Genomic DNA, 57,671 nt, shown 5'->3' on the forward strand with positions numbered 1-57,671 from the left:
GTCACGCATTACTCACCCGTTCGCCACTCTCACCAGTCAGCAAGCTGACTAGATCCCGTTCGACTTGCATGTGTTAAGCACGCCGCCAGCGTTCATCCTGAGCCAGAATCGAACCCTCCACGAAAAACTTCAATGAAGAGCCAACATAAGGCTCCAATATAAAAGAAAAAGACGAGACATTCTTTAAGGAAAGAACATCCCAACAAAAAACCTCACCACCATTTAACCATCTCTCAGGCACCCTGCAACCTGCAAGGCTGATAATGAACTGGCAATAATTAACTAATAAGTAGTACAGACACGCTCTTGAGTTCTCAAACCACCACCACACCAGCCGGCTCAATCAACCCCGAAGGAGAAGAACCAGCCGCGCTGAGCAGCAAGAGATAAACTTACACCAAACCACACTCAAAAGCAAATCACACACATGCCAACAAGCCAAAACCGTTGAAACGAAGCCAAAACATCGGCGTGTTGAAACAACGCCAGTAGCGCTCAAAAAAATCGCAATCGCACAAACAACGGCAAATACGCAGCAAAAATAATCAAAAAAATAATCAAAATACCCAAAACACGGAGTGTTGCGCAAAAATCAAAAACAAAATAAATAAAAACTCAGCAAAAACAATATGCTCGCAATATACGTGCACACAATATATATGCGTGCTATATATATGTATATGAGAAATAGCGAGAAAAATAGCAAGAACAACGCACACAACAACGTACACCATCATATTGTTGTGCTAACAGGCGCAGGCATATCCACAAGCGCAGGCATTCCCGATTTCCGCGGACCAGACGGCGTGTGGACTAAGCACCCAGAACAAATGAGTGTTTACGATATAGACGCGTTCCTAAGCAGTAAAGAGGAACGCATTTACTCTTGGCGCTGGCAAAAAGAGTCACCTGTGTGGAACGCTCAGCCGGGAACCGCACACAAGGCACTTGTAAAACTTGAGAAAGCAGGCATGCTCGACCTTATAGCCACACAAAATTTTGATGCGCTTCACGAAAAAGCTGGCAATAACCCAGACATCATAGTGAATTTGCACGGGAGCATTGGAACATCGCACTGCATGAGCTGCCACGCGAGCTATAAAACCGCCGATATTATGCGCGACTTAGACGAGCATCCAGATCCACATTGCAGACGCGCTCTACCGTACCGTAGCAATATGCCTTGCAACGGTCTCATAAAAACAGACGTTGTTTATTTTGGAGAAGCACTTCCCGAAGGAGCTATGGAAAGAAGCGCACAAGCAATAGTTAAAGCAGATGAATTGTGGGTTATTGGCTCCAAGCTAGAAGTATTTCCAGCTGCAAGCCTTGTGCCGTTAGCTGCTCGCGCAGGAGTGCCAATTACGATAATGAACTTGGGTGCTACGCAATACGATTATTTGGCAGAGCGTATTATTCGCGAAGATATTGCGAAAGCTCTGCCAAAATTAGTAGACGAAACTATTGCAAAGTAGTTCTTACAATAATTATTACAAAGTAACAGCGATACCTTCCCAAGGCGAAAGCGTGCCGTTTTTAAGCGATGTAAGCGCGTGGTTTACGTCGTAGGTTGTAACCATTACGTCATGCTCTACAAAAGGTGTAGAAGTACGATTTTGCAATAATAGCGCACTTTGCTCAGGAATAGGCACGGTTGAATCCGTCATATTAACCATTACGAGCATGCGTTCTGCAGATTCCGCAGCAGATTCCGCATAATCACCATGCTTTGCGCAATCAGCTTTAAGCTCGCGCACGAAAGCATACACGCACTCATCATCCGCATCAACCAAATTCCAAGAGCCAGCAGAAACAATCGGCTCTGAATGGCGCAACGCAATCAAATACTTGTAAAAAGCGTAAACGGAATCTGAATCTTCCATCTGCTCAGCAGCGTTAATATCCACATAATTAGGATTCACACTAATCCACGGCTCTGCATTATTTTGCGACTGAACATTAAAAGGCATGAATCCCGCGTATTTAGACGCATTCCACTGCATTGGAGTTCGAGAATTGTCGCGGCCGCGCTTTGCGAGCGCATCCATCATCGACTCAGCCGACTGAATATGTGCTTCTTCTACGCGCTGCTTAAACATGTTTAACGCTTCCAAGTCACGATACTGCTCAAGACGCGTAAAGTGCGCGTTAGTCATGCCAATTTCTTCACCTTGATACACATACGGAGTGCCGCGATGCATGTGCATAAGCATTGCAATAGCCTTAGCGGAAAGCACGCGCATCTCGTCACTAGCCTCGCTACCCCAGCGAGAAAGCGCACGCGGCTGATCGTGATTATTAAAGAACAAGCTCGCCCAACCAGAATCACTAACAGCCTGCTGCTGCTCGGCCATTACGCGCTTTAAATCAGTCAACTTAAGTGGTACAGGATTCCACTTCGTGCCGTTTTCGCAATCAATATCTACGTGATTGAACAGGAACAACATGTCGAGTTCGCTGTGAGCAGGATCCGTAATATATGTGTTGCGGTGCGGAGAAATTCCTGGAGCCTCACCAACAGTAAGATAACCTTCGCGCCCTTCGAAAACTTCTGCACGCATCTCGCGCAAGAACTCGTCTAAACGAGGTCCGTCCGAGCAGAATGGGAATGGCGATGAATAGCCGTCGGCTCCAGCCGGAAAATCTTCAATTTGGCAGCCATCTTCACCAGGCAAGCGATCTTCAGAATCAACATGCTTTGAAATCTGCGTAATAACGTCCATACGGAAGCCGTCAATTCCGCGATCCATCCACCAATTCATCATCTTGTACACTGCAGCGCGAACCGCAGGATTTTCCCAATTTAAATCTGGCTGCTTTGGAGAATACTGGTGAAGATAGTATTCACCTCGCTTTGGATCGTAAGTCCACGCGGAACCGCCGAAATACGAACCCCACTTATTCGGCTCCGCACCCGGCTCACCAGGCACACAACCTTCACGCGCAGGCCTCCACCAATACCAATCAGCGTAATCACTAGAAGCATCTCTTGAAGCCTGGAACCAAGCATGCTCGTCAGAAGTGTGATTTACTACTAAATCCATCACAACTTTAAGCCCACGCTCGTGAGCTCCAGCCAGAAGCTCGTCCATATCTTCCAAAGTTCCAAAAAGCGGATCAATATCTTGATAATCGGAAATATCGTAGCCGTTATCGTCTTGAGGAGACTTGTAAACAGGGCTGAGCCAGAGCACGTCAACGCCTAAATCAGCCAAATAATCAAGGCGCGAAGTAATTCCCTTCAAATCGCCAATGCCGTCGCCGTTAGTATCTTGGAAGCTTCGCGGATAAATCTGATACACAACTGCATTCGCCCACCAAGGGTTTGGCGTAGCGCCGTTTGTGCGCACGGATTCTGGTAAGTTTGCTCGGTCAAAAGTAGTCATACATTCCCCATTTAAGTAAGTAAGTATTTTATTGCGTATTTTTATATTACGAATAATTTTATATTTATATAGTATTTATAATTTTAGACTCTAAATTCTAGCAGAATACCATATATTTGCGCATATAAAAAAGCGGCCCACAGTAAAAACCGTGAGCCGCACCTCCTTCTCATTCATTGTACGAATTAGAATGCTCTCCAAATCACTGCTTATGATGCAGTTTGAACGCAAGCTCCGCCAAGTGCACGCCGTGAGTTAAGAATTCGTGCGTGCGGCAAACGTAATCGTTTTCGCGACCAAGTTTCGCAATATAACCGTTAATATAATCGACTTCCGTTTCGCGACCGCGACTCATATCTTGGTACATAGAAGGATAGTGCAAAGGATTTGCCACGCGGCTTACATAATCGATAGCTTCCATCTCCTGCTGGCGTGTATTTACCATTCGAATTCCGGCGCGATCGCACACGTCGTAAGCTTCGTTAATAAGCTGGCGAGCCATATCCATTGCTCCTGGGTAAGAAATAAACTGGCCCATTTGAATCTGGTACATAGTGCACAAAGTGTTGATTACGGAATTAAAAATCACCTTCGCCATGCAAGTACCCTTGAAATCTTCCGTAATAGTAGGGTTCAAACCGGCAGCTTTAAAGTCGTCTCGCATGGCAAGCTCAACATCACTCACCTGCTCATTCAACGCGCACATATTCATTGTGCCAACGCCAACTTTACCAATAAAATCAACGTCACCCGGACCATTCAAAACGGTTGCAATCATTGCCGTACCGCCGTAAATACGATCATCTGAGAAATACCGCTGAAGCTTTTCAAAATGACCCCAACCGTTCATTGCAGCAAACACAACCTGATGCTCTTTGAACAAATGCTTGCAACGCTCCAACATTTGAGCAAGCTGCATTTGCTTCATAAACACAATCCACACGTCTGGATCACCGTCGTAATCTTCAGGCGTATACATATTTATAGGCACCAAATGACGGTTTTCATGATCTCGGCTAACCATTACGCCGCCTTGCTCGCGGACTTTATTCACATTTTCATCCCAGGCATCAATGAAATCAACATGAATGCCAGCCGTTTCCTGCAACAAAACGCCATAGCGATATCCCATAGCTCCCGAACCGATCATTGCATATTTCATGCCACTCATAGTGACACCTCCTTTTAGGTAAAAATGTGCTTAGGCGAGATTCATGCGTTTTACAGGAATTACGTCGAAGCGACTACAAATATTGCAAAAGCAAAAGTAAGAACGATTGCTTTTTGTTTTTATAGCATATTACTCAATTAGCGGAGATTGTCAAAAATTTTTCTGATTGCGTTTCTTATGGCGTTTCTAATTAAAAAATTATTCCGTTTTAACGGTGATTTTCAAAAAAGTTTCGCAAAACTTGTGCACATTCAGATTCACAAACCGAACCAATAACTTCCGGATAAGATCCCACGTGTGGGTCTCGTAAAATATCCCATACAGATCCGCACGCACCCAACTTTGCATCCCAAGCACCAAACATTACGCGACGAAGTCTAGTTTGTAAGATTGCTCCAGCGCACATAGGGCAAGGTTCAAGAGTTACTACCAAAGTGCAGTCAGATAAATTCCAAGATTTGCGCGAAGAAGCAGCAGATTTCATAGCGAGCACTTCTGCATGTGCTAAAGGATCATGCATTTCCTCGCGCAAGTTTGCGCCGCGGCCAATAATATTTCCGTCACCATCAAGCACAACTGCACCAACTGGAACTTCTCCAGCTTTAGCCGCTTCGACCGCCAACCGCAACGCTTCCTTCATTGCGTAAGTAACGGAATCATCATTTTTGTTCATAAAATCGGCTCACACAATCAACTGCACAATCAACTCACACAATCAACTCACAAATCGCAACTGCTACAGAAGTCCCGACGTAATATCGTGCAGCAAGAACCACTTGCGAATATCACCAAGTTCTTCCATATGCACAGCATGATCAAGACCTTTGTACCGCTTTTCCTCAAGCCACGTGTGCTCCTCAAGCCAAGCGGCCGCTGCTGAAAATTCATAAGGCGGAATCACATCATCTTCTAAACCGTATCCGAAAAATACAGGCGTATTGTGCTCAGCTAAATCGTTATCTTTCAAAGCAATTTCAGATGCAGAAGCAGGAACGCTAGGTGCTATAAACCCAGAAAGCACAACAGACGCGCGATAACGAGCAGGATTTAATCGCAACACATGAACGGCTAAAGCAGCGCCTTGCGAAAATCCGAACGGCACAATATCACGATTTTCTGGAATATTTTCACGCACCCACTCGTCTATTGCGGCTGCAGCAGCATACATGTCATAATCTAAATCTTCACGCTGTGGAACAGCGTCATGGAACCAACTGTACGCTCCCTCTTCAAGCTTAAGCGGAGCACGCAATGAAATCGCATCGTTATATGGAGCTACGATTCGCAATAAATCTAGTAAATCTTCTTCGTTAGATCCCCAGCCGTGCAATAACAGCAGCAGTGGGTGCGTTGGGTGCGCAGCAGCGTTTCCTTGCGAATATTGTGCGTGCGTTACTTTCAGCGGCTCTCCAAAACGACCCGGCACTACGTGAGATTCGCGGCCAATATGCGGTTCGTAAGAATTGATTTGCGCATTATTGCGATTTGGTTCATCGTTAGTAGACATAGTAGTCATTGCCTCACCGCCGCTTGTATAAATTGTTACGTTACAAATCTTTATTTTAATAAATATTTTGTATCAAATCATTATGATTTTCTCATTTACAGCATACACATATAAAAAATTAATTAATAAAAATTAATTAATAGAAATTTAAAGAATGAATATTTTGATTTTAGTAACTTTCGAATTAAAAAGCAGAGTATCGCAAATTTAGTACGATTTGATAATTTATCAGACGTCTGACGAATTGTAACGTGCTTACTGTAACATACAAAGAAAGCCAATTCAGCCGCGATTTCAAGGAGGATATCATGCTGAAAACTGAATTCGTTGTAGGCGCGTACGCGTCACTGCCAAAATCACGCGAAGAACAACAACAATACTACGATTTACTCGGAAGTCAAAACTGGGTTGCCGGAACAGAAATCCCATACCCAGGCGATTTAGCAGATTCGCAAACCCGAGAATGGCTAGCAAACGCAATACCATCAAACTGGCACAAAAACACAATAACCGCAATTCCCGGAACAATGCGGCATATAAATTTTGATCCCGATCCAGAATTTGGCTTAGCAAGCCCGAGCGAAGAAGGGCGACTTCGCGCAATCGACTTCTTCAAAAATATTCGTAACGCAATAGCTGATTTTGCAAACCTTCGAAACAGCTGCGATATTTCGCATATTGAAATACACACGGCACCAACTCGAATAGCGCGCGCGGACGCAATGAAAAAGTCACTAGACGAGCTCGCGCAATTAGATTGGCTTGGAACAAAGCTCGTAATAGAACATTGCGACAGGTATATTGAAGGGCAAAATCCAGAAAAAGGCTTCCTTCCGCTCGAAGACGAAATTCAAATTGCAAAAGATGCAGGAATTGGAATCACAATTAATTGGGGCCGTAGCGTTGTTGAAGAACGCAATGCTAAAGCCGCTATAAATCACGTACGCGAAGCAAGAAAAGCTGGAGTGCTTAAGGGAGTAATGTTTTCGGGAGCAGGCCCAGAAGCTACGCAATACGGGTACGAATGGATTGATGGACACTTGCCTATGGCTCCAGACGAGCCAACGTCCTTAATGACTCTTGCAGAAATTCAGGAAACTGCGCGCGAAGCTTTAAAAGACGATTATTTAATCGACTATTTGGGTGCAAAAGTATGCGTACCGCAAGATTCCAGCGTTCCAGAACGCTTGAACTATTTAAAGCATATTTACGAAGCTGTAAACGCAACACAAATTGCGTGAATTAAAAACTCAATCAATCAGCAAATAAAATATATTTCTACGGATGTGACTTATGAACGAAATAAAAGATTCTCGCTCTACATATCTTGCTTTTGACATAGGCGGAACAAAAATAGCTTACGGATTGGTTACATTACCGGAGTCGGCATGCAGCAAAAATATTGCAGATGCGGCTGATACAGCAACGGCAAATATTGCAGATGCTGCAGGTTGCGTTATTCCGTCCGTGCAAGAATACGGTTCAATACCAACCGAAGCGTCAAAAGGCGGCGAAAGCATAAAAAATCGTTTAGTAGAACTAGCGAAACAAATCCTGGAAAAAGCGCAAAAAAATGGCAAAACCATTAGCGGAATCGGAATCGCAGCCGCAGGAGTGCCGAATAGTAAAACTGGCGAAATAGTTGCAGCAACAGACATTCTTCCCGGTTGGCGCGGACAGCGAATTTACGACGCGTTTAAAAGCATAACTGATTTGCCAGTTTATATGATTGGAGACGTTGGCGGACACGGACTAGGGGAAGCTATTTACGGAGCTGGGCGCGGAAAATCAATCGTACTTTCCGTTGGAATAGGAACCGGCGTCGGCGGCGCAATTATTATAAACGGCAAACTTTTTACTGGAGCACACTCAGTTGCCGGTCACGCCGGTCACGTTGTTAGCGATTTGGGAGTTGGATTCGAATGCTCTTGCGGAACGCACGCTGGGCATATTGAGCCAGTTGCGTCCGGAACTGGTCTTGCAACTTTATACAACCATAATTTGCCTGCAGGTGTTCAAAAAGCAGAAAACGGGTACGAAGTATGTGTTTACGCAAACGAAGGTCAACCGCACGCTAAAGAAACGCTTGCTAAAAGCGCAAAAGCATTAGGAGAATGCATAGCTGGAATGGCGAATCTTATAGACCCGGATGTTATTGTGCTTTCGGGGTCTGTTGTAGAAGCAGGAAATATTTGGTGGGATTCAATGCGAGCTGGATTTGAAGATTCTGCTTTAGATTTGGTTAAAAGCACGCCGATTTTTAAGGGAAAGCTTGGTGGCACAGCTCCGCTTATTGGTGCTGCTTTCGCCGCTTTTACAGCTTCTCAAATTTGAAATATTTTTAAAAAGGAGAAAAACTATGAATTCTGTAGTTGAAAAAATTAAGGGCGGCTTAATTGTTAGCTGCCAAGCTTACCCTGGGGAGCCGCTTAGGCACCCGGAAACAATGGCACAAATGGCAATGGCTGCCGTAGAAGGCGGCGCTATTGGAATTAGATGCCAAGGATTGTCGGATATTTCCGCGATTAAAGGTCAAGTTGACGTTCCTGTAATCGGCATTTGGAAAGATGGCCACGATGGAGTTTATATAACACCTACTTTGCGTCATGCGCGCTGCTGTGCGGCGTCTGGAGCAGATATTATTGCGATTGACGCAACTGATAGGCCGCGTCCAGACGGGCTTACTTACGAGCAGACTGTTAGCGCTTTGCACAATGAGGGCATAGTAGTTATGGCTGATTGCGGAAACTTCGATGACGCTAAACGCGCTGCGGATTGTGGAACGGATATTATATCTACTACTTTGGCTGGTACTTCTCCAGGAAGACCGAAAACAGACGGGCCTGATTTTGAACTTTTAGGCCAGATTTTGCAAGCTTTCCCAAATTACCCTATTATTTGTGAGGGGCGTATTCACACCCCTGAGCAATTGCATGAGGTTATGCAAATGGGCGCGTGGGCTGCAGTTGTTGGGACGGCAATTACGCATCCAACGTCAATTACGCGTTGGTTTGCAGCAAAGCTTTAAAAAGAATAAAAGAATTTTCACAATCTCGACACACGCACAACTTGACATCAGACATCAGACCTCTTATGTTTAAAGTAACGTGAAAATCACACGAGCGCATAATTGAAAACTATTCACATTCAAAGATGAAATGTGAATCAACAAACTCAACGGTGAGGAGAAAACATGAAACGGATTAGCTCAAAGCTAACCACTGCAATAGCTGCAGGCCTAGCCGCATTAGTTATGCTATCTGGCTGCGGTGGAGCAAAAAATAAGTCAGCAAAAGCACATACTGCTGTAAAAGATACGATTACAGCTCAAGTTGCGTACGCAAGCCGCGATTTCGCACCATCTACAACCTCTGGCGCGTTGCCAATGGCAGCAAACTGGCATGTTACGGAGCCACTTTACGCTCTTGACTACAGCAACTTTAAAGTTTTCAACGCACTTGCAAAAGGAGAACCAAAGAAGATTTCCGACACCGAGTACGAAGTAACCATTCGCGATGCCGCTAAGTTCTCGGACGGAACAGAAGTAACTGCAAACGACGTAGTATCCTCATTCAAGCGCACAACCGCGCAAGGAAGCCTCTACATATCAATGCTCGACTTCATTGATTCCGTAGAAGCAAAAGACAATCGTCACGTAATCTTTAAGCTAAAGAAAGCCTTCCCACTGTTCAAGCAGCGTCTCGCTTTGATTCAAATTGTTCCAACCGCAAAGTCGGATGCAGACTTAAAGAATCAGCCAATCGGATCCGGCCCATGGAAGTACGTATCAATCACCGATAACCAAGTAAAGTTTGAGCGCAACGATTTGTACAACGGCAAGTACAAGGCACAAACCAAGAACATGGTTTGGAACATAACCGTTGACGATACCGCTCGCGTAACTGCTATGCAAGGCGGCAAAACAGACGTAATGGAAATGGTTCCAGCACAAGCCTTCAATACTTTGAAGTCCTCCGGTTCTGAACTTAAAACCGCTCAGGGCTTCACTCTCCCATTCGTTATGTTCAACACGAAGCAGAAGCCATTCGACGACAAGCGCGTGCGCCAAGCTGTACTCTACGCAATCGACGTAAACAAGCTCATAGCAAACCAAATGAGCGGTCAAGGCGATCCTGCAACAAGCTTCTTGCCGAAGAATTACGCAAACTACCATAAGGCAAAGAACGTATACACCAAGAACATCGACAAAGCAAAGAGCTTACTCAAGGAAGCCGGCGTAAAAGGACCTATCAAGTTCACCCTTTACACAACCGACCACACTTGGATCACCCAGCTCGCTCCGCAAATCAAGAACGATCTCGCTGAAATAGGTATGGAAGTAGACATTCAGTCTATGAAGTCTTCCGCACTTTACCCATCAATCACCGATCGCGACGACGCAAACTACTCGATGGTTTTGGCACCAGGCGACCCATCCGTATTCGGAAACGACCCAGATTTGTTGATGAGCTGGTGGTACGGAGACAACGCTTGGACCCGTCAGCGCACATTCTGGAAGACTTCCGAAGGATACACAAAACTTCACAATCTTATGGACAAGGCTTTGGCAGCTAGCACACCAGCCGAGCGCCAAAAGTATTGGAACCAGTGCTTCGACTTGATTAGCGACGAAGTTCCTCTGTACCCACTCTTCCACCGCAAGACTACGACTGCCGTAAAGAAAGGCTCTTTGGCAGAGTGGAATGCAATCGGCTCTACCGGCATCAACCTTGTAAAAGCAAAGCTTACAAAGTAGGTGCAGAACCAGAAGTATTAAATAAACGTCAATCCCCTAACCTCTAACCGCAAAACCGGCCCAACTGTTTACCTTTCTCGCTTCTGTGCAGACGGGCCGGTTTTGTTATAAAAATAACAATTTCTTCAATGGATGTGTGGATGTCTTATGAGTAATTTTCTTAGACTTTTAGGTAGGCGACTAATTGCCCTGCCGTTCATGGCATTCGGCGTTACGTTCCTCGTATTCTTCCTTATGTCATTTTCAAAATATGATCCAGCAGTTGCAGCTTTAGGCGAAAACTCGTCTCCGGCAGCGCTTGCAGCTTTCCGCCACGAAATGGGCTACGACCGCCCGTGGTGGGAACAGTTCGGATCCTACATTCTTGGTCTTTTCCAAGGAAACATGGGTGTTTACGGCGTAAATAAAGACTCCGTAGCAGAACGCGTTGCAGAAGCATTCCCAATCACTCTGCAGCTAACTTTCATCGGCTTATTAATTGCAATAATTTTTGCAGTAGTGTTTGGCGTTTTTGCAGCACTTTACCGCGATACTTGGGTTGACCAAACAGTTCGAATTCTTTCGATTATTGCAATTGCAACCCCATCCTTCTGGCTTGGTGTTCTTTTGATTTACGTTCTTCAAATTAAGCTAGCTTGGCTCCCAGGTTCCGGCGATTTTGTGCCGTTCTTTGAAGATCCAGAAGCATACATGGCAAGAATGGCAATGCCTTGCTTCGCACTAGGACTTCCAGTAGCCGGCCAGCTTACGCGAATCATACGAACCTCAATGGTAGAAGAATTGGATAAAGATTACGTACGAACCGCAATCGGCGCAGGAATTCCAAAAAGCGTAGTAGTTGCTAGAAACGTATTCCGCAACGCCCTAATCACCCCAATTACAACTTTGGGCATGAAGATTGGTTACCTTATGGGTGGCGCAATCGTTATTGAGGTTATTTTTGCTCTGCCAGGAATGGGCACGGCAATGTTCGATGGCATTAACGGCAACCAGCCAATGCTTGTGCAAGGCGTTGTACTGGTTGTTGCAATCGCATTCATCTTCATAAACATCATTGTTGATTTGCTCTACGTATTAATCAACCCAAGGATTAGGACGGTGTGACATGCTATTTGGAAAGAATCAGGTAGTAGATGCCGCATCAAAGCCAGGCATCAAGTTTAATAGATTTAACAAAATGAGCTTAGGCTCCAGAATTGCGTTCATTGTGATTGCGCTTCTAGCATTTTGCGCTATTTTCGCGCGATTTATAGCTCCGTGCGATCCAGTAAAGATTACGCAAAACTATCAAGCTCCAACAGGTGCGCATTGGTTTGGTACCGATAACCTTGGCCGAGACGTGTTCTCTAGGGTTATGTACGGCGCGCGCTATTCGCTTGTGATTGGCTTGTCATCTGTGCTTTTCGCACTGGTTATGGGAGCTATTATCGGCTCAATCGCAGCAGTAAGCCGCACCTGGATTGCTGAGCTTATAATGCGATTGATTGATATTGTAATGTCCATTCCAGGAATCGCATTAGCGGCCGTATGCCTTGCAATTCTTGGACAATCCATGATTGGCATCATCATTTCTATCGGCGTGCTTTACGTTCCACAAATCGCAAGAATTGTGCGAGCAAATATTATAAGCGAATATGGAAAAGACTACGTACGAGCAGTAATCGTTTCTGGCGCTCGAGCACCATGGATTTTACTCAAGCATGTAACCCGAAATATTGCAGCTCCAGTTATGGTGTTCACGACGCTTTGTGTTGCAGACGCAATCGTTTTCGAAGCCTCGCTTAGCTTCATTAACGCAGGTATTCCAGAGCCAACTCCAACTTGGGGCAACATTTTGTCTTCCGCAAAAGCGGGCGTTATCTTTGGATACTGGTGGCAGGCATTGTTCCCAGGCCTTGCGATTATGATTACCGTTCTGTGCTTGAACATTCTTTCTGAAGGAATTACTGACGCAATGGTTGCGGCACCAACCGCTCCAGTTTCTAAGACTGCAGCCGACGCTGATGCAGCTCGTAAGGAAGACAGGATTCTTACTGACCCAGTTGCAGCATACAAAGAGCAGCACGCAGCTTTGGTTGAATCTCTTGCGAAACTTCGCGAAGCTGAACTAAAGCGCACGGATCGTTTGCAGCCAACGTCTACAGAGCCTCCAGTTATTGAGGTTAAAGACTTGTGCATTCAGTTCCCACGCTACGGCAGCGTAAATGTTGTAGACCACTTGAGCTTCTCTGTTCGCCCAGGCGAGACAATGGGCTTGGTTGGTGAATCTGGTTGCGGTAAGTCAATCACTTCGCTGGCGATTATGGGCTTGCTTGATCCAAAAGCTAAGATTAGCGGACAAATCCTGTTTAATGGCAAGGATCTTGTAAAGCTTAGCCCAAAGGAGCACAATGCTTTGCGCGGCCACGAGATTGCAATGGTTTACCAAGATGCTTTGTCTTCCTTAAACCCATCAATGCTGATTAAAACGCAGATGAAGCAGCTAACTTCTAGAGGTGGCACTCGTAGCGCCGAAGAGTTGTTGGAGCTTGTAGGCTTGGATCCAAAGCGCACGCTTGAATCCTACCCGCACGAGCTTTCTGGCGGCCAGCGTCAGCGCGTGTTGATTGCAATGGCACTTACGCGAGATCCAAAGTTGATAATCGCAGATGAGCCAACAACCGCTTTGGACGTTACTGTTCAAAAGCAGGTGATTGACCTTCTTAACGAATTGCGCGAAAAGCTTGGATTTGCAATGGTGTTTGTAAGCCACGATTTGGCTCTTGTTGCCAAGGTTGCGCACTCGATTACCGTAATGTACGCAGGCCAGGTTGTTGAGCAAGGCTCCACTAAGGAAATCCTAACCGACCCGCATCACGAGTATACGCGTGGTTTGCTTGGCTCCGTAACCTCCATTGAGGCTGGTGCTCCAAGATTGCACCAGGTTCCAGGAACGGTTCCAAGCCCATCCGACTTCCCTAAGGGAGATCGATTCGCTCCTCGCTCTTCTCATCCAGATCAAGGACTAGACGTGCGCCCAGTAATGAAGCGCATTCCAGGAACGTGGCACTTCTACGCCGCGCCTCCAGAGCCTGAATCGGATGCACCTTCCGCAATTTTGACCGCCTCCGATCAAGGAGATGTGCGATGAACATGAATGTTAACGAAACAAACAAAGTACAGAACGAAAATGGCGATGTTCCAATCATCGAGCTGCGCGACGCCGAAGTGGTGTTCACTACTCGAGCAGGATCTGGCTTATTCCATAAGAACAAGATTACAGCCGTAAACAAGGTAAATCTTAAGCTTATGCCAGGCAAAACGATTGGTATTGTTGGTGAATCTGGTTGCGGAAAGTCTACTACTGCAAACATTATGTGCGGACTCCAGCAGGTTACGAGCGGCAAGGTTTTGTTTAAAGGGCAAGACGTTACGCACCGAACCGCAAAAGAGCGCATGGATATTGGACGCGTGGTTTCCGTTGTGTTCCAGGATCCAGCAATGGCTTTGAATGCTCGTATGAGTGTGATTGATCAGCTGATTGACCCGCTTGTTGTGCACAAGATTGGAAGCAAAGCTGAGCGCGATGCTAGAGCCAAGGAGCTAATCCGAATGGTTGGTTTGCCTCACTCTGTTCTTGGCGCTTTGCCAGGTCAGCTTTCTGGCGGCCAGCGTCAGCGTGTGGCAATCGCTCGTGCGCTTTCGCTTAATCCAGATGCAATAATCGCAGATGAGCCAACTTCTGCTTTGGATGTTTCTGTGCGTGCTCAGATTTTGAATCTTCTTTCCGACTTAAAGAAGAGGCTGAATCTTTCCATGGTGTTTATTAGCCACGATATTCAAACAATCCGCTACATATCCGACGAAGTCGTTGTTATGAATCACGGAACGATTGTTGAGCGAGGCGAAACGCATCAGGTTATTAACAATCCTCAAAATGATTACACGAAGATTCTGATGGGAGCGGCACCGTCGCTGTTGCACCCAACGGAAGAAGAGTGCAAGTAAGGTGCGTTAAATAAATCCACACAAAATCTTGGGCGGTTCACTATCCCTCACAACAAAATTCAAGCGAGCCGCCCATCTCACTCAACTAAATTACGAAAACAAAATATTAAACAAAAATTTTAAATTCGAAATTTAATATCGAAATTTAATATCGAAACTTTAAGCACGAAAGAAGTGTAATTATGACTGAAAAATTCCACGGCGTTATTCCTCCAGTTGTTACGCCATTAACTGCAGATGGCGAAGTAGACGTTGTTAGCTTTGAGCGCTCACTTAATCGCATGATTGATGCTGGAGTAGACGGCCTGTTTACACTTGGCTCTTCTGGCGAAGTGGCATTTAGCACAGATAAGCGCCGCCGTGAAATCATTGAAAACGTAATGCGCATTGTAGACGGCCGTGTGCCAGTTTTGGTTGGCTGCATTGACACGGAAACAAACCGCGTAATTGAGCACGCAAAGGAAGCCAAGGAGCTTGGGGCTTCTGCAATCGTTGCAACAGCGCCATTCTACGCACTCGGCGGCATGGCAGAAGTTGAGCGCCACTTCCGTCTTATTCACGAAGCTGTTCCAGATTTGCCATTATTTGCTTACGACATTCCAGTTTGCGTGCACACGAAACTTCCTGGCAATTTGCTTGTAAAGCTTGGAAAAGATGGCGTGCTTGCTGGCGTTAAGGATTCTTCCAACGACGACGTGTCGTTTAGGTTCCTTGTAGACGACAACAACAAGGCTGGCCACCCATTGACTTTGCTTACGGGCCAAGAGGTTGTTGTTGATGGAGCATACATGGCTGGCGCAGACGGATCTGTTCCAGGCCTTGCAAACGTTGAAGCAACTGGTTACGTGCGAATGTGGAAGGCTGCTCAGGCTGGCGATTGGGCAACGGTTAAGAAGGAGCAGGATTGGCTTGCTGCTTTGATGCGAATTGTTACCGTACCTAGCGGCGTGGCAGGCTTCGGCGCTGGCGTTGGAGCATTTAAGACCGCAATGGCATTGCTTGGCGTGTTTGACACAAATCAGATGCCAGATCCAGTTTGCCCACTTAAGGGAGAAAATGTTGAAGCCGTGGCTGGCGTTCTTAAGGAAGTTGGCTTGACTTTGGCAAAGACCCCGCAAGAAGTGAGCGATTCCACTAAGTAGCGGCTTAAGTGCGTATCTTAAGTAAAAATCATAAATAATCATAAATAATCTAATAAAGCCTTTTATTTATGGTGCATAGTAAGTAAATAGTGTTGCGGTGTGCGTTAATTCGCATGCCGCAATGCTAATAATTGCTTAAAGCTTTAAAGGAGAAGCAAAGATGGCAGAAGTTATTATTGTAAAAGATCAGGATGAAGCTGGCGAGCTCTACGCAAAAGCAGTTGTAGATTTGATTAGTCGCAAGACAGACGCAGTACTTGGCCTGGCTACAGGGTCTAGCCCATTAAAAGCCTACGAGCATCTTGCAAAGCTTGTTAAAGAAAATAATGTTGACGTTAGTCGCGTGCGCGGATTTGCGCTTGACGAGTACATTGGATTGCCATTAGAGCACGAACAGTCCTACCACAGCACAATCCGCAGAACCGTAACCGACTTAATCGGCCTAAACCCAGATTTAGTGCACGTTCCAGGAGATGTTCTTAACGGAGCGCCATTAAGCGAAGGCAGCAAGATTGCGCACGCTGGAGCTGACTACGACGCTGCTATTGCTGCTGCTGGTGGAATCGACGTGCAAATCTTGGGAATTGGCTCCGACGGCCACGTTGGATTCAACGAGCCGGGATCTTCGCTTGCGTCTGGAACGCGCGTAAAAACCTTAACTGAGCAGACTCGTGTAGATAACCGCCGATTCTTCGACGGAGATATTAACCAGGTTCCAACTCACTGCATAACCCAAGGAATTGGAACGATTTTGCGCGCTAAGCATCTTGTTCTTCTTGCGTTCGGCTCAAATAAGGCAGATGCTGTAGCTGCAACGCTAGAAGGCGGAGTAAGCTCGCTATGCCCAGCTTCCGCGCTTCAAATGCATCCACACGCAACCGTGATTATAGACGAAGCGGCAGCAAGCAAGCTTAAGTTGGCAGACTACTATCGTTGGGTGTACACAAATAAGCCATCTTGGCAGGGAATCTGATAGATCCGATACCTCTGATAGATAAGTCTAAAATTAAGTAACGTATTCAAAAGCACAAACGCAGGTGGGTTAAATGTCAAAAAATGCATACTTAGATGCCGTAAATAAGATTGATGATTCACTAAAATCAAACGAGGGACGCAGTTTTGTAGTGCGAAACGTTAGCGTTGTAGACGCGCGCGGGATTGTTCCTAACGCTTGGATTTTGGTTAAAGATGGCGTGATTTTAGAAACGGGCATTTTAGACGAAGACCTTGCGCTGGCGATTAATGCTTGCGGCTTGCGCGCATCTGACTTAAATGTTGTAGACGGCGGTGGCTATTTTGCTGCGCCAGGCTATATTGATTTGCACGCTCATGGAGCCTGGGAACATTCGTTTGACGACGGTGCCGAAGGGATTGCCATTGCGCGCGCGTATCACATGCTTCACGGAACAACTAGGCAAGTTCTTAGCTTGATTACAAATCCTCTTGACGTAATGCAAGAGAATTTGCGCACCGTTAAGCGCGTTATGCAAACGCGACCAGATGTGCTTGGTTCGCATTTGGAAGGACCATTTTTGGCGCTTTCTCGAAAAGGCGCGCACGACCCTAATTGCCTAGTGGACCCTACTCCCGAGCGCGTTGAGGCGCTGCTTGAGGCGGCGGATGGCACTTTGCGCCAGATTACTTTGGCTCCAGAGCGCGCACACGGCATGGAAGCCATTAAGCGTTTTGTGAAAGCTGGCGTGATTCCAGCAGTAGGCCATTGCGACGCAGACTATAACACTGCTCGCGCCGCGTTTAATGCAGGTTCCACGCTTATGACTCACATGTTTAACGCTATGAACGGCATTCATCACCGAAAGCCAGGCCCAATTCCTGCAGCCTTGGAAGATCCGCGCGTAACGATTGAGCTTATTAACGACGGCTTCCACGTTGAAAACCCAGTTTTGCGAATGGCGTTTAAGGCGGCGGCTGGAAGGATTGCGTTTGTAACAGACGCTATGGCCGCCACCGGTTGCGCGGATGGCTCTTATAAGCTTGGAGCACTTGACGTTCAGGTTACAGACGGTCATGCAAGGCTTGTTTCTAATGGCGCTATAGCGGGGTCTACTTTAACGTTGGACGTTGCGATTAAGCGCGCTGTTAAAGAGCTTGGCATTGGCTTGCCGGCGGCAATTGCGGCTGCAACTCTCGTTCCAGCCCGCGCTCTTGGGGTAGATAAGCAGAATGGTATAACTAACGCGCCTTTGGGCTTGGTTGAAAAGGGTTACGCAGCCGACTTACTTTTGCTTAATTCTGGGACTTTGGCCGTCGAGCACGTTTGGCTAGAAGGCCATAAAATTTCGTAACGGAAATCGTGTCGTTGCGATTAATCGTGATGCTGTAGTACTCAGGCATCACCATTGAAGATGGAAGAACCGCTCTCTAAACTAGAGCGGTTCTTCCATTTTATAGAATGTATGTGCTTCAGCGCTTTTGCAGTCTATTAAGCAAAATCGACTGAATTGGCTCGTAATGGCTATTTACAGCCTGCCTATATCCGTCTGCGTCTCCCGCAATAGCAGTTTTAAGCATAAGTTCATGCGCTCTAGCGGTTTTTTCAAGCTCGTCCGAAACTTCCAGCCCCAATTGTGGCAAAACAGCCATATGCACAAGCCACAAGCATCGCACAAATTGCTCTGCAATCGTATTGTTTACCGCGCGCAAAATGCCCGTGTGGAAAGCAATGTCTTGTTCCAAGAACGTTTTTCCAGCATGCGCCTCTTTTGTCATTGTTTCCGAAAGCGCTTCCAGCTCTGGATGCTGCGTTCCCTTAAGCGACTCAACAACTTTATCCGCGCATCCAAGGTCTAGGAATTTGCGCATTTCTACAACGTTACTCAAGTCTTCAAAATTCTTATTAATGGAGATTAAGGAGCGAAAAGCGAGTGTTTCCACCATTGGGTCCAAAGATAGCGAGCCAACAAACATGCCTTTCCCTTGCTTAACTTCCACAATGTTAAGTGCTTCCAGCTTGCGAATCGCCTCGCGCACCGATGACCTTGATGCGCCAATCAAATTGCATAGCATTGGCTCAGTTGGCAGCATGTCTTTTGGTTGCAAACGTTCTCTTAAAATAAGCGATCTGATTGCATCCATCGTTTCGTCGCAACGTTTTCTTGCAACAATCGGAGCGGAGTTAGAGCTTGCTTGCAATAACGATAAGCGGTCTAGTGTTGTCATCTCATCGTCTTCGCAGCTGCTAAATGTCTCTTCCATTTTGGCTCCTTTCAGTTCGCATGAGTCTTCTCTCTTTTATTTCTTCCATTTTTTCGTTTTTGTGTACTTTGTTTTTGAAACCTGTTTGCAAACTATCTTGCCGACAAAGCGAGGAATCTATTGCTGTTATATAAATTCCAGTAGTCTCTTTTTCCCACAGTAGTTGCAAATTGTGTTTATTGCTAGAGGTAAGGCATTGATAAACGTGGTGGAATGGGTTTATGCACACATTTTTTTGCCACGTTTTGCCGCCGTCGAAGCTAAATCGCACAACTCCGCGGCCGCGGTACGGCATCATTTGGCTTGCGTTTGCAAATGCTATGCAGTCTGCGTTTTGCGCGTTTTCGCCGCTGAAGCAGGTTGCGCTCGGCTGGCTGAATATCTCGGGCAAGCTTTGGTCAAAAATCAGCTCGCTCCACGTTTCGCCGCAATCGTGACTAATGGCCTTGCCTACGCAGCCCGAGCGATTTTGATTGCGGAAGAACGCCAGAATATCGCCATTTTTGCGCTCTACAAACACGGTTTCGGAGCTTGTTGCATCGTCGTCTTGCATTGTTGCGGGATCTACGATTTTGCCGCCCATTAATCGCCCTTCGTTAATCATTTTGCCTCGGCGCCACGTTTCGCCGTCGTCGTCCGAAATAAGCGCTCCCGAAGAATAGTGCGATTTGCTTTGGCCGCTGCAATAAAATGGCACGAGTATTCTGCCGTAATGTTTTTCGCTATGCCTAATAATAATTCCGTTCCCTGGGCATACTCCAGCGAAGCTCATCCACGGTTCTTTAACCATGTGGTCAATTAAGCGTGGTGCGCTCCACGTTTCGCCGTCGTCGTCCGAGTAGATTTGCGCTATGTAGCAAGTTTTTTCGGCGAATAATGGCTGACTTTCGCTTGCAATTTCTGGCGATTTCCATATGTCCCACGTGGAACTGTCGCAAGTTTGATTATTGTGCAATCCGCTGCTCAGGTCTCCGCTCAAATCGCCATTTTTTATGCTTCCATCTGGGTAAATTAGCCAGTTTGTTGCGCATTCTTTTTCGCTAGAATTGCATGGCAATTTTACGGCTGCGCTTGCGTCCATTGCCGCCGCGTAGTGGCCACCTAAGCGGTCTATAAGCTTGATTCTTCCGCATGCGTCTACGCCTACAGCTGTTTTGCAATTTGTTAGCCCAATTCCGCCAGGATTAATGTCAATTAATACGTTGATTCTTTCGCTTTTGCCTTCTGGGTCTAAAACAGGGCAGGAGTCGATTGCGCTGGCGCCCAGTTTTCCAAGGTTTTTGCCAGGCATGTTGATTACGGTTTGCAAAGGCCCCCACGTTTTGCCGCCGTCCGCAGACCTGCGAATCACAAAGTTTATGTGATTTGGAGCGTCGTTCGAAACGCTTGTTCGCTGGTCTGCTCCCGCGATTAGCGTTCCCATGCGCGTTTTTACAAGCGACGGTATTCTGTAGCTGCGAGAGCCTGCGTAGCCTGTGTCGAATAATGCAGTTGTTACAAGCGGTTTTACTCTTGATATTCTTTGGATTTGGCCTTCACTTAGCGCACTAAAGTAGATTCCGCCCGTTCTAGCTTCGCCCATTAATCGCACTCCGCGCAGGTTTTCGCCAATGCTTACGGCGTTTAATCCCGTTATGTTTGCAAACCAGAATTGTCCTATGTTGTGCGACTGGCTGTATCCGTCTACGTAAATGTCGATTGCTCCGCGATTTGCGCGAATAATCAAGTCGTGCCATTCGCCGTCGTCAACACTTGCGGCTGCTTCGATTACGCTTTTTACGCACGTTTCGCTGTCGATTAGCGTGATTTTTATGCCTTCTGGCCCTGCATACACGCTTATTTTTTCGCTAGATTCTAGATTAGTTTTCGTTCCAACAGTTCCGGCTGCAAAAAGCACTCCGTGTTGGCCTGGCCCGCGCAGCCTAAATTGAATGTGCAGCGTTCCGCTGGACTTGCAAGATACGCGTTTTATGTCTCTTGCGCAAATCGTAGCTCCTGCAAACCATATGTCTGGCTGTGCTTGAGTGGCCGAATTTGCGATTTCTTCTGGATTTGGCAAGTGGTTTGAGTAGTAAAAGTCGTAGATTTGCGAAGATTCTGCCTGTACTGCACACACTTCGGCCGCTTTTTCGCTCACTCTTTGCGGTCCAAGATTCGTTGCGCTCGCAAAGCACTGGTATCCGTCTAAATAAAATCGGCTCCCAAAACTTCCGTACGTTATTGCAAAATCGTGTTCGCGCCCATCGCATGCGCCTAGCGCATCTTCCATGTGCAGTGCAATTTCTTTTGCACCGTTTGCGTCGGCGTTATCTTCTAAAAGATTTTGCGCACTAAGCAGGGGAGCATCTTCTTTAATACTTATTTTTATTATTGGAGTTGCGTGCTCTTGATGCGTGGAAGCTTGCGATTTTTGCGCGGGCTTAATATTCAATAAATCGCAATCCGCATTTGCTACAAATTTGAACCCTATTATTCCTTCGTTTTGATTCCCGCGATTCCCGCGATTCCCGCTATTTTCGCTAGCTGCCGTAATTTTTATTGTGGTATGATTGAATCGCGTGTGTTCCGAACCCCAGATATTGGCAATTTCTTCACCCAGGTTCGTCGTCTTCGTTGAACGACGTTCCATTTTAGTCCTCCATGACCGTAAAAATTAAAACACCAATGTTTTAACACATCTGACGTCTTACGACGTTCACTATTCAGTCTATCACACATTTTTAAGCAAATGCACAATTATTACACATGATGTTGCAGCCGTTGCCACAAAATAAAAAAGAACGTTGAAAAATCAACGTTCTTAAAGAGTGCGAACGGCGGGACTTGAACCCGCACGAGTATACACTCACTGCCACCTGAAGACAGCGCGTCTACCATTCCGCCACGTTCGCATACAAAGTGCAAGGCTATCATATTTGATATAAATTCGCAATGTTTAGCCTAGCATTTTGTGGTCAAAACTGCTCTCAGCCTTTAGAACCGTTTTCGTAATAGTGCGCAAGAGTCTCATCGCGGAACTCTTCAAAATATCCGCCGTCAATAGAAGCTCGGATATCGTCGAGCAGCTTCACAAAGAAACGCTCGTTGTGAATTGTTGCAAGCGTAAATCCGTTCATTTCACTAGCGCGCAACAAATGATCCACATACATTCTGGAATAATGAGTGCAAGTGTAGCAATCGCAGCCTTCTTCAAGCGGACGCTGATCATGCTTAAACTCTGCGCGCTTAACGTTATAACGCCCATGGCGAGTAAAAATTGCTCCGTTTCTTCCGCATCGAGCCGGAGCAACACAGTCGAAAGTATCTCCGCCGTTTTCAACGCAAGCAAAAATATCATCCACGGCTGCAATACCAAGCACGTGGCGTGGGCGATTTTCCGGCATAGCATCGCAAATCCAAGCGCAAGTATCACCAATAATTCGCTTCTCAATAGCGCCACCAATGCCAACGCCATCAAAATCTAAAGAAGCAATCTGCTCGGCCGCATGCCTACGCAAATCCTCATAATTCGCGCCCTGCACAACGCCATATAACGCTTGATACGGCTTGCCTACACGCTCCTTAGTTAAACGCTGATGCTCTGCAACACAACGCTTTGCCCAGCGGAAAGTGCGCTCTACAGATTCCTCTTGATATCGGCGAGTATTCATCAAAGTAGTAAGCTCGTCGAAAGAAAACATAATATCCGCACCAAGCTTATGCTGAATTCCCATAGAAATTTCGGCACTAAAACGGTGCTTTGCTCCGTTAAGAGGAGACTTAAAAGTTACGCCGTCCTCGTCAACAAAAGCCATACGCTCTTTTCCAGCTGCAATAACATCGTCTGACTTCATGCCAGTAACATCCATTGCAAGCGTCTTTTTAAAACCAGCGCCGAGAGATAGAACCTGAAAACCGCCAGAGTCTGTGAAAGTTGGCTTATCCCAGTTCATAAACTTTCCTAAACCGCCAGCCTCATCAAGAACATCCGCGCCCGGACGCTCATACAAGTGAAAAGCGTTTGAAAGCATGCATTGCGCACCTAAATCTTTAATGCTTTCCGGCAATACAGCTTTCATTGCAGCTTGAGTTGCAACAGGCACGAAAGCTGGAGTTTGAATATCTCCGTGAGGAGTGTGTATTACGCCAGTGCGCCCGTAGCGAGCGCCGTCACGACCTTTACCTTCAGCAGTATTAGAAAGTCGCGTTTTGTTTGTAAACGAAAATTCTTTGCGGTCACCAGGCTTCCCAGGCTCAGCTCCGCGTGGATGTTCAAGAAGACTTGTCATAACCTTTACTTTATTAGAAGGCATGACGATAGCATTAAATAAATTTAATAGTGCATAAATAAGAAGATGGTTTATGATGGTGTATCAAGAGTCTTTTTTAAGGAGGATGAATGGCTGACGATTTGTATGGTACCAATCAGCAGGAATCCAATAACAATGTAAATACTGAGGCTATTGCGCAGCAACAAGGCCCGCAGAGCCCGCAAAATCAGCAGGATCAGCAGGATCAGCAAGCTGCGCAAGCTCAGCAGGATTCGCAGAACACACAGCCGCAACAAAACTCGCAGCCGCGTACTGCTCAGAATGTTCAAGCTTATAGTCCTGCGCCAGAGTTCGGCGCATACGGACCTGTGAACAATAGGGAAACAGCAAGTCAGCCTGTAGTAAACCAACCTAGCGCAAATTATCCTAACGCGAATATGCCTAACGCTAATGCGGCACCTTCCTCATATGTTGGGCCACAAAATCCTTATGCCCCTTCAGCAAATACTCCTAATGCGTTCGGGAATCCATACGAATCTAACGAAAACACTAGCCACACAAATGGCGATAATGTTAATCAAAATGCGCAGCAAAATCTTCCTCCAGTGTTCAATAGCACAAATGAAGGAGACCACAGCGAAACAAGCGCAGTAAATAAAGGCGAAAAGTTTGTTAATCTTCAGGAAAATAACAACACTCCGCCTGTTATGATTGCTATTTTATCTGCAGTAATTTCAGCAATAGTTTGTGTTGTTGTAATGACTTTCGTAGTTTCGCAAGGCCTTATTGCAATTCCACAAGGAAGCTCCTTAGAAAGCGTCGGTTCAAAAGCATCTGGTCCTGGAACCGCAATAGTTAAAGGCGCACAATCTCCTGATTGGCGTGGAGTAGCTCGTCAAGTTTCTGGCTCTGTAATTTCTATTCAAACGCGCTTAGCCAAGGGAATGGGCAAAGGTTCAGGCGTAATAATTGATTCTAAAGGATACGCAGTTACGAATAATCACGTAATTGCAGACGCAAAACAAATTCAAGTTACGCTTTCTAACGGCCAAATATATTCTGCAACTTTAGTTGGAGCAGATAAAACAACAGATTTGGCTGTTCTTAAGCTTGATAATCCGCCAAAAAATTTGAAAACTGCACAATTTGCAAATTCAGATTTGCTTGCTGTTGGTGAAGCAGTTATGGCTATTGGCAACCCGCTAGGCTACGACGATACTGCTACAACAGGTATTGTTTCAGCGTTAAATCGTCCAGTATCTGTTATGGACGATCAAAGCCGTTCAGAAATCGTAACTAATGCTGTACAAATCGATGCCGCTATCAATCCAGGAAATTCTGGCGGACCAACTTTTAACGCGGCAGGCCAAATTATTGGCATAAACTCTTCTATTGCAGCCACTTCTACTCAAGGCGGAACAGCAGGCTCGATTGGTATTGGTTTTGCAATACCAGCAAACTTGGTAAAGCGAGTAGTTTCAGAAATTATTAAAAATGGTTCTGTTAAGCACGTTGCTTTGGGAATTATGATTAAAAGTGTTGCCGTGGAATCAAATGGTATTACTCGCGGCGGCGCTCAAATTGTTTCTGTAAATCAAGGAACTCCGGCAGCTAAGGCAGGACTTAAAGCTGGAGACACCATTGTGGCGTTTGACGATAAACCTGTTGCTAATAATTACGCTCTACTTGGTTACGTTCGAGCAACAGCGTTTAACAATAAGGCTACACTTACTGTAGTTCGCGGCGGAAACACTCTTAAATTGACTGTTACGTTCAACCAAGAAGAAGCTGCTGTTAGCGGAATGAATCGTAAAGAAAAGACGCTGAAGAATAATAAAAAGAATTCTCGAAATCGTGGTAATAAATCCGATGACGATGACGACGATTTACAGCAGCGTGACGATAGTGACGGAGATGACGGCGGCATCTTTGATCCGTTCGGATTCTGGTAAATTAAATAACGCCTGCAAATATTTAAGGCCATAATAAGTACGCCCCAACAGTAAGATGCATCTTGCGATTATCTTACAATTGGGGCGTATTTGTTTATTTATTCACGCTACTTTTTGCGCTCGTATACAGTTACTGTTCCTTCGGAAACATTCGATTTGAAAGAGGATTTAGTTTTAGCAATAACATGCGCCGTGTAATGCTCAATATTGTAGTCCAATGCAACAAAGTAGTACCACGGTTCGCTTGATTCGGTTACAAAGAATTGAGGTTCTTTTTTAGCCTTGCAAGCTGATATTTCACCCCACGCTTGAGACTCAGAAGGACGTTCATTAGTAATAAACGAACTGTTTTTATAACTGCAATCAATAAGATTCTTCGCAAAATAAGGGTTTGCTGTAATAAGCTGCCAAGAATACTGGTGAACATCTTCAAATTCTGGAGAAATAGTATTACCGTTACTATCTAATTTTTCTTCTTTATGAAGCCAAGATGTTACAAAACGCTTATTTTCTGCGTGATTTCTCTGAATGAATTGCGCAAGAGCGCGAGAACCTGAGTAGTCGAATCTAATATCATTAACGCAAGCAAATATATTCCAAATCAAACTTGGCGCCAACAAAATAACAATAATAGATTGAGTAAATGCACACTTATTACTTAACTTATTTGCAAGCGTAATATCAAAATTAAGCGGCTTATTAGCAACACACATCCACAGTTGCGCAATAAAGAATACGAATACGATTCCTGCATGATGCAAAGTAAAATATTGCGTTGCAATAATAGCAAAAGTCAAATAAGGAAGAATAAGAGATACCAACATTTTCCTACGTTTTGCAATACAAATAGCAAAAGCCCAAATCAGTATTGAAATAAGAACGCAAATAATAGTTGGCAATATTCCTAAAGACATTCTTCTCAAAGAAACGTCTCCAGCGAATGCTGTAAACATGCTTTCTGACGGAACTACGAAAATAAAATACAAGAATTGAATAAGATGAGAATTTCCGCTAAAAGTTGCGCGAGAACCAAATGCGTTAGCAGCAGGCCAAATGCAGGCAATGCTTGCAAAACCAACAAAAGCAAGTAAAATCCAGCCAAGCAAACGATTTATATTAGAAAATATTTCACAAACAGCATTCTTAATTCCAGCTATCTGTACGCTTCGCACAACCCAAGCCAAGGCAAAACCTGCAGCAATAGCAATTCCATAAGAGCTAATCGCACACATTAACACAAGACTTAGCACAAGTTTCCAAGTATTAGATGGCTTAGAATCCGCATATTTCCAATAATGTGCAACCATTAGCAAAGAAACACATAGCAATGCGTAAGGGCGTGCAGTAACTCCGTATTGGAAGCAAATAAAATAAGTAAATGGCAGAAGCGCAATAGTAAGGCGATTAAAAGGAGCGCGGAAAATCAGCCATCCTCCTAGAAGAGCAGCGCACAAAAACTGCACGCCTTTAAGACCAATTTCGTACGGAACACCTGTTTTTGCAGGGATTGAAAGAAGAAGCGTCCAAAGTGGCGGATGTCCTTCGTAATGCGGACGAAGAGTTAACAAATCAGCAAACGAAGAATCACGCGCAATAAGCCAACTCTGCGCTTCGTCAAACCACGGTTCATGGAAGTACATAACTACTGCAACAACAGCCATGTATGCAATAAAACTAAGCGCGCGCGCATGCTTTACAATCCATAGTTTATTTGTTGTTTTCGGAGTATTTGTATTTGCAGTACTCGTATTCGTAATAGTATTTTCGTTCATAAATGTTTTATTTTCTTCTATAGTATTTTCACTAATATGCATATTTCTATTTAATTATTTCTTTCAAAATTGCGTCAGTACTAAACTTCAGCAAATAAAAGCCCCAACCAAATAAAATCACGCTAACACCGTAACAATACAGTGCAAGCGTGATTTTAAAGTTTGAAATTTTTTTAGTTTTGATTCAATGCAGCCAAACGACGAGCGTTAGCCACAGCATACAAGCTGATTCCAGCCGCAACCGAGGCGTTAAGAGATTCAACCGCGCTAGAAATTGGGATTCCAGCAATAGCATCACAAACTTCACGAGTTAGTCTGCTCATGCCCTTACCTTCAGAGCCAAGAACCACAACCAGCGGATCAGTTTCAAAACCAGTTTCGCCAACGAGCTTATCTCCGCCACCGTCAAGACCAATCGCATACCAGCCGCGTTCGCGCAAACCTTGAATAGCCTTATTCAAATTAACAACTCTAGCAACTGGCAAATGCGCCGCAGCTCCAGCCGAAACCTTCCAAGCTGCTGCAGTTACGGAAGCGCTTCTACGCTCAGGCAAAATCACACCGTTAGCTCCGAATGCTGCCGCAGAACGAATAACAGCGCCCAAATTTTGCGGATCCGTCACACCGTCTAAAGCAATAAACAGAGGACGAGCATTAATTCGAGCGGCTGCAGAATCGGCGGCTTCCATTGCGCGAGACTTCTTTTCTGCACGCTCAACCAATTCCTGCAAAGAGTAATACTGGTAAGGCTGAACTTTCAAAATAATGCCCTGATGGTTGCTAGAACGCGCAATTCTATCCATTTCCAAGCGGTCAGCTTCCAGCAGACGCAAGCCCTTAACTCCAGCAAGTTTTACAATTTCGCGAGTGCGATCATCATGTTCGATTCGGCTTGCAACGTACAACTGTAAACTTGGAACTCCAACTCTAAGAGCTTCAAGAACAGCATTACGGCCAATAACCAACTCATCCGAATCAGAAGCGAACTTATCTACCCTTCGCCTTGCAGCTAAACGCGGATCAGCGAAAGTGCGCTTTATAGCAGCTTTCTTAGCGAAATAAGCCTTATGATATACGCGATCTTCAGCCTTTGGCGTAGGCCCTTTGCCTCGCAATGCATTGCGATGTTTTCCACCCGACCCCTTGGTCGGTCCTTTTTTCGTAGTCATACCTCTATTCTCACATGCCCCCGAGGCATTGAGTTTGCAATAAGCAGCATTAACTTTTAATAAATATCAATAAATTTTATTAATTTTACATACTTCTTTTTAGGTTCGCGCACTTATTGGCGCGTTATATGACATAATAGAACGGTACTTATTTATTGCAGGAAGCTTTTAGAAAAGTGCGAATAACTGCTTTTTAAAAGTGACGCAATATTCCACAACCGCGCAATAGTTACAGTGCTGAACGTACAAAATAGCGTTCGCGTTGCGATTATTGACTACTCCGCGGCGCTCCCAAGGGGGAAAACATGGTTGATCACGCTCTTGATCAATCCAAACGCAAGGCCTCTGATGCCAATAATCAGGATCCTTCATTGCAAAACGTTCAACAAGTGTCACAAGCTTTAAACGTAGACGTAACTTGCGGCTTAAGTTCCGAAGAAGCATCTAAACGACTTGCACAATTCGGTCCGAACGCGCTTGCTGCATCCGAAAAAACGCCTGCATGGAAGCGATTCCTTGAACAGTTCAAAGATCCACTTGTTTACTTGCTGATTGCAGCTACTATTATTTCTGCAATTGCTTGGTTCGTGGAGAGAGCGCAGCATAAAGGTAACAGCGGCGGAGAAATTCTACCGTTTGATTCCATTGTTATTATCATAATTTTGATTGCAAATGCTGTTCTTGGATTTATTCAAGAGTCGCGCGCGGAGGAAGCGGTTGAGGCTTTAGCTAGAATGAGCGCGCCTCAAACTTCGGTTTTGCGAGATGGGCGCGTTATACGCATCGATACTACCGAGGTAGTTCCTGGCGATATTCTTGTTCTTGGCGAGGGCGATGCTGTTTCTGCGGACGGTCGTTTAATTGCTGCAGCATCTTTGCGTGTTGCCGAAGCAAGTCTTACTGGCGAATCGGTTGCTGTAAGCAAGCGCCCCGATACTTTGCAATCCGCAAAAGCTTTGGGCGACCGCACAAACATGGTTTTCAACGGCACTGCTGTAACTCAAGGAACTGGTCGCGCTATTGTAACTTCAACCGGCATGAGCACGCAGGTTGGAAAAATTGCGGATATGCTTTCCAAGTCGGACGAAGAATCCACTCCTCTTGAGCGTGAAATGGTGCGAGTTTCTAAGGTTCTTGGTATTGCGGTGTGCATTATTGCAGCTATTGTTCTTGCATCAATGTGGCTGCTAGAAGGCTTCCATAGTATTCAGGATATTATTGATTCACTTCTTCTTTCCGTTTCTCTTGCTGTTGCTGCAGTTCCAGAAGGCTTAGCTGCTATTTTGACTGTTGTGCTTGCTCTTGGCGTGCAGCGCATGGTTAAGCATCATGCGGTTGTGAAAAAGCTTTCTTCTGTAGAAACGCTTGGTTCCGCTTCTGTTATTTGTTCCGATAAAACAGGCACATTAACTCGTAACGAAATGACCGTTGAGCGCGTAGTGACGCCGAGCGGCGAAGTTCAGCTCACTGGTAGCGGCTACAAACCGGAAGGCCGAATGGTTCTTCTTGATTCTGCAGATGCAGATCTTGCTGTTCCTCAAAATCTTGCAACGGAAGTGTTAGGAGCTTTAGGTTCCGGCTATTTGGCTAACGATGGAGATCTTCATTACGACGAATCTACTAAAAGCTGGCAGCCAGTTGGAGACCCTACAGAAGTTTCTATTGTTGTTGCATCGCGTAAAACAAAGGCAGATAAGCGTTACGCTCACTTAACTCGTGTTGCTGAAGTTCCGTTTACTTCTGAGCGCAAACGCATGTCTGTAGTAGTAAAAGATGGTTCAGATTCTGGAAATCTTATTGTTTGCGCTAAAGGTGCTCCTGATGTGCTTCTTTCTTACTGCACTCGAATTGCAGTAGCTGGCGCTGTACGTCCACTTACTGATGGCGATCGCGAAGATATTTTGGCTACTGTCGAGCGCCTTTCTGGGGAAGCTTACCGAACTCTTGGCATGGCGTACCGTCCGCTTGGCGTTGATAGTTTGACGAAAGTTGACGGCATGGTTTCTAACGCTGCCGGCCAGATCGCTGACGTTGCTGAGCAGAGCGACGTCTTGGAATCTGATTTAATTTGGAACGGCATGGTTGGAATTATTGATCCGCCTCGCATTGAAGTTCGAGATAGCGTTGCTCAAGCTCACCGTGCTGGAATTCGCACTGTTATGATTACTGGCGACCATCCTCTTACAGCAACTCGTATTGCTAGAGATCTTGGCATTGTTGGCAAAGACGAGCGCGCGCTTACTGGAGACGATCTTGACGAGCTTCTTTCTCTAGACGATGACAATATTGCTTTTGATGAAGCAATAAACAAAACTAGCGTGTACGCGCGAGTAGCTCCTGAGCACAAACTTGCTATTGTTTCTTCATTGCAACGTCAAGGAAATATTGTTGCTATGACAGGCGACGGCGTAAACGACGCTCCAGCCGTAAAATCTGCCGATATTGGCGTCGCAATGGGCATTACTGGCACAGAAGTAACTAAAGAGTCCGCCAAGATGATTTTGGCTGACGATAATTTCTCTACAATTGTTGCAGCAGTGCGCGAAGGCCGTGGAATTTTCGACAATATTCGTAAATTCTTGCGATACTTGCTCAGTTCTAACGTTGGTGAAGTTTGCACCGTTTTCGGTGGTGTTGTTTTTGCTGGAGCGCTAGGCATCACGCAGCCTAATTCCGTAGGTGTTACGCTTCCACTTCTTGCAACTCAGCTTTTGTGGATTAATCTGCTTACGGACGCTGCTCCTGCCCTTGCTATGGGAGTTGATCCGCAAACTGACGATGTAATGGATAGAAAGCCTCGAAAACTTACAGATAGTGTTATCGACCGACGAATGTGGGGAGATATTGTATTTATCGGCATAATTATGGCTGCTATTACGTTAATTGGAATGGATATGCATTTGGCAGGAGGCTTATTTACTGACCGTTCTGTTGGCATTATGAGCCACGCTGCACAAATGACTCACGCTCGCACAATGGGATTCACAATTCTTGTGTTTGCGCAAATGCTTAACGCACTAGCTTCTCGTTCCGATTCACAAAGCGTATTTGTAGGTTTGTTTGCAAACCGTTGGCTTTGGGGCGCTATTGCAGTTTCTGTGCTTCTACAGCTGGCAGTAATTTACATACCGTTCTTGAACGAACCATTTGGAACTGTTCCTTTGAGCTTAAATGAATGGTTTGAGTGCCTTGGCCTTTCAATGGTTGTGCTTATTGCTTCGGAGTTAAGAAAGTGCGTGTTACGTTTCATCGCAAAGCACAAGGCTCAAAAAGCTTTAACTGTGGTTGCTTAAAAGCAAGCAAGCACAGACCGCGGCACGCGCTACAATTGTCTGTATTGTAATTTTCGCGCAAAATAGCAGTAAATATTTCGTGCGAACAATGAAGTTACTGATGTATAAGCTTTATTGCAAGGAGATTTGACGTCATGCTGTTGTCTGATCACGACATTCTCAAAGCTCATGATGAGGGTCATATTGATTTGACCCCATGGACCCCGGAAATGGTGCAGCCTGCGTCGATTGACGTGCGCCTCGACCGTTTTTTCCGCTTATTTAACAACCACGCTTACACGTATGTTGATCCTGCAGAAAATCAGGGTGAGCTTACTGAACAGTTCGAGGTAGCTCCTAATGAGCCTTGGATTTTGCATCCTGGTGAGTTTGCTCTAGGAGCTACATGGGAGTATGTAAAGCTTGACGCAACCATCGCTGCACGCTTGGAAGGCAAGAGCTCGCTTGGACGTCTTGGTATTTTGACACATTCCACCGCTGGCTTTATTGATCCAGGTTTCGAAGGTCATATTACTTTGGAACTTTCAAACGTTAGCACTCTGCCGGTTAAACTTTGGCCGGGTATGAAGATTGGCCAAATGTGCTTCTTCCAGTTAAGCTCACCATGCGAGAATCCGTATGGTGCAGCTGTTAACGGCTCGCACTATCAGGGTCAGCGCGGTCCAACTCCGTCGCGTTCGTATGAGCATTTCTACCGTGCTGATTTAAGCTAGCAATGCTTTTATGGCATGATTTTTTGCGAAAATCGTAAAAATTCAGAAGAAAAATATAATATTCACAGAGAATTTTCAGGTTGTATTACTGTACTGCTCAGAATAGTATGGTTTTATAATAGTGTCGAACAAAACGACAGGTGCATGGCACCTAGAATTTATTCTTTTCTTCTCTCCTTTATTTCCCCGGCGCACAGGCGCCGGGGTTAAATTTTTTTCGCAACATAAATTACTTCTCTCCCAGCAGGAGTTAAGATCTGTTTTGCGAGCTGCGGATAAGATAGTCAAATGCAGATAATGCAGCATTTGCGCCCGTTCCATACGCTGTAACAATCTGCTTATACGGTTCGTCCGAACAATCTCCAGCAGCAAAAATACCTGGAATATCAGTGCAACCAGCGCGATTTGTAATAATTTCTCCTCTATTATTTAGAGGAATCTGATTTGCGAGCCAGCGAGTATTTGGAGCCAAACCAATCTGCACAAATACGCCGTCCGCTTCAATAACATGCTCTTTAGATTCGGAATTATTCGCACTATTTCTATCTATATATTTAACTGCCGTAACTTTATTGCCATTGCCTTCAACGTTACTCACAGCAGCACTAGTAATAACTTCAGTATTTGGCAAATTATGCAAAGTATCTAGTAATACTTGATCCGCTTTAAGGGTATCCATAAATTCTACTACAGTAACGTGCTTTGCAATACCAGCTAAATCAATCGCTGCTTCAACACCAGAATTTCCGCCACCAACAACGACAACATTCTTGTCTTTGAAAAGCGGACCGTCGCAATGAGGGCAGAATGACACTCCTTTATTGCGGTACTCGTCTTCTCCAGGAACGCCTAATGTACGCCAAGTTGCGCCAGTTGCAATAATCACTGCATGCGCTTTCAAAGCACCGCCTGAACGCGCATGAATTGTATGCAAACCGTATGGTTCATTAGATAAATCGAGCGAGTCTGCCCAATCAGGAGTAAATACGTCAATATCGTATTGCGAAATATGTTTAGTTAAATCTGCTGCTAACTGAGCGCCAGTAGTATGCGTTTGCGAAATATGATTTTCAATACTTTCGGTTTCTACAACCTGCCCGCCACGATGATCCATAATCATAGCCGTGCGCAAGCCTTTACGAGCAGTGTAAATTGCGGCAGCAGAAGCAGCAGGACCACCGCCCACAAGAACAATATCGTATGGGTCTTGTGCATTCATTTTTTCTGCGAGCGCAACATTTGCCGAAGAAACGCTATTATTCCCATCAGATTTTTCGTTAGACGCAAGTATTGCCACCAGTTCGTCTATTCCTGCTCGTCCGGAGGAAATAAGTTTGCCATCTTCAAACACTGCCGGCACGCTCATTATGCCAAGGCGCTCCACTTCTTCTCTAAAAGCGCTACCTTCTACCGCGGTATGCTGAATTTTAGGGTTGATAATAGAAATGGTATTAAGTGATTGCACAACTTCTGGGCAATTTAAGCAAGTTACCGACATGTAAGTTGTTACATTGTGTGGACCAAGTTTAAGTATTGCTTCGCGCTGCTCATCACTAATTTTTGGCGCGTAGCCGCTTACTTGTAGAAGCGCTAATACTAAAGAACTGAATTCGTGTCCTAAAGGCAATCCTGCAAAACTAACCGATACAGTAGATTCTCCATTTACTGAATTATCTAGTTTTCTGCGCAATTCAAAGCTTGGCTTACGCTTTGAATTGTTGGTTTCATTATTATTTACTTCAACAATACTGATTTTGTTGCTTTGTTGAGATACTTCTTCTAACAATGCTCTAACTTTTTGAGATGTTTCAGAATTGTCAACGTAAGAAACGATTTCTATTTTAGATACCATCTTTTTTAGTAATTCTGAAAGCTGAGCAGTTAATGACGCATTCAACAAAGACATAATCTACTTCCTTCGGTAACTTTAGCCACAAGCAAAAATAAGCTAAATGCGTAGGAAACTATGAACGTAGCCCCCTACGCATTGCGAAAATTCTTTAAAAAGATTCTTTAATATTTAATTGCAAAAATCAGATTTTGCCGACCAAATCGATAGAAGGCTCCAAGGTTTCTTCACCCTGCTCCCATTTTGCTGGGCAAACTTCGCCTGGGTGCGCTGCAATATACTGCGCTGCCTTAACTTTACGAAGCAGCTCGTCGGCATTACGGCCAATGCCATCAGCTGTCATTTCGAAGAATTGAATCATACCTTGCGGGTCAACTAGGAAAGTTGCGCGGTGAGCTAAACCTGATTCTTGATTCCAAGCATCAAAATTACGCGAAAGAGCTCCGGAAGGATCACCCAACATGGTGTACTTTACTTTTGCAATTGCTTCAGAATCGTCATGCCATGCTTTGTGCACAAAATGTGTATCCGTAGAAACTGAGTAAACTTCAACACCTAGCTTTTGCAATTCTTCATAGTGGTTTGCAAGATCTTCCAACTCAGTAGGGCATACGAATGAAAAATCCGCTGGGTAGAAGAAGAAAATAGCCCACTTGCCGAGTACGTCAGCATCGCTTACTTCAACAAATTCACCATTCTTATAACCATTTACTTTGAATGGAAGAATATGCGTGTTCATTAAACTCATACTATGCTCCTCAATATGTTTAATTGTGCTTTCTAAGCGAAACTATCAATACTGATTATAGGCAATAAATAGTGTTGCTTCCATAGTTAAAATGTATTCTATATCACTAATTAGGGTATTTGACAGCATTGTTTAACAGAATATATAGTAGAAAGTCTTGTTTTTAGTTGCATAAGACTATAAGCATGCATATTGATTTATTAAGCAAGATACGCGTATACCGTATAATGTACTTGGAATAACGCACTAAAACAGATAAAGGATTAGCGCAAACATGAAAAGCAACGCTAGCATTTTCAAAACCATAAGCGGCATAATAGTGGCTTTCGGCTTACTTTCTACAAGTTTTATTGGTTTACCATTAGCTACAACTACAGCTGCATTAGCAACTGAAAATAGCACTACTGCTAGCGAACCAGTGCACACTCCTTTGACTGCACAAACTGCTCACGACATTTCTACTGGCAGAATTCGCTTAGAAAATAATCAGATTGACTCATTGCTATATCACAAGCCCGAGCTAGATCCAAATGTAGATAGCGATGGCGATGGACTTAAGAACAGTGAAGAACTTTATACATACGTTAAAAACGAACGCACATATTACGGATACAATTCGCATCCACTTATAAAAGATAGCGATGGCGATGGCATTGATGACAAAACAGACGAAAATCCGCGTAGATGGGATATTAGCCCTCGCGATATGGCACTGTTTATGGAACTCGTGTATAGAAAAGACGATTACGTCAAAAAAGTACTTGACTACTCAAGACCACTCACTGACATTTATAAAAATCGCAACGAATATAAGCTCATGCATAACGAGCTTGCGCCATTCTGGAAAGTCAAAGAAACATACCACTTTGGAAGCGGATTTGATGCAATATTATTTGAAAATGTAAATCCTGCATATCCATTTATTGAACAAAACGGCGTGCAAGTTCTTGGAATCCGAGGAACTGAAAGCGGCGGAGATTTTACTAATGACATTAAACTAGCAATTGGATCAAACCCGAGCCAAGCTTTAGATGTAAACAATGTGATGGATAAAATCAATAGAGAAAAACTTGCTACTAATTTATACATAACAGGGCATTCTCTCGGAGGTTATTTATCTCAACGTGCTTTAATTTACGCTAAACAAAAAAATTACCAATGGATTACAAAGGCTTATACTTTTAACGCTCCAAAGATTAAAGGAAATCCATTCAACAAATGGCTTTGGGAAACATCTGATTTTGGCGATAAATTAACAGAAGAGTGTTATGCCGTTCATTACAAGGTTGATAATGATAAAGTAATAGGACCAATAGGAAACCTTAACGGCGCAATAAGCATAGGAGAATCTGGAGAAGGTCACGGATCTCGTAGTTACTTGGAGCCTAGAATGGATAGTTTCAAAGGATTCACAGTTGGCGAACGCAATAAAATTGAGGGAATCGGTCGCAAAATTGATGCACTTGACGGATTAGTTAATGAACCAGTTATTAAAACTGACGAACAATCTTTCGAGCCTAAAATTAAAAACATAGACATTTTTGAAAACGATAAGTTACCAAAAGTAACAGATTATCTTCTTAACGCATCTGACAGACCGCAAGGATCTACTATTACAGATATTACAGATAAAACCGCTATTGATACTTCTAAAAGCGGAAAATACGAAGGTAAAATATTACTTACATTATCTGATAATTCAGTAAAAACTATTATAGTTCCAATAATTATTCATAAGCGATTGGCTAATATCGAGGAACTTCCAAACGTTACGGTAGTAGAAGGTAAGAAAGTAGAAGTCAAAAAAGATACTACGATTCCTGCTGATTTCGACTTTAAGCCGTATTTGCAAGGTTTACCAGAAAACAGCACAGTAAAAGTTGTAGAACAACCAAATACAACAAACATTGGTGAAGCAACATTTAAAGTAGAAGTAACTTTTGCGAGTGGCGCAAAACGGAAGGTAATTCTTAAAGCTCACGTTGTAAAAGTTATTTCTGCAACACCATTAAAACCAGCGAAGAAAACCATTCCTTGGACCAAGCTAACGCCAGCAATTCCAGTTACACCAACACCTGCACCACCAACTCCAACACCAGCACCTCCTGCTCCATCGCCTGTACCGCCTGCACCACCAGTGCCACCAGCGCCTGTACCGCCAACCCCGCGACCACAACCGCGACCACAACCGCAACCACAGCCTGAGAATCCGCAACCGCAGCCTGAGCACCCTTCAAACCCAACTCCAAACCCACAGCATAATGAAAACAATCATCCTGCTGAACCTGAAAATCCTACAAATCACAACAAGACCAATCAGAGTGCGGGAACTACAACAATACCGTCAGCTCCAGCAAGTGTTAATAAACTTAAAACCGAGCTTGAAAACACTCTAAAAGCCGGCGAACACAACATTGTTTACGCAGGCAGAAGTAACAAAATTACGGTTACTTTAAATGCTCGCGCAGACTTTCTGAACAAACTTAATAAAGAAAAGCAAGTAAAAGCCTACGCATACATTTATTCAAATCCTCGTCTTCTAAATGGACAAGATGGAACCGAATACGTAACGGTTCATTTCAGTGCAGATGGAAAACCATCTTTCGACGCTGTTATTCCACAAGAATATAGCGGCAATCACACTATTGTTCTTATCGACGAGCAAGGCAATCAAGTTGCTTGGACGAACGTTTTAGTAAAAAGGGATGACACTTCACAAAATTCTTCCACAGGTGAAACTGGTATTCCACAAACACAAAACACACAAAATGTGCAAAATACTAGCGAAAATGAATTAACTTCAACCGCAAGCACGGAAGCAACTGTTAGCGCAAACAAGAACGTAATCGCACAGCCAGAAGCGAGCAAGCCAACTACAAGCAGCCATCCTCTTGCGAATACTGGAATCCAAACAATTCCAGCGCTTATTAGCATCGCAGTAACGCTATTTGCAAGCTTCGTTGTTGTTTTAAGCATGAGAAAAGCAAATCGAATTAAATACTAGATAGTAAAAGAATTTGTCGAAGAGCGGATGACGGGAGTCGAACCCGCCTCTGAAGCTTGGGAAGCTTCCATTCTACCGATGAACTACATCCGCATGTTGCAAACAATTATTGTATGCAACTTTTTAAGACTAGCATGTGCTATTGAGTATGCAAACACTTAAGCTTACTTAGCGCTAAATAATTACATAAATAGGGCGCTTGCTGTTTGATTGCGGCAGGCAAGACAGCAAATCAGCAACCACAAATCAACAACCGCAGATTAACAATCTAAGGCAATAGCTACAAGATCCGCAGATGATACTACTTTCTTTCGAGCGCGCTGCTCTTTAGCACCAGCTTCACGCTCATACTCATCTACTCGCTTCCAGCCGGCGTAATCAATGGCTTTCACGCCTCGAGATTTAAGCAGCTCATCTATGGACTTTTCGTTACGATCCTCTGCAATCAGCCCAGATTTAGCTAAATCTTCGAGCATGCGATCAACAATAAGAAGCGCGTCAGATTTAGTAGAACCAATTAAACCAACAGGTCCTCTTTTAGCCCAGCCGGTAGCGTACAAGCGTTCGCGCACCTCACCATTTTCCGCAGAAGTTACGATTCTACCATCATTATTCGCGAGCAACGTGCGCTTTTCGTCGTAAGCAATGCCTGCAACCTCAGCAGGATGGTAGCCAATCGCATGATACACGGCTTGCACAGCGTAATCTTCAAATTCACCTGTGCGAGACATTGTGCCATCCGCGCTTGTTACAGTTCGCTCAACTCGTATTGCTTTCACACGCCCATCTTCGCCAAGAATTTCTACAGGAGCCGAGTTGAAATGAATAACGTAACGTCGGTTAGCAGGATTGCCCTCAAAATCAACGTTCCCACCATCTTCCATGTCTTCTGCCATGTCTCGAATAGCGAAAAGTTCCTCAACCATTTGGCGCGTGAGCTTATCGTTACCAGCAACTTCTATCGTTTCATCGTCTAGCTCAAAATCGTCCTCGTTAATAACAATTTGCACTCCGGCTAACTTTTCCATTTCGCGCAATTCTTGCACGGAGAATTTCGCATGAGCTACGCCTCGGCGAATAAATAAATGCAAGGTTTGAGTTTGATTTTTCTGCAATCCTTCGTACACATCATCTGGAATATCCGTATGCGCGCGCAAATAATCAGGATCTCGCAAAAGCTCACGAGCAACATCCATTGCCACATTTCCGCCGCCAATAACAGCTACTTCCTTTGCTTCAAGCGGCCACGTGCGCTTGCTAGTTGGGTATCCGTCGTACCATTCTACAAATTTTGCAGCTCCGTACACTCCGTCTAAATCAGCACCTGGAACCCGCAATGGCCTATCTTCCACAGCTCCTGTAGCAAACAGCACTGCATCGTAGCGCGCCAGCAAATCTTCTAAAGTAATATCTTTACCAAATTCAACATTCGCATAAAGATGAATATTTGGATTATCAAGAGTTTTTTCAAGCGCATCGGCAATAAATTTAATACTTGGATGATCCGGAGCCACACCATAACGCACTAAGCCGAAAGGCACAGGCAATTTTTCAAAGAGATCAATGCGAGCGCTTGTGCCGAGTCCTAATTCTTCGCCACGTTTAGCAAGTTGACGCAAGAAAATATCGGAAGAATACACTCCAGCAGGTCCTGCACCAATTACTGCAATTCTAACTTCAGGAGCATGCACTTTAGAAATCTCAGAGACCTGAGATGTTTCTGGTGCAACATTTTCTATTAAATTATTTTTTTTCATTATTATCCCCATATTGAACTATACAATACGGCACTTTTGCCGTTTTTGCGCGCATTATGCGCGGACTTCAAGCACAGATTTCCTTCAAGTGCTTTCATAATTAGACTAGCGCATTGCTAAGTCTTACAAAATGCTTACATTAAAAAGCTTAGATTAAAACGCTTTATTTAATCTTTTCACGCGAGCGCAAAGCAGTTAACGCCCAAGTAATTGAAATAACGTCAATAATTTCCTGCATCATTGCTCCAATAACCGCTGGAATGAAACCAAAAGCAGCTAAAATCATGCTTACAATAGCCAAACCTATTCCAAGCAAAACTGACTGTATCATAACTCGTTTTGTATGCTTTGCAACGCTTACAGCATTAGCAACCGACGCAATATTGTTGTTCATAATAACTACTTGCGCGCACTCCGATGCTGCAGTATCCGTGCCATCCGTTACAGCCACACCAATGTCTGCAGCTGCAAGAACTGGAGCATCATTTACTCCGTCACCAACCATCATGGTTACGGTTGAATCTTTCTTATTTTTGGCTGCATTGTAATTGTGCTTTTTTACATACGCTAATTTATCTTGCGGAAGCAAATCTGCATGCACCGAATCAATACCAACGCTTTTGCCAATGGTTGTTGCAGCTTGTAAACCGTCACCAGTAAGCATTGCTATTGTTCTAACACCCAAAGCGCGCAACAAAGCAATAGTTGATTTCGCGTTATTTCGCGGCACGTCTTTTAATACGATTCTTCCAACCAGCACTCCGTCAAAAGACACGTAGGTTGCCATTTCGTCTGCTGCAAGAGATTTACCTATAGTTTGATTCGCGTTTTGTTCTGTAACGTACTTGTGTCTGCCTACACGCACTAAAATGCCATCCACAACGCCCTGAATACCCTGGCCTGCAGCTTCTTTAACACTGTGTACTACAGGGTATTCTCTAACGCTAGGAAGTTGCGGAACCGACGATGGGTGAGCATTTTCCCACAGCTTTGCTCCCGCTTTAGCAATACCGCCTGCAAGTATGTGCTGAGAATAAGTTTCTAGAACGCCCGCAAGCATAACTATGCGATCAGCCTTCTGCATAGAATCAACTACGTCAACTCTTGCAACTTGCGGCTGTTTAACCGTCAACGTGCCAGTTTTGTCAAAAAATACGTCTGTTACACGACTTAATTGCTCAAGCACATCCTGACTTTTAACAACAATTCCAAGTTTTGCTAGACGCCCAGTACCAGCCATGCAAGCAACTGGAACTGCAATAAGCAGAGGACATGGGGTTGCTAAAACCAATACTTGCGCAAATCGCAATGCGTCGCCAGAAAAGCTCCAAGCAAGACCTGCAATCGCAAAAGATAATACTGTAAACGGCACAGATAGCATGTCTGCAAATCTAACTACTGCAGCTTTAGAGGACCTAGCAGACTCAACAAGCTGCATGATTTTCTGATACTGCGAGTTTTTAGACAGCTTGGTTACGCGCATAATAAGCACAACGCCGCCGTTTACGCAGCCAGAAAGCACCGAAGCTCCCGCATAGACTTCTCTAGGAACAGATTCTCCGTTAATAGCACTTGTGTCTAAAATTGCAGAACCGCTTAGCAGCTCACCATCGACCGGCACAGTTTCGCCGGGAAGCACAATAATTACGTTTCCAATCTTTAATTCATCAACTGCAACTGTAGCGTAACGCTGCAAATTTGAGGTGATTTCGCCGTCTATAGATGCTTGTAAAAATGGGCAATTATTTCGTTTACAGTTGCAATTTTGCAAGTTATTATTTTCGCAATTACTTTCGCAATTTTGCTCGCTACTATTAGATTGCTTAGAATTAGTGGCATCTACTTTTCTAAATTCAGCATGCTGGCACAAAACACACGAGATAGGCTTGCACTGATTTTCACTCAAACATGGCGGTTCGTAGGATTCATCATTTGCTTGATTATTATTCATTCCATGCTCAATACCTGGCAAAGTCATAAGATGAGCAGTTTTTGGAGCTGCACTTACTAAAAGAGATAGATTGCGCTGAGCTTTCATATGCGCAAAATCTTCAATTGCCTCTCCCGTCCAAACCATTACAACAATCAAATAACTTGCCCAGAACTCACCAATAAAAAGCGTTGCAAGCAATGCAACAAAAGCTAGCAAATCAATACCTAAAGTTCCGCGCAATAAATTTTTAATCATGTTACGCAAAGAAACAAGGCTGGTATATAAAACGAGAATAACGATAATAGTTTTGCCAACACTAAGACTTATTGAAATATCGAAATCAAGATTTAAAAAATCAAAGATTTGTTGCGAAAAATTATAAATTTGCTCATTGAAAGTAGCCAATATAGGCAAATTGCATGAGTAAAAAGCCACAATAAAAGGAAAAGCGAGAATTACGACTGTTAATTGTGGTGCACGACGGCAATATGCTAAAAGTTTACGCATACACTTTCCTTACGCTGATCAGGTTAACTACGCTTAAAACGCTGCTAACACACGATTTCACGCCTTGTTAACCCACTGAGCGCAACTTAAATAGTGCACTCAATACACGGCGTAAAGATTTATATTTAATTTATATTTGTATTTAGTAATCATACCAATAGGCCTTGATGAGAAACATTCTCACAAACACAAGCTTAAACAATAAAAAAAAAAACTAAAACAAACCCAAAAAGAAATTGATAAACAAAAAGTTCTGATTGAAAAATCAACCAGAACCTTGCTCGTGGAGCTAAGGAGACTCGAACTCCTGACCCTCTGCTTGCAAAGCAGATGCGCTACCAGCTGCGCCATAGCCCCATTTGAAAGAATGTAACCATTCTATCGTGGGCCCGGGAGGACTTGAACCTCCGACCTCATCCTTATCAGGGATGCGCTCTAACCACCTGAGCTACGGGCCCAACTTGTATGCCTAAAACATACAAGTAGTTACTGTAGCACAGCCACAGAAAATGTCAAACCGCAACACGCCATAAAAAGAAAATGGCATGTTGCGGTTCGAATCAAAAAAATCAAACAGAGGTTAATTAATCAAGATGGCTACGCATAAACCACTGGAACTTTTCCAGCTGCTGCACGTGATCCTGAATAATGTTAGAGCTCACAATGTCAAGATTGTCAAGCTCCGCAATAGCTTTGCGATCGTCTGCAATCATATCGTTGTAATACTCAATAAGAGCCTGCAAATATTCTTTAGTTGACTTGCGACCAGTTAAAGCAAAACGCTTCCATGTGCGAGCTGCAACAACATCGTCTGCGCGTCCAAGTGGAGAACCACCCAAAGTTGCAATTCGCTCAGCAGTTTCATCCGCCTGCGCCAAAACTTCAGCAACCTGCGGATCAAGCATTTCGTGCACAGCAATAAAATCTGGGCCAGTAACATTCCAATGAGCATGTTTAAGCACCAAAGCAGCCTCCTGCTCATGGCTTAAACGATTCTGCAAAACAGCAACAGCCTTTTCACTGGCCGCCTCGTCGAGACCTGGCAAAATATGCAATAAGGCCATATTTATCCTTCCTTAGATTTTTTATTACTATTACATTCTACTGCTACGGCTTAAATTATGCGCGGCGACGCACTTCAAGAGTAGCAATACGTCGACCATCAACCGCAGTTACAGTCATATCGTAGCCGTCTGCATCGTGCAAAACAGCTCCAACGCTTCCCATAGAACCAGTATGCGCTAAGAAATAGCCTGCAACAGTTTCATAAGGTCCATCTTCAAGCTCAATGCCTGTAATGTCAGCAAAATCTTCAATGGTCATACCGCCATCAATTTTTGCAACACCATTTACAAAAGCAGTTGTTTTATTCACATTATTTTGTTCAGCTTCTTCAGGCAGATCGTACTCGTCGCGAATATCTCCAACCAACTCTTCTGTCATATCTTCAAGAGTTACAATTCCGTCAGTTCCGCCGTATTCGTCAATAACAATAGCCAAATGGATTCCGCGCTTTCGAAGCAGCTCTAGGCTTGGCAAAAGCTTTGAAGTTCCAGGAAGACTAATTCCTTCGCGAGTTACATCTGCAACAGTTTTTGCGTTAGGATCTCTAACATCCAACAAATCGCGCACATGCACAAAACCAATAACGTCGTCAAAATCCTTGCCAATAACCGGGTATCTGGAATACGGAAGCTCACGAATTTTTGCAGCTGCTTCTTCAAGACTTAACGAGCCGTCCAGAAATTCCACGTCAGCACGCGGGCGCATCACTTCAGCAACAATTGTTTCCGAAGCATCAAACACGTCATCCAAAATATTGCGCTCATCCTGACTTAAACGCTTATTGCTATTAACAAGCACGCGCAATTCTTCGTCAGAAACTTCGCTTTCTTTTTCATTAGGATCAAATCCAAGCAAGCGCACAAAACCATTAGTATTCTTACCAATAAGCCAAATAAGCGGCTTGCAAATTTTCGAGAAAATATCTACCGCCGGCACAACAGCTCGCGCAATCTGCTCAGAACGCTGCATTGCAATACGCTTCGGCACTAATTCAGAAATTACAATAGAACAATACGAAATAATAAGAGTTAAGAAAATAGTGGTAAGCGGGCCTGCAACATGCTTAGGCACTCCCCATGAGCACACAACAGGCACAACGTAAGGAGCTAACGCAGATTCGCCGAAGGATGCAGAAAGAAAACCAGAAAGCGTTACGCCAATTTGCAGTGCAGATAGAAAAGTATTAGGGTCTCGCGCAATTTTCGCAACTCTAGCTCCACGAGCATCCTGAAGCTCCATGCGATCAATTTGCGAACTTCTTAAGCTCACTAAAGCTAATTCGGTTGCCGCAAATACGGAACCAAATAGCAAAAAAATCATAATGAGTAGAATATTAAAACCAATCGCCATACTTGTTATCTTAGTTTACTTCTATGCGATATCAACAATTCTTTAATAGAAAATTATTACGGACGGTAAAAATATCCAGTTGGCGCTTTAGCAGATTTTAACGATATAACTTTTAGTACAACCCCGGAACGTTGGTATCCTTTAACTCCTATGCTCCCCCTAGAAACGCGGGCGCGAAGCATAACCCACTCATGTTCGTGAAGTTTGTTGGCATTTTTATAGTTTGCAACTAAACCAAAAGGAGACATATCTAGAATGCAGCAAGACATGAGTTGACGAGATAAACGAAACTGATTTGCTCCTAAAGTAGTATCACGACTTACAAACCCTGTAATCGTAACCGTATATCCTTCATATTTTGAAATATTATGGTCGATTTCGTCATACCATAAACCGAAATCATCGTTTTTTACTTTTATTTCACGAGATTTTTCGCTCAACCCAGAAAGTATCGAATTGTGTCTTCTAATAGCAATAGCTCTGCCTCCTGCGTAACGATCAAAACCGCCAGAGCTAAATCTTTGCGACGATTGCAGAGGAATAATAATTAGCAGTGCAGGAAGCGCTAAAGAAACTAGTATTTTCCAAGAATCTCGTGCAGAAACATCAAACCATCCCAATGCAGCACAAAATGCTAAAACTAAAAGCAGAACGGCTGCAATTATCAAATATGCGAACGCTCGAGGAGTGGTAAAAAGCGTGTACTGTCCGCTTAAAGTTACTGTGGCAATAACTGCTGCTAAACATAAAAGCACGAAAGATTCTAATATTTTTGCAAAAGTAATACGATTACGCTTTTTATTTTCTTTACTAACAGAACTTGTATTTTTCATAGCATGAACCCCCAAGCCCAGTTAGAAAACAGTGAAGCTAGAAGACAAAAGCCTGCAATTGTTAGCGTTAAACGCAATACGAATTTGCCTCTGCAATCAGAAACAAGCATAAGAGTATTTTTTAAATCAAGCATTGGGCCAAATAGCAAAAATACTAAAACGGAAGACATTGGTAAAGAAGCAGCTAAACTTCTAGCAATTACAGCATCCGAACTTGAGCACAACGAGCTGAAATAGGCAATAGCCATCATTGCGGGTATTGCAATCCAAATATTGTTAGCTTGTATTCTGGAAGCAGGATCCGCCCCTAACCAAGCTCGTATAACAGAAGCAACAATAGTTCCGCACACAATAATTGGTAAAAGTTTCAAAAAATCTTCATGAATATGCTTTATGTATAGCTTTATTTGCGCGCAAATACTTGATTTTGTGCGATTTTGCGTCTTTAACTGTTCTGAAGAATTTTGATTTTCTTCATGATTGCAGCCACAATTTAGTTCACAAGAACATTTTGATTTAAGATTATTTTTTAATAAATTTTCGTTACGCAAAACAGATGATTTTGGCGGAAATATTGCAAAACTTAATCCAACTAATAACGCAATACCAACTCCTAAAGCAACGCGCATAACGGCTACAGCCGGCGCATCAGCAAAAGCGTACCAGGTCGCTAAAACAGACACAGGATTTACAACAGGAACAGCACAAAGGAAAGTTATTGCGCAAGGAAGCGGCAATTTTCTTGCAACCAGTCTAGAAAATGTTGGCACAACCACACAGTCGCATACAGGCACACATACTCCAGCAATTATGGCAGCTAAAAAACCGTTTGCAGTAGATTTTGGAGCATGTTTTTCAATAAAATCAGCCGTTACCCAAGTTTCCACAGCAGCAGAAACAAGAACACCAATAAGAGTGAAGGGGATTGCTTGCAAAAGTAAGCCAGCAACACCTCGAACAGTGGTGTCAATAAGAAGCCAAGGGTAGCGCAATTGCAAAGCAGGGGCCATGGCAATAATAAGAGCCGCAAAAGGCACTCCTGCGATCAAAAAAAGATAATTTGCAGAATTTGCTGGTTTCGCCTGCTTTACTACCTTCACTGGTTTTTCTGCTTTTCCTACTTCTCCTGGTTTTAGCATGACAACACTTCCACCAAGCCGTCACTCATTCGATACCTTGCTCCAACAAGCATTAAAGCGTCTTTGAAAACAGCTTCGCGAATTATTTGTGATTTTTCGCAAATTTCAGCCAAGATATTAGACACGTGAATGCGCTCAATATCATTCGTATCTAAATCTTCTTCAACACCTGCGAGCGCAGCAGGTCCTAAAGAACGCAGCAATATTGACTCGCTAGACTCAATTATTTCGCTTGTTTCATCTTCGCCGTATTTAGAAACCAGTTTTTGCACATTCGGCAAAACGGCTTGTACTGCACCGCAATGCTCATGGCCAAGCACAAGCAACACTTTTACTCCCAAATCACTTACAGCGTATTCTAAAGATGCAATCACGGCATCATCCAAGACTTCTCCAGCTGTGCGAACAGAAAAAATATCTCCCAAACCAGCGTCGAATATAAATTCTGGAGCAACTCTAGAATCTGCGCACGAAAGCACAACAGCTCCAGGATGTTGACCATCAATAAGTTTCATGCGCGCTTGTGAATTTACGCCTGCATGCGCCGAATTGCCTTCTGCAAATTTGCGATTCCCAGCAAGCATTGCGCTTAATACCGATGTAGCTAAAACTGAATCTTCATTAGCAAAATCTTCGCTGACTTCTTCTTGCATTATTACCTCCTACACTGGCATTGGCAATATTTTTAGTTGCTTAAAGTTTAAAAATCTTTTACCTACCGAATATATTGTATCTTTCGTAGTAAATAAGAATTTTGTTTAAGAATATAAGCCTATTATCAAAAAAGCTCCCGTATTGCAATTCGCAAATACGAGAGCCTTCTTGATTTAGTAATTTATTAAATATCATCCAGTATTCTGCAAGCCTGCAGCAACACCGGAAACAGTGCAAAGAATAAGGTATATGAACTCTGCCTGCTGGCTTTCGCTCAACTCTTCCTTATCTACCTTGTTGCGAAGCTTGTGCAATGCAAGGGATTGGATCACAGAAAGCGCGTCCACGTAAGGAGAGCGCACGCGAATAGCCTGGCCGAGAACGTGACGATGCTGCAGAGGCCACTTGTCGTCAACTATTTGCAAAACCCACTTGCGAGTAAGCTGCATTTCCGAAAGTACTTTATCGCTCAAATCCTCACGATCTCCAAGACTTAAGTACATGCGAGCAATACGCTCATCCGTCTTAGCCAAAGACATCTCAATATTGTCAATAAAAGTACTAAACAGCGGCCACTCTTCGTAAGCGCGACGCAAAGTTTCCAAATCACCAAACTTTTCGCAAGCCGTACCCAAACCGTACCATGCAGCCAAGTTAATGCGAGCCTGAGCCCAAGAGAACACCCACGGAATTGTTCTCAAATCGTCCAAAGACTTCGCACCCAAACCGCGCTTAGCTGGGCGAGAGCCGATTGGAAGCAAACCGATTTCACTCAAAGGCGTAACTGTAGAGAACCATGGAGTAAAGTCATCCGTTTGCAGCAAATCTAGGAAGCGCTCATGGGCTGCAACATCAAGCTTTGCAGCCATATCCGCATACTTCTTCGTCATATCAGTATTAGTTTTCTCAACACTTGGCGAAGATTGCAACAAAGTTGCAGAAGCAACGGATTCAACGTGACGAATAGCCAAAACTGGGTTTCCGTAGCGCGCAAAAATAACCTCACCTTGTTCAGTAAGCTTAAATCGGCAATTGACGGAGCCCACAGGCTGAGCAAGCACTGCACGGTTTGCAGGACCGCCACCTCGACCAACAGCGCCACCGCGGCCGTGGAATAGTGTCAAATCAATATCATGCTTCTTAGCCCATTGAGCAATGCGCTCCTGAGCAGAGTGCAAAGCAAGCGTTGCGGAAGTAGGACCAGCGTCCTTGGAAGAATCCGAGTAACCAAGCATAACTTCCATCTTGCGGCCAGTAGCCTTAAGACGAGCCTGCACTTCAGGAATTTTAATAATCTCCTCAAGCACATTTACAGAATTCTGCAAATCTTCCAACTGTTCAAACAGTGGAATAACGTCTATTGTTGGCGCATCCTGTGGATGAGCAAAAGCAAGACGATTAAGCTCAAATACGTCGCGCACATGCTGAGCAGATTTTGCGAAGGAAATAATGTAGCGTCGAGCAGCACGCATGCCGTTACGCTTTTGGATTGCTCCCAAAGCGCGGAAGGTGTCGAGCACTTCTCGAGTCATTGGCTGAAGCGGTCCGCGTTCGCCATGCAATCCGTGTTCGCGAATATCTTCCAAAGCGCGAGAATGCACGAGAGAATGCTGACGGAATTCCATTTCAACCATGTGGAATCCAAAGGTTTGAGCCTGCCAAATCAAATCTTGCAAAGGACCATAAGCTGCTCGAGGATCTCCGCCTTCTGCCAAAGAACGCTGCACAATTTGCAAATCTTCAATAAAATCTTCGCAAGAATGATACATCAAATCCGTATCGCGGCTAATAGTGCGGTGCAAACGGTCCGCCATTACAAGCATTACAGCACGATGTGGCTCGCTATTAGAAACATCCGAAGCGCTTTCTGTAAGCTGTTCGCTCATTTCGCGCTGACGATTCCACAACTCAAGCAGCTCCACGCTTGGAGGAGTTGTGCGCGTTTCCATAGTTAAGCATTTGCCAACTTCGCGCGTGCGATTTTCCAAAGCTGCAAGCACGTGATCGCTAAACTTTCGAGCGACTTGACGGCTCACTTTAGCTGTCACATTAGGGTTGCCATCTCGGTCCGATCCAATCCAGCTTCCTGGGTGGAAGAATGCAGGGCAGCGAGGAGGCACAAGACCAGCCTTCTTACCGAGCAGCCAATCGTCAAATCGACGATACACGACTGGGATAGTGTCAAATAATGTAGCGTCAAAAATGTCAAGAATAGTATCCGCTTCTTCAACCGGAGTTGGCTTCTTCAAAGCAATTGGCGAAGTTCTAAGAAGAGCGTCAATTTCGTTATACAGACGACGATAATTTTCGCGCTTGTCGGATCCGCCTAAACGATGATGTTCGCTTAACAATTGCGAAATTCTGCGAATTTTACCTGCAACGGCTTTACGACGAGCTTCAGTTGGATGCGCAGTAAATACAGGATGGAACTCAAGCTTTGCGAGCAATTCTTTCGCTTCAGCAGGGCTCATTTCAGTAAGTAACTTGTGATACGCGCAAGTAAGTTCATTTACTGGGTCAACTGGCATCGAATCTTCAACATCGCATTCACGCTGATGAAGTACAGAAACTCGATAATTCTCTTCACACAAGTTTGCTAAATGGAAGTATGTTGCAAAAGCGCGCGCCAGAAGCTGAGTATCATGCAAATTCATTCCGTTGATCTTGCTAACAGCTTTACTTAAGCCATCGTCTGCTGTTACTTTTGCATCTACCATTTGTGCAAAATGCGCGGCACTAGCTTCAACAGCATTCAAACGCACGTCGTCGAATACTGCTAGTAATTTTTCATCGAATTCACCAAGAACATCGCGAAGAATATGCAAGCACAAATCCATGTCTTGCTTAAGCGATGCTGGAAGGTCACGCTCCTCTGGGCCTTTTCGCCCCAAACCAGACGTAACAATAGTTGCGTCCGCTGGAGTAACCTGCTGATTTTCTTCTGTCATCAGACCTCCTTACGCCAGTAAATAAGGTTGCTTGGTCATCTGACTTCCGCGGCTCCTCCGCGGTTATTTAGGTCAAAAGTTGCAAGCCCACAGCCTTGTTTACAGCGAAATACCAAGTTAATTTTGAAACTACCACCGGACGTAGCATAAATAGTATTTTGTTAACAAAAATTTACTAGGTAACAGGGGGCGTATACTGAAAAATTGTGAGTAGAGTAGATAATAATGCAAGCAGTAATGCAGATAGCAATACAGGCAATAACGCCTGTAATACTGCAGATAGTGACAGTTGTAGCAACAAACCTGAAATTCTTTCAACCGGGCATGTAGTTGGCAAACCTTCTGGACGTTTTCATACTCATGCTATTCCGCTCGACATGGACGATGTTGAGCGTGATTGGGATAAGCCTGTTACCGAAGCCTGCATAGCTGCAAAATCAAGCATTATTATTCGCGTCGGCGCACTCGGATTAGGAGCAGGAACCGGAAGCTACCGTGTTCGCGAACTTATGCACAGAATCGGCGAACCGATGGGCGTTCACGTTCGAGCAGACGTAAATCTCACGGATATTGAAGCAACTTGCACAGATAAGCATGAGCGCATTACTGAAGTTGTAGATCTTCCAACAACAGGTGTTAATACTGAACGAATTTGGCTTCTCGAGCATTTTGCTGACTGGTTTAACGTTAAACTTGGAAACGATTCCCTCTACCACTCAAAAGCTACAGTTTCTAAAGAATTAGTTGATACTCTTCAAGAAAGCGACGTTGAGCGCGATATTGTACAAACAGCTAAACAGTCGGAAGAAAATGCTGCAAAAAAAGCAGAAAAACAAGCTTTACAAGAAGCAATCAAAAAAGAAAAGCCGCGAGGAATTTTCGCTCTACAGCCAGAAAACGCTTACGCTGAACATTTTTCGCATGTTCAAAAAATTACAGAAAACAGCAATAAGGAAGATGAAAATAATCATCCTCTTACTGTTCGCGAAGTGCACGACCGCCTCGATTTGATTAAAAATCGCAAGCCACTTTATAAACCTTGGTTTGCAGGCCTTGCTTCCGCAATAGCTTGCGCATCCTTTGCTTTCTTGCTTGGCGGTGGCCTTTACGACATGATCGGTGCTTTTATTGGCGCAGGAATTGGCCATTATATTCGTCGCCGCATGTTCATGCATCATCTTAACCAATTTGTAGTCACATTCGTTGCGGTTGCAATCGGCGCACTTTCGTGCATAGGTTCTCTGCGACTTATTGGCTACTTCGACCCAAGCGCATTAAATCACACAACCGCATATATTGGCTCAGTATTATTTGTTATTCCAGGCTTCCCACTTATTACAGGCGGCCTAGATATTGCAAAAATAGATTTCCCTTCCGGCATTCAACGTCTGTGTTATACGCTTGCGATTATTTTGATGGGAACGCTTGCAGGCTGGACTGTTGCAAGCCTTGTGCAGCTTAATCCTCAAGGTTTCCCTCCTCTTGGATTGAACCCTTGGCTTAACGCAGTTCTTCGACTCATTACGGCTTTTGCTGGAGTGTGGGGCTTCTCTGTGCTGTTTAATTCTCCACAGCGCATGTGCATAGTTGCAGGAGTTATTGGAGCTATTACGGATACTCTGCGCTTAACTATGACAGACTTCGGTATTGCTGCCGAAATTGCGGCGTTTAGCGGCGCACTTCTTGCAGGCTTACTTGCTTCTGCTTGGCGCTCTATTGTTCGTCACGGCTTTGCACCTCAATATTTGGGGTATCCGAGAATAAGTCTTACTGTTCCATCTATTGTGATTATGGTTCCGGGACTTTATATGTATCGCGCAATGTTTTATCTCGGCCAGTTCCACACGCTTCCAGCGTTAGATTGGACTTTCCGCGCTTTTATGGTAATTATTTGCTTGCCTATTGGTCTTGCTGTAGCTCGCGTTATTACAGATAAAAGCTGGCGTTACGACGTGTGATTTAGTACTTCATTCCCATAGCATCTCGCACTTGAGAAAGCGTTTCTTCCGCAATGGCATTTGCACGCTTATTGCCGTCGTGCAAAATGTCTCGAATAACATCCATGTCTTTTGCAAGTTCTGCACGACGCTCACGGTGAGGCGCCAAGAAGTTATTTACGTTTTCAATTACGTAAGCTTTCAATGCGCCGGCACCAGCATTACCAATTTCTGCAGCAATATCTTTAGGATCCCTGCCTGTAACTAAACCTGCGGTAGTAAGAAGTGCAGAAACTTGCGGACGAGTTACTGGATCAAAAGTAATCATCCTCTCAGAATCAGTTGGACTCTTCTTAATTAGTTTGGCAGTTTCTTCAGCAGTAGCTCCGAGCATAATTGAATTACCGTAAGATTTGCTCATCTTACGACCGTCCAAACCTGGAATTTCTGGAGCGTCAGACAAAATTGCTGCCGGCTCTGGGAAAACTGGATTCTTTTTTGCGTATCTTTCGTTAAAACGACGCGCAATCGTGCGAGTGATTTCAACGTGCGGCAAATTATCTTTACCAATCGGCACAACATTAGCTTTGCAGAACAAAATATCGCAAGCTTGATGCACTGGGTAAGTAAGCAGCAATCCGGTTAAAGCGTGTCCAGATGATTCCATTTCTGACTTTACAGTAGGATTCCTGTGCAATTCTGCTTCCGTAACTAAAGACAAGAATGGTAACATAAGCTGATTTGCTGCAGGCACAGCAGAGTGCGTAAATATCATTGTTTTTTCAGGATCAATTCCTGCAGCCATATAATCAAGCACTAAATTCAAAACATTATCTTCAATATGCTCGGTTGTGTCACGGTCAGTAATTACCTGATAATCAGCAATAATAATATTGGTTTTTACACCACGCTTCTGCATTGCGACACGCTCACGAATAGAACCAAAATAGTGTCCTAAGTGCAGGCGTCCTGTTGGACGGTCTCCTGTAAGCATGGTAAATGAAGAAGGATTACTTTCTAGTTTTTCAAGCGTTGCATCCGAACGTTTACGCGCTGCAAGAAAGCTTGCACTCATCTCATTTCCTGCGGCTGTTACCTGTGCTTCTTCCTGCATTTTTGGCTCCTTACATACACGCATTTTTACGCTTAAAATATGGCTTTCATGGTAAAAGTTTACACAGACAATATACTCGGTTGCGGTTAAGTGGTACGCTCTTGTGTGATGAACTGATTGTTACGGTAATTTTTTAAGAGGGGGTCAGATGGGCCGCGGACGACAGAAGGCAAAGCAACAGAAAATTGCCCGTAAGCTCAAATACCTGACGACCGATACGGATTATGACGAGCTTGCTAAGGAGCTTAACTCCAGCGAACCCGGACAAGGATCCTTCGATCCATTTGCGTCGAGCGAAACTTACGAGGAAAACTCGTATCTTCCAGATCAGGAAGCAACTGTTCAAGAAGATGATTCTAATGAGTCTTCCAACGATGATGATTTAGACGAATATGCAAAGTGGGCGGCAGAAGCTGCAGCTAAGGCTGTAAATAATGAAAATTCTTCTACAAATTCTGGCGCGCATACTCCTGTGCATCATCACATTCCTATGCCAGTGCCGAGTTTCATGCATAAGAACGATAAATAAATCTTAAAATTACTAATAATTAGGTTGCTAGTAATTATTTTTAGCTAAATATCCTGGGTCTAAAAAATGAGGGCCCAGGATATTTGTAAATAAGCATTATAAATAGATGTCATAAATTTATATCAAGTGGCAAAATATCGCTTAAATCATCACGCTCACCGATTGCACTTATGTGTCCGGCTTGTTTTTCTTGCTGCCAACTTGTAATACCACAAGAAATTCTTAACCAAACTTGCGGATCAAGCTCAATAACATCCGGCGGAGTAAGATTATGCGGATCAGAAGCTGGTCCTTCCAAAATTTTTACTGCACCAAAAGGCGCAACTCTTACCTCTACTGCACACCCAGGGACTCTGTTTTCAAGAAGATATAAAGAATATCTAACTGCTAAAGCTTCGTCAATTGGAGAAATATTTAAAATATCGCTAGTTATTTGAATAGCTTCTCCGCCATTATTAAACGCTTTATTAGCAGACTCACACCACGCTTTCCAAGCACATTGTCCTCTTTTTATATCTCGCTCAAGTATTACTACCATATTTTTATTATCTTCTAAACAACATACTTTCATAAATATATTTGTATTAAGAAGCCATATATTAATATTTAAAGGTGTTAGGTTGTGGTACTATTGGGAACATCGTGTGCATTAACGTACCTTTTGTAGTTATCTACAACAGTTATCTACAACGTGGTATTGGTTTAACTGCCTAAACATAAAGTTTCAGGCTGCACACTTTTTAGGAAATATAACAAACGGCACAAGGAGTCAAATATGACTAAACACGTCGCGCCGAAAGCCAAAACTACTGCGACGGCATTTGCCAAAGAACTTCAAGAGCACCTCAAGTACACCCAGGGTGTAACGCCAGAGCAGGCCACCACGGCAGATGTGTATGTTGCCGCTGCTACCGCAGTTCGTCGCCACTTGATGGACTCTTGGATGCAGACACAGCATGACATGATTAACGGAAACACCAAGGCTGTTGGCTATTTGAGCGCAGAGTTCTTGATGGGTAAGCAGCTTGAGAATGCTTTGTTGAACGCTGGTCTTACCGACCAGTTCGAAAAAGCTGTTACGAAGCTTGGCTTCGATCCAAAGGCTGTTATCGACGCTGAGTATGAACCAGGTTTGGGTAACGGCGGTTTGGGTCGTCTCGCAGCCTGCTTCATTGATTCGCTCGCCTCTATTGGCGTTCCAGCATTCGGCTACGGCATCCAGTATCGTTACGGCATCTTCAAGCAGCGCTTTGATGAAGAAGGTAAGCAGATAGAAACACCTGATTACTGGCTTAGCAACGAAGAGCCATGGGGCCACATTGATTACGGTCGTGATCAGCGCGTCAACTTTGGCGGCGAAGTTGTTGAAGAAAACGGCAAGCGCGTGTGGAAGCCAGCTTGGTCTGTTCGTGCAGTACCAGTTGACTACATGGTTCCAGGTTACAATTCTGGTCGCGTAAACACTCTTCGTTTGTGGACTGCTAAGTCTTACGACGAGTTTGATTTGCTCACCTTCAACAAGTCTGAGTACTTGGATGCTGTAAAGCCACAGGTTGCAGCAGAAAACATTTCTAAGATTCTTTATCCAGAAGATTCCACTCCAGAAGGTAAGGCTTTGCGTCTTGAGCAGCAGTACTTCTTCGTAGCTGCTTCTATTCATGACGCTATCCGCGTGTTCTACCCAGGTCAGGATAAGCCGGATCTTACAACCTTCCCAAGCAAGATCAACTTCCAGTTGAACGATACTCACCCAGTTATTGGTATTCCAGAGCTTATGCGCGTTCTTATGGACGAGTACGGCTACGATTGGAACACCGCTTGGGGTATCACCACCAAGACCTTCAACTACACTTGCCACACCTTGCTTCCAGAAGCTTTGGAAGTTTGGCCAGCCAAGCTTATTGGCGAACTTTTGCCACGCCACCTTGAGATTATTAAGGGCATTAGCGAGCAGTTCCGCAACGAGCTTCGCGGTAAGGGCGTTGCTGAGGATCAGGTTGAGCGTATGCGCATCGCTACCGACGCTGACGAAAATGGCGAAGGTGCTGTAGTCCGCATGGCTTACTTGGCTACCTACGGCGGCTCTTACGTTAACGGCGTTGCTGAGCTTCACTCTGAGTTGTTGAAGGATGTCACTTTGAAGGACTTCTCCAGCGTTTACCCAGATAAGTTCAAGAACGTTACTAACGGCGTAACTCCTCGTCGCTTCGTGCGCTTGAGCAACCCACGTATGTCTGCTCTTATTACTGAGGGCTTGGGCACCGACGCATGGCAGGGTGATTTGGAGCTTCTCGAAGGCTTGAAGCCATTGGCTGACGACAAGGCATTCGTTAAGAAGTTTGCTGAAGTTAAGAAGCAGAACAAGCTTGCCTTCGTTGATTTCGCAAAGCAGAAGTATGGATTCGAAATCAACCCAGACACTATGTTTAACACCATTGTTAAGCGTTTGCACGAGTACAAGCGCCAGTCCATGAAGATCCTCCAGGTTATCTCCACATACGCTGGAATTAAGAACGGCACAATCGACGTTGACAAGATGCTTCCACGCACCGTGTTCTTCGGCGCTAAGTCTGCTCCAGGCTATGCTATGGCAAAGCTCACCATTCAGCTCATTAACAATGTTGCTCGCGTGGTGAACAACGATCCAGCGTGCAAGGGCAAGCTCGCTGTGTTCTTCCCACCAAACTACAACATCGAGTTGGCTATGAACTTGATTCCTGCCACCGATTTGGATGAGCAGATTTCTCAGGCTGGTAAGGAAGCTTCCGGTACCGGTAACATGAAGTTCGCTTTGAATGGTGCTTTGACTGTTGGTACTCTCGATGGTGCAAACGTTGAGATTCGCGAGCGCGTTGGCGCTGAGAACTTCTTCCTCTTCGGCATGACCGTTGACGAAGTTGATAAGCTCTACGCTGAAGGCTACGATCACGGCGGATCCCGTAAGTACTACGAGTCTGATCCTCGCTTGAAGACCGCTGTGGATATGGTTGCTGACGGCACATTCTCCAATGGCGACAAGAGCGTGTATGAGCCACTCGTCAACGATTGGCTTACCCACGATTACTTCATGGCAATGGCTGACTTCAGCTCTTACATGGATATTCAGGCTCAGATTGAGGAAACTTACCGCGACCCAATGAAGTGGGCTCGCATGGCAGTTTTGAACGTAGCCAACTCTGGTTACTTCTCTTCTGACCGCTCTATCGAAGATTACCTCGATCGCATTTGGCACACTGGTGCTCTTCCAGTTGCCGAGTGAGCATAAAAATAGCGTCTTAATCGCTTAATAAGAAAAAGGCGGAGGCTGTTAATCAGCTTCCGCCTTTTCTTTCTAGTAATTAAATCGAAATTAATCACAAGTAAGTAAGTAAATAAACAAGTAAATAAACAAAACAATAAAGGCGGCTGCGTGTTAACACAGTCGCCTTTATTTGAAGTATTTTAACGTAACACTGCTGTTTTATTCTTCAACAGCAGGAGCGTCTTTACCTTCAGTCTCTTCTTTTTCTAGCCCCAGATCAATTGGTGAAGAGCTGTTCTCCCACGGCTCCTCCCAAGGGTCATAATCAGGATTATGCTGCTTGTAAACATACAATGCAGCAATTCCTGCGAGCAGTGCTCCGAAGAGCAGTGCAAAGAACTTCCAACCGCCAGAGGATCTGTTCTCCATGATGGCTCCTTTCGGGTTAAGCTGACCTGCTCGTCCAAGTCAACGATTTACATAGCGTTTTGTCGCTTACTCACTATCATAGTTGCTTTTCTTCAGAGTTGCATCTTTTTAGGCAATGTTATTGATTAAATTTGTGAAGTAAAACCTATATCATAAAGATATGCATAATTTGGATATAAAAAATTTATGGAATAGAATACGTTTTCGCAGCAATACTGTTACTGCAATTCTCATATACGCTTGCATTGTTACTTGGCTAATAGAAATATTTTTATACTTCGTAACTAAAGAAACCTACATTACTTTTATAGAATATACTG

The 57,671-nt window shown here is 44.3% G+C and carries 41 protein-coding genes, 4 tRNA genes and 1 rRNA gene (1 of these 46 running past the window's edge); 19 read left to right on the forward strand and 27 right to left on the reverse strand.

The annotated features are described in order from the left end of the window. Window positions 1-124, reverse strand: a 16S ribosomal RNA gene (locus ACLD6A_RS05435); the annotation flags it as partial. 556 nt (window positions 125-680) lie between these two features. Between ACLD6A_RS05435 and ACLD6A_RS05440 the strand changes: the two genes are divergently transcribed. Continuing rightward, window positions 681-1,475 carry an SIR2 family NAD-dependent protein deacylase gene (locus ACLD6A_RS05440; protein WP_410313803.1) on the forward strand — a complete coding sequence of 265 codons (795 nt, stop codon included), beginning with the start codon at window positions 681-683 and terminating at the stop codon, window positions 1,473-1,475. Between the two features lie 15 nt (window positions 1,476-1,490). Here the strand turns inward: ACLD6A_RS05440 and ACLD6A_RS05445 are convergent, their stop codons facing one another. The 4 genes from ACLD6A_RS05445 to ACLD6A_RS05460 all read right to left on the reverse strand — a co-directional run bounded on the left by ACLD6A_RS05445 (window position 1,491) and on the right by ACLD6A_RS05460 (window position 6,064). Next, the gene (locus ACLD6A_RS05445) at window positions 1,491-3,386 is read right to left on the reverse strand and encodes an alpha-glucosidase (RefSeq protein WP_410313804.1); all 1,896 of its coding nucleotides are present in this window, start codon (window positions 3,384-3,386) and stop codon (window positions 1,491-1,493) included. A 202-nt stretch (window positions 3,387-3,588) separates the two neighbouring features. Continuing rightward, the gene (locus tag ACLD6A_RS05450) at window positions 3,589-4,557 is read right to left on the reverse strand and encodes a ketopantoate reductase family protein (protein WP_410313805.1); all 969 of its coding nucleotides are present in this window, start codon (window positions 4,555-4,557) and stop codon (window positions 3,589-3,591) included. Between the two features lie 208 nt (window positions 4,558-4,765). Continuing rightward, window positions 4,766-5,230, reverse strand: a complete 465-nt coding sequence (locus ACLD6A_RS05455; RefSeq protein WP_410296294.1) for a nucleoside deaminase — start codon at window positions 5,228-5,230, stop codon at window positions 4,766-4,768. A gap of 63 nt (window positions 5,231-5,293) precedes the next feature. Next, the gene (locus tag ACLD6A_RS05460) at window positions 5,294-6,064 is read right to left on the reverse strand and encodes an alpha/beta hydrolase (protein WP_410313836.1); all 771 of its coding nucleotides are present in this window, start codon (window positions 6,062-6,064) and stop codon (window positions 5,294-5,296) included. A gap of 308 nt (window positions 6,065-6,372) precedes the next feature. Between ACLD6A_RS05460 and ACLD6A_RS05465 the strand changes: the two genes are divergently transcribed. From ACLD6A_RS05465 to nagA, 10 genes are all read left to right on the forward strand, one after another. Continuing rightward, on the forward strand, window positions 6,373-7,305 hold the full coding sequence (locus tag ACLD6A_RS05465) for a DUF4862 family protein (protein WP_004133817.1): 933 nt from the start codon (window positions 6,373-6,375) through the stop codon (window positions 7,303-7,305). Between the two features lie 52 nt (window positions 7,306-7,357). Next, window positions 7,358-8,398 carry an ROK family protein gene (locus ACLD6A_RS05470; RefSeq protein ID WP_047923677.1) on the forward strand — a complete coding sequence of 347 codons (1,041 nt, stop codon included), beginning with the start codon at window positions 7,358-7,360 and terminating at the stop codon, window positions 8,396-8,398. A gap of 25 nt (window positions 8,399-8,423) precedes the next feature. Then, window positions 8,424-9,092, forward strand: coding sequence for an N-acetylmannosamine-6-phosphate 2-epimerase (locus ACLD6A_RS05475; RefSeq protein WP_004133822.1), 669 nt, complete (start codon window positions 8,424-8,426; stop codon window positions 9,090-9,092). Window positions 9,093-9,257: 165 nt separating this feature from the next. Then, complete coding sequence (locus ACLD6A_RS05480) at window positions 9,258-10,820, forward strand: ABC transporter substrate-binding protein (protein WP_004133823.1); 1,563 nt, start codon at window positions 9,258-9,260, stop codon at window positions 10,818-10,820. Window positions 10,821-11,018: 198 nt separating this feature from the next. Then, complete coding sequence (locus ACLD6A_RS05485) at window positions 11,019-11,924, forward strand: ABC transporter permease (protein WP_004133824.1); 906 nt, start codon at window positions 11,019-11,021, stop codon at window positions 11,922-11,924. Window position 11,925: 1 nt separating this feature from the next. Continuing rightward, window positions 11,926-13,950, forward strand: coding sequence for a dipeptide/oligopeptide/nickel ABC transporter permease/ATP-binding protein (locus tag ACLD6A_RS05490; protein ID WP_004133825.1), 2,025 nt, complete (start codon window positions 11,926-11,928; stop codon window positions 13,948-13,950). After that, the gene (locus tag ACLD6A_RS05495) at window positions 13,947-14,807 is read left to right on the forward strand and encodes an ABC transporter ATP-binding protein (RefSeq protein ID WP_004133826.1); all 861 of its coding nucleotides are present in this window, start codon (window positions 13,947-13,949) and stop codon (window positions 14,805-14,807) included. Before ACLD6A_RS05490 ends, ACLD6A_RS05495 begins: the two co-directional genes overlap by 4 nt. A 182-nt stretch (window positions 14,808-14,989) precedes the next feature. Beyond that, window positions 14,990-15,949, forward strand: coding sequence for a dihydrodipicolinate synthase family protein (locus tag ACLD6A_RS05500; protein ID WP_004133827.1), 960 nt, complete (start codon window positions 14,990-14,992; stop codon window positions 15,947-15,949). A 160-nt stretch (window positions 15,950-16,109) separates the two neighbouring features. Continuing rightward, entirely contained in the window at window positions 16,110-16,922 is an 813-nt protein-coding gene (gene nagB, locus ACLD6A_RS05505; protein WP_004133829.1) for a glucosamine-6-phosphate deaminase, read from the forward strand. A gap of 73 nt (window positions 16,923-16,995) precedes the next feature. Beyond that, window positions 16,996-18,255, forward strand: a complete 1,260-nt coding sequence (gene nagA / locus ACLD6A_RS05510; protein WP_004133830.1) for an N-acetylglucosamine-6-phosphate deacetylase — start codon at window positions 16,996-16,998, stop codon at window positions 18,253-18,255. A 118-nt stretch (window positions 18,256-18,373) separates the two neighbouring features. Here the strand turns inward: nagA and ACLD6A_RS05515 are convergent, their stop codons facing one another. From ACLD6A_RS05515 to tgt, 4 genes are all read right to left on the reverse strand, one after another. Then, window positions 18,374-19,165, reverse strand: a complete 792-nt coding sequence (locus ACLD6A_RS05515) for a FadR/GntR family transcriptional regulator (protein WP_004126698.1) — start codon at window positions 19,163-19,165, stop codon at window positions 18,374-18,376. After that, the gene (locus ACLD6A_RS05520; RefSeq protein WP_410313806.1) at window positions 19,149-21,794 is read right to left on the reverse strand and encodes an exo-alpha-sialidase; all 2,646 of its coding nucleotides are present in this window, start codon (window positions 21,792-21,794) and stop codon (window positions 19,149-19,151) included. The genes ACLD6A_RS05515 and ACLD6A_RS05520 overlap by 17 nt, the downstream gene beginning before the upstream one ends. Window positions 21,795-21,973: 179 nt before the next feature. Next, window positions 21,974-22,056 (reverse strand) — tRNA-Leu (locus ACLD6A_RS05525). Between the two features lie 75 nt (window positions 22,057-22,131). After that, window positions 22,132-23,457: a tRNA guanosine(34) transglycosylase Tgt gene (gene tgt / locus ACLD6A_RS05530; protein ID WP_004133834.1), complete on the reverse strand. Its 1,326-nt coding sequence runs from the start codon at window positions 23,455-23,457 to the stop codon at window positions 22,132-22,134. Between the two features lie 86 nt (window positions 23,458-23,543). On the opposite strand from tgt, the gene ACLD6A_RS05535 reads away from it, so the two are divergent. Continuing rightward, window positions 23,544-25,367 carry a S1C family serine protease gene (locus ACLD6A_RS05535; protein ID WP_019260557.1) on the forward strand — a complete coding sequence of 608 codons (1,824 nt, stop codon included), beginning with the start codon at window positions 23,544-23,546 and terminating at the stop codon, window positions 25,365-25,367. Window positions 25,368-25,474: 107 nt separating this feature from the next. On the opposite strand, the gene ACLD6A_RS05540 is transcribed toward ACLD6A_RS05535, so the two are convergent. Beyond that, a complete protein-coding gene (locus tag ACLD6A_RS05540) occupies window positions 25,475-27,181 on the reverse strand; it encodes a hypothetical protein (protein ID WP_004126686.1) in 1,707 nt (568 codons plus the stop codon). A gap of 131 nt (window positions 27,182-27,312) precedes the next feature. Next, window positions 27,313-28,308, reverse strand: coding sequence for a 23S rRNA (guanosine(2251)-2'-O)-methyltransferase RlmB (gene rlmB, locus ACLD6A_RS05545; protein ID WP_004133839.1), 996 nt, complete (start codon window positions 28,306-28,308; stop codon window positions 27,313-27,315). A 305-nt stretch (window positions 28,309-28,613) separates the two neighbouring features. Between rlmB and ACLD6A_RS05550 the strand changes: the two genes are divergently transcribed. Further along, window positions 28,614-31,601, forward strand: coding sequence for a cation-translocating P-type ATPase (locus ACLD6A_RS05550; RefSeq protein ID WP_410313807.1), 2,988 nt, complete (start codon window positions 28,614-28,616; stop codon window positions 31,599-31,601). Window positions 31,602-31,735: 134 nt separating this feature from the next. Next, window positions 31,736-32,314 (forward strand): dCTP deaminase, encoded by a 579-nt coding sequence (gene dcd / locus ACLD6A_RS05555; RefSeq protein WP_004136673.1) that lies wholly within the window; start codon window positions 31,736-31,738, stop codon window positions 32,312-32,314. A 250-nt stretch (window positions 32,315-32,564) separates the two neighbouring features. Here the strand turns inward: dcd and ahpF are convergent, their stop codons facing one another. Both ahpF and ahpC read right to left on the reverse strand, forming a co-directional pair. Then, window positions 32,565-34,220: an alkyl hydroperoxide reductase subunit F gene (ahpF, locus tag ACLD6A_RS05560; RefSeq protein WP_410313808.1), complete on the reverse strand. Its 1,656-nt coding sequence runs from the start codon at window positions 34,218-34,220 to the stop codon at window positions 32,565-32,567. A gap of 127 nt (window positions 34,221-34,347) precedes the next feature. Then, window positions 34,348-34,911 (reverse strand): alkyl hydroperoxide reductase subunit C, encoded by a 564-nt coding sequence (gene ahpC, locus ACLD6A_RS05565; RefSeq protein WP_004133847.1) that lies wholly within the window; start codon window positions 34,909-34,911, stop codon window positions 34,348-34,350. 274 nt (window positions 34,912-35,185) lie between these two features. Here ahpC and ACLD6A_RS05570 point away from each other — a divergent pair, with 274 nt between their 5' ends. Then, the gene (locus ACLD6A_RS05570) at window positions 35,186-37,915 is read left to right on the forward strand and encodes a Rib/alpha-like domain-containing protein (protein WP_410313809.1); all 2,730 of its coding nucleotides are present in this window, start codon (window positions 35,186-35,188) and stop codon (window positions 37,913-37,915) included. 22 nt (window positions 37,916-37,937) lie between these two features. Here ACLD6A_RS05570 and ACLD6A_RS05575 read toward each other — a convergent pair. The 11 genes from ACLD6A_RS05575 to ACLD6A_RS05625 all read right to left on the reverse strand — a co-directional run bounded on the left by ACLD6A_RS05575 (window position 37,938) and on the right by ACLD6A_RS05625 (window position 50,101). Then, window positions 37,938-38,008 (reverse strand) — tRNA-Gly (locus tag ACLD6A_RS05575). Window positions 38,009-38,175: 167 nt separating this feature from the next. Further along, entirely contained in the window at window positions 38,176-39,672 is a 1,497-nt protein-coding gene (locus ACLD6A_RS05580; RefSeq protein WP_410313810.1) for an FAD-dependent oxidoreductase, read from the reverse strand. 163 nt (window positions 39,673-39,835) lie between these two features. After that, window positions 39,836-42,112 carry a heavy metal translocating P-type ATPase gene (locus ACLD6A_RS05585; RefSeq protein WP_410313811.1) on the reverse strand — a complete coding sequence of 759 codons (2,277 nt, stop codon included), beginning with the start codon at window positions 42,110-42,112 and terminating at the stop codon, window positions 39,836-39,838. Window positions 42,113-42,396: 284 nt separating this feature from the next. Further along, window positions 42,397-42,469, reverse strand: a tRNA-Ala gene (locus ACLD6A_RS05590). Window positions 42,470-42,496: 27 nt separating this feature from the next. Continuing rightward, window positions 42,497-42,570 (reverse strand) — tRNA-Ile (locus tag ACLD6A_RS05595). A gap of 126 nt (window positions 42,571-42,696) precedes the next feature. Next, the gene (locus ACLD6A_RS05600) at window positions 42,697-43,176 is read right to left on the reverse strand and encodes a Dps family protein (protein WP_004126655.1); all 480 of its coding nucleotides are present in this window, start codon (window positions 43,174-43,176) and stop codon (window positions 42,697-42,699) included. 55 nt (window positions 43,177-43,231) lie between these two features. Continuing rightward, window positions 43,232-44,527: a hemolysin family protein gene (locus tag ACLD6A_RS05605; RefSeq protein ID WP_410313812.1), complete on the reverse strand. Its 1,296-nt coding sequence runs from the start codon at window positions 44,525-44,527 to the stop codon at window positions 43,232-43,234. A gap of 56 nt (window positions 44,528-44,583) precedes the next feature. Continuing rightward, window positions 44,584-45,360 (reverse strand): TIGR03943 family putative permease subunit, encoded by a 777-nt coding sequence (locus ACLD6A_RS05610; protein WP_410313813.1) that lies wholly within the window; start codon window positions 45,358-45,360, stop codon window positions 44,584-44,586. Then, window positions 45,357-46,499, reverse strand: a complete 1,143-nt coding sequence (locus ACLD6A_RS05615) for a permease (RefSeq protein ID WP_410313814.1) — start codon at window positions 46,497-46,499, stop codon at window positions 45,357-45,359. Before ACLD6A_RS05615 ends, ACLD6A_RS05610 begins: the two co-directional genes overlap by 4 nt. After that, window positions 46,493-47,152, reverse strand: coding sequence for a carbonic anhydrase (locus ACLD6A_RS05620; protein ID WP_410313815.1), 660 nt, complete (start codon window positions 47,150-47,152; stop codon window positions 46,493-46,495). Before ACLD6A_RS05620 ends, ACLD6A_RS05615 begins: the two co-directional genes overlap by 7 nt. A 192-nt stretch (window positions 47,153-47,344) precedes the next feature. Next, entirely contained in the window at window positions 47,345-50,101 is a 2,757-nt protein-coding gene (locus ACLD6A_RS05625) for a phosphoenolpyruvate carboxylase (RefSeq protein WP_308582327.1), read from the reverse strand. Window positions 50,102-50,307: 206 nt separating this feature from the next. Here ACLD6A_RS05625 and ACLD6A_RS05630 point away from each other — a divergent pair, with 206 nt between their 5' ends. After that, the gene (locus tag ACLD6A_RS05630; protein WP_410313816.1) at window positions 50,308-52,059 is read left to right on the forward strand and encodes a threonine/serine exporter ThrE family protein; all 1,752 of its coding nucleotides are present in this window, start codon (window positions 50,308-50,310) and stop codon (window positions 52,057-52,059) included. Window position 52,060: 1 nt separating this feature from the next. Here the strand turns inward: ACLD6A_RS05630 and trpS are convergent, their stop codons facing one another. Further along, a complete protein-coding gene (gene trpS, locus ACLD6A_RS05635; protein WP_410313817.1) occupies window positions 52,061-53,152 on the reverse strand; it encodes a tryptophan--tRNA ligase in 1,092 nt (363 codons plus the stop codon). Window positions 53,153-53,300: 148 nt separating this feature from the next. On the opposite strand from trpS, the gene ACLD6A_RS05640 reads away from it, so the two are divergent. Beyond that, window positions 53,301-53,681 (forward strand): DUF3073 domain-containing protein, encoded by a 381-nt coding sequence (locus ACLD6A_RS05640; RefSeq protein ID WP_004136650.1) that lies wholly within the window; start codon window positions 53,301-53,303, stop codon window positions 53,679-53,681. Between the two features lie 109 nt (window positions 53,682-53,790). Here ACLD6A_RS05640 and ACLD6A_RS05645 read toward each other — a convergent pair whose 3' ends face one another. Continuing rightward, window positions 53,791-54,219: a sterol carrier family protein gene (locus ACLD6A_RS05645; RefSeq protein WP_004136648.1), complete on the reverse strand. Its 429-nt coding sequence runs from the start codon at window positions 54,217-54,219 to the stop codon at window positions 53,791-53,793. A 237-nt stretch (window positions 54,220-54,456) separates the two neighbouring features. Here ACLD6A_RS05645 and ACLD6A_RS05650 point away from each other — a divergent pair, with 237 nt between their 5' ends. Further along, window positions 54,457-56,940, forward strand: coding sequence for a glycogen/starch/alpha-glucan phosphorylase (locus ACLD6A_RS05650; RefSeq protein ID WP_004136644.1), 2,484 nt, complete (start codon window positions 54,457-54,459; stop codon window positions 56,938-56,940). A 201-nt stretch (window positions 56,941-57,141) separates the two neighbouring features. Here ACLD6A_RS05650 and ACLD6A_RS05655 read toward each other — a convergent pair whose 3' ends face one another. After that, window positions 57,142-57,351 (reverse strand): hypothetical protein, encoded by a 210-nt coding sequence (locus tag ACLD6A_RS05655; RefSeq protein WP_004126589.1) that lies wholly within the window; start codon window positions 57,349-57,351, stop codon window positions 57,142-57,144. A 160-nt stretch (window positions 57,352-57,511) separates the two neighbouring features. Here ACLD6A_RS05655 and ACLD6A_RS05660 point away from each other — a divergent pair, with 160 nt between their 5' ends. After that, window positions 57,512-57,671 carry the 5' end (the start) of a rhomboid family intramembrane serine protease gene (locus ACLD6A_RS05660; RefSeq protein WP_004133875.1) on the forward strand. Its footprint extends 551 nt past the window's final position, so the window shows 160 of its 711 coding nt (coding positions 1-160); its start codon is at window positions 57,512-57,514; its stop codon lies off the right edge, out of view.

It is taken from the genome of Gardnerella sp. Marseille-Q9691 (assembly GCF_046507715.1).
GTDB classification, from domain to species: domain Bacteria; phylum Actinomycetota; class Actinomycetes; order Actinomycetales; family Bifidobacteriaceae; genus Bifidobacterium; species Bifidobacterium greenwoodii.

Coding starts and splice junctions, on each gene's coding strand:
- ACLD6A_RS05440 (WP_410313803.1), top strand. CDS start 681: ATGAGAAATAGCGAGAAAAATAGCAAGAACAACGCACACAACAACGTA.
- ACLD6A_RS05445 (WP_410313804.1), bottom strand. CDS start 3,386: ATGACTACTTTTGACCGAGCAAACTTACCAGAATCCGTGCGCACAAAC.
- ACLD6A_RS05450 (WP_410313805.1), bottom strand. CDS start 4,557: ATGAGTGGCATGAAATATGCAATGATCGGTTCGGGAGCTATGGGATAT.
- ACLD6A_RS05455 (WP_410296294.1), bottom strand. CDS start 5,230: ATGAACAAAAATGATGATTCCGTTACTTACGCAATGAAGGAAGCGTTG.
- ACLD6A_RS05460 (WP_410313836.1), bottom strand. CDS start 6,064: ATGTCTACTAACGATGAACCAAATCGCAATAATGCGCAAATCAATTCT.
- ACLD6A_RS05465 (WP_004133817.1), top strand. CDS start 6,373: ATGCTGAAAACTGAATTCGTTGTAGGCGCGTACGCGTCACTGCCAAAA.
- ACLD6A_RS05470 (WP_047923677.1), top strand. CDS start 7,358: ATGAACGAAATAAAAGATTCTCGCTCTACATATCTTGCTTTTGACATA.
- ACLD6A_RS05475 (WP_004133822.1), top strand. CDS start 8,424: ATGAATTCTGTAGTTGAAAAAATTAAGGGCGGCTTAATTGTTAGCTGC.
- ACLD6A_RS05480 (WP_004133823.1), top strand. CDS start 9,258: ATGAAACGGATTAGCTCAAAGCTAACCACTGCAATAGCTGCAGGCCTA.
- ACLD6A_RS05485 (WP_004133824.1), top strand. CDS start 11,019: ATGGCATTCGGCGTTACGTTCCTCGTATTCTTCCTTATGTCATTTTCA.
- ACLD6A_RS05490 (WP_004133825.1), top strand. CDS start 11,926: ATGCTATTTGGAAAGAATCAGGTAGTAGATGCCGCATCAAAGCCAGGC.
- ACLD6A_RS05495 (WP_004133826.1), top strand. CDS start 13,947: ATGAACATGAATGTTAACGAAACAAACAAAGTACAGAACGAAAATGGC.
- ACLD6A_RS05500 (WP_004133827.1), top strand. CDS start 14,990: ATGACTGAAAAATTCCACGGCGTTATTCCTCCAGTTGTTACGCCATTA.
- nagB (WP_004133829.1), top strand. CDS start 16,110: ATGGCAGAAGTTATTATTGTAAAAGATCAGGATGAAGCTGGCGAGCTC.
- nagA (WP_004133830.1), top strand. CDS start 16,996: ATGTCAAAAAATGCATACTTAGATGCCGTAAATAAGATTGATGATTCA.
- ACLD6A_RS05515 (WP_004126698.1), bottom strand. CDS start 19,165: ATGGAAGAGACATTTAGCAGCTGCGAAGACGATGAGATGACAACACTA.
- ACLD6A_RS05520 (WP_410313806.1), bottom strand. CDS start 21,794: ATGGAACGTCGTTCAACGAAGACGACGAACCTGGGTGAAGAAATTGCC.
- tgt (WP_004133834.1), bottom strand. CDS start 23,457: ATGCCTTCTAATAAAGTAAAGGTTATGACAAGTCTTCTTGAACATCCA.
- ACLD6A_RS05535 (WP_019260557.1), top strand. CDS start 23,544: ATGGCTGACGATTTGTATGGTACCAATCAGCAGGAATCCAATAACAAT.
- ACLD6A_RS05540 (WP_004126686.1), bottom strand. CDS start 27,181: ATGCATATTAGTGAAAATACTATAGAAGAAAATAAAACATTTATGAAC.
- rlmB (WP_004133839.1), bottom strand. CDS start 28,308: ATGACTACGAAAAAAGGACCGACCAAGGGGTCGGGTGGAAAACATCGC.
- ACLD6A_RS05550 (WP_410313807.1), top strand. CDS start 28,614: ATGGTTGATCACGCTCTTGATCAATCCAAACGCAAGGCCTCTGATGCC.
- dcd (WP_004136673.1), top strand. CDS start 31,736: ATGCTGTTGTCTGATCACGACATTCTCAAAGCTCATGATGAGGGTCAT.
- ahpF (WP_410313808.1), bottom strand. CDS start 34,220: ATGTCTTTGTTGAATGCGTCATTAACTGCTCAGCTTTCAGAATTACTA.
- ahpC (WP_004133847.1), bottom strand. CDS start 34,911: ATGAGTTTAATGAACACGCATATTCTTCCATTCAAAGTAAATGGTTAT.
- ACLD6A_RS05570 (WP_410313809.1), top strand. CDS start 35,186: ATGAAAAGCAACGCTAGCATTTTCAAAACCATAAGCGGCATAATAGTG.
- ACLD6A_RS05580 (WP_410313810.1), bottom strand. CDS start 39,672: ATGAAAAAAAATAATTTAATAGAAAATGTTGCACCAGAAACATCTCAG.
- ACLD6A_RS05585 (WP_410313811.1), bottom strand. CDS start 42,112: ATGCGTAAACTTTTAGCATATTGCCGTCGTGCACCACAATTAACAGTC.
- ACLD6A_RS05600 (WP_004126655.1), bottom strand. CDS start 43,176: ATGGCCTTATTGCATATTTTGCCAGGTCTCGACGAGGCGGCCAGTGAA.
- ACLD6A_RS05605 (WP_410313812.1), bottom strand. CDS start 44,527: ATGGCGATTGGTTTTAATATTCTACTCATTATGATTTTTTTGCTATTT.
- ACLD6A_RS05610 (WP_410313813.1), bottom strand. CDS start 45,360: ATGAAAAATACAAGTTCTGTTAGTAAAGAAAATAAAAAGCGTAATCGT.
- ACLD6A_RS05615 (WP_410313814.1), bottom strand. CDS start 46,499: ATGCTAAAACCAGGAGAAGTAGGAAAAGCAGAAAAACCAGTGAAGGTA.
- ACLD6A_RS05620 (WP_410313815.1), bottom strand. CDS start 47,152: ATGCAAGAAGAAGTCAGCGAAGATTTTGCTAATGAAGATTCAGTTTTA.
- ACLD6A_RS05625 (WP_308582327.1), bottom strand. CDS start 50,101: ATGACAGAAGAAAATCAGCAGGTTACTCCAGCGGACGCAACTATTGTT.
- trpS (WP_410313817.1), bottom strand. CDS start 53,152: ATGCAGGAAGAAGCACAGGTAACAGCCGCAGGAAATGAGATGAGTGCA.
- ACLD6A_RS05640 (WP_004136650.1), top strand. CDS start 53,301: ATGGGCCGCGGACGACAGAAGGCAAAGCAACAGAAAATTGCCCGTAAG.
- ACLD6A_RS05645 (WP_004136648.1), bottom strand. CDS start 54,219: ATGGTAGTAATACTTGAGCGAGATATAAAAAGAGGACAATGTGCTTGG.
- ACLD6A_RS05650 (WP_004136644.1), top strand. CDS start 54,457: ATGACTAAACACGTCGCGCCGAAAGCCAAAACTACTGCGACGGCATTT.
- ACLD6A_RS05655 (WP_004126589.1), bottom strand. CDS start 57,351: ATGGAGAACAGATCCTCTGGCGGTTGGAAGTTCTTTGCACTGCTCTTC.